The organism is Pseudomonas sp. GP01-A4 (assembly GCF_058780865.1).
Genome location: NZ_JBYSWF010000041.1, coordinates 1 through 56,152, shown reverse-complemented (window position 1 = coordinate 56,152; position 56,152 = coordinate 1). Strand labels below are relative to the sequence as shown.

51 protein-coding genes and 1 pseudogene (1 of these 52 cut by a window edge) are annotated in these 56,152 nt (G+C 62.3%); 22 read left to right on the top strand and 30 right to left on the bottom strand.

The genetic code is table 11. From position 1 onward, the window contains the following. The 4 genes from AC3WKX_RS21835 to AC3WKX_RS21820 all read right to left on the bottom strand — a co-directional run. A protein-coding gene (locus AC3WKX_RS21835; RefSeq protein ID WP_173883070.1) for a cryptochrome/photolyase family protein crosses the window boundary here: on the bottom strand, positions 1-776 show its 5' portion. The gene continues 766 nt to the left of window position 1, outside the view; the window shows 776 of its 1,542 coding nt (coding positions 1-776); the start codon lies at positions 774-776; its stop codon lies off the left edge, out of view. Then, positions 773-1,078 carry a DUF6482 family protein gene (locus tag AC3WKX_RS21830; RefSeq protein WP_102606191.1) on the bottom strand — a complete coding sequence of 102 codons (306 nt, stop codon included), beginning with the start codon at positions 1,076-1,078 and terminating at the stop codon, positions 773-775. The genes AC3WKX_RS21835 and AC3WKX_RS21830 overlap by 4 nt, the downstream gene beginning before the upstream one ends. Positions 1,079-1,095: 17 nt before the next feature. After that, a complete protein-coding gene (locus tag AC3WKX_RS21825) occupies positions 1,096-1,632 on the bottom strand; it encodes a DUF3833 domain-containing protein (protein WP_102606192.1) in 537 nt (178 codons plus the stop codon). Positions 1,633-1,952: 320 nt separating this feature from the next. Continuing rightward, positions 1,953-3,440: an aldehyde dehydrogenase family protein gene (locus AC3WKX_RS21820; RefSeq protein WP_102606193.1), complete on the bottom strand. Its 1,488-nt coding sequence runs from the start codon at positions 3,438-3,440 to the stop codon at positions 1,953-1,955. A 229-nt stretch (positions 3,441-3,669) separates the two neighbouring features. Here AC3WKX_RS21820 and AC3WKX_RS21815 point away from each other — a divergent pair, with 229 nt between their 5' ends. Beyond that, positions 3,670-4,839: a p-hydroxyphenylacetate 3-hydroxylase oxygenase component gene (locus tag AC3WKX_RS21815; protein ID WP_087694959.1), complete on the top strand. Its 1,170-nt coding sequence runs from the start codon at positions 3,670-3,672 to the stop codon at positions 4,837-4,839. A gap of 59 nt (positions 4,840-4,898) precedes the next feature. Further along, positions 4,899-5,375, top strand: a pseudogene (locus AC3WKX_RS21810) (flavin reductase family protein); the annotation flags it as partial. 173 nt (positions 5,376-5,548) lie between these two features. Here the strand turns inward: AC3WKX_RS21810 and AC3WKX_RS21805 are convergent. Further along, positions 5,549-6,877 (bottom strand): alginate export family protein, encoded by a 1,329-nt coding sequence (locus tag AC3WKX_RS21805; RefSeq protein WP_102606195.1) that lies wholly within the window; start codon positions 6,875-6,877, stop codon positions 5,549-5,551. A 216-nt stretch (positions 6,878-7,093) separates the two neighbouring features. Here AC3WKX_RS21805 and AC3WKX_RS21800 point away from each other — a divergent pair, with 216 nt between their 5' ends. From AC3WKX_RS21800 to feaR, 3 genes are all read left to right on the top strand, one after another. Then, positions 7,094-8,593 carry an APC family permease gene (locus AC3WKX_RS21800; protein WP_102606196.1) on the top strand — a complete coding sequence of 500 codons (1,500 nt, stop codon included), beginning with the start codon at positions 7,094-7,096 and terminating at the stop codon, positions 8,591-8,593. After that, positions 8,574-9,158 (top strand): DUF3156 family protein, encoded by a 585-nt coding sequence (locus AC3WKX_RS21795; protein WP_003219899.1) that lies wholly within the window; start codon positions 8,574-8,576, stop codon positions 9,156-9,158. Before AC3WKX_RS21800 ends, AC3WKX_RS21795 begins: the two co-directional genes overlap by 20 nt. A 117-nt stretch (positions 9,159-9,275) precedes the next feature. After that, the gene (feaR, locus tag AC3WKX_RS21790; protein WP_003219901.1) at positions 9,276-10,229 is read left to right on the top strand and encodes a transcriptional regulator FeaR; all 954 of its coding nucleotides are present in this window, start codon (positions 9,276-9,278) and stop codon (positions 10,227-10,229) included. Between the two features lie 164 nt (positions 10,230-10,393). Here the strand turns inward: feaR and AC3WKX_RS21785 are convergent, their stop codons facing one another. The 9 genes from AC3WKX_RS21785 to AC3WKX_RS21745 all read right to left on the bottom strand — a co-directional run bounded on the left by AC3WKX_RS21785 (position 10,394) and on the right by AC3WKX_RS21745 (position 21,208). Next, a complete protein-coding gene (locus tag AC3WKX_RS21785; RefSeq protein WP_102606197.1) occupies positions 10,394-10,807 on the bottom strand; it encodes a hypothetical protein in 414 nt (137 codons plus the stop codon). A 133-nt stretch (positions 10,808-10,940) separates the two neighbouring features. Then, the gene (locus tag AC3WKX_RS21780) at positions 10,941-11,321 is read right to left on the bottom strand and encodes a hypothetical protein (protein WP_102606198.1); all 381 of its coding nucleotides are present in this window, start codon (positions 11,319-11,321) and stop codon (positions 10,941-10,943) included. Continuing rightward, entirely contained in the window at positions 11,318-16,048 is a 4,731-nt protein-coding gene (locus tag AC3WKX_RS21775; protein WP_492561427.1) for an RHS repeat-associated core domain-containing protein, read from the bottom strand. Before AC3WKX_RS21775 ends, AC3WKX_RS21780 begins: the two co-directional genes overlap by 4 nt. A 174-nt stretch (positions 16,049-16,222) precedes the next feature. Next, on the bottom strand, positions 16,223-16,984 hold the full coding sequence (locus AC3WKX_RS21770) for an SDR family oxidoreductase (RefSeq protein ID WP_102605816.1): 762 nt from the start codon (positions 16,982-16,984) through the stop codon (positions 16,223-16,225). Then, positions 16,977-17,777, bottom strand: coding sequence for an SDR family NAD(P)-dependent oxidoreductase (locus tag AC3WKX_RS21765; protein WP_102605817.1), 801 nt, complete (start codon positions 17,775-17,777; stop codon positions 16,977-16,979). Before AC3WKX_RS21765 ends, AC3WKX_RS21770 begins: the two co-directional genes overlap by 8 nt. After that, on the bottom strand, positions 17,770-18,591 hold the full coding sequence (locus AC3WKX_RS21760) for a molybdenum cofactor biosynthesis F family protein (protein ID WP_102605818.1): 822 nt from the start codon (positions 18,589-18,591) through the stop codon (positions 17,770-17,772). Before AC3WKX_RS21760 ends, AC3WKX_RS21765 begins: the two co-directional genes overlap by 8 nt. Before the next feature lie 86 nt (positions 18,592-18,677). Next, positions 18,678-19,337: a helix-turn-helix transcriptional regulator gene (locus AC3WKX_RS21755; RefSeq protein ID WP_102605819.1), complete on the bottom strand. Its 660-nt coding sequence runs from the start codon at positions 19,335-19,337 to the stop codon at positions 18,678-18,680. 52 nt (positions 19,338-19,389) lie between these two features. Further along, positions 19,390-19,755: a cupin domain-containing protein gene (locus AC3WKX_RS21750; RefSeq protein WP_003209872.1), complete on the bottom strand. Its 366-nt coding sequence runs from the start codon at positions 19,753-19,755 to the stop codon at positions 19,390-19,392. 154 nt (positions 19,756-19,909) lie between these two features. Further along, positions 19,910-21,208, bottom strand: coding sequence for an NAD(P)/FAD-dependent oxidoreductase (locus AC3WKX_RS21745; protein WP_102605820.1), 1,299 nt, complete (start codon positions 21,206-21,208; stop codon positions 19,910-19,912). 195 nt (positions 21,209-21,403) lie between these two features. Here AC3WKX_RS21745 and hpaR (AC3WKX_RS21740) point away from each other — a divergent pair, with 195 nt between their 5' ends. Continuing rightward, a complete protein-coding gene (hpaR, locus tag AC3WKX_RS21740) occupies positions 21,404-21,826 on the top strand; it encodes a homoprotocatechuate degradation operon regulator HpaR (RefSeq protein WP_003209875.1) in 423 nt (140 codons plus the stop codon). A gap of 132 nt (positions 21,827-21,958) precedes the next feature. Here hpaR (AC3WKX_RS21740) and hpaI read toward each other — a convergent pair whose 3' ends face one another. The 8 genes from hpaI to AC3WKX_RS21700 form a co-directional block, all read right to left on the bottom strand. Next, positions 21,959-22,759 (bottom strand): 4-hydroxy-2-oxoheptanedioate aldolase, encoded by an 801-nt coding sequence (hpaI, locus tag AC3WKX_RS21735; protein ID WP_102605821.1) that lies wholly within the window; start codon positions 22,757-22,759, stop codon positions 21,959-21,961. Between the two features lie 18 nt (positions 22,760-22,777). Continuing rightward, complete coding sequence (gene hpaH / locus AC3WKX_RS21730) at positions 22,778-23,581, bottom strand: 2-oxo-hept-4-ene-1,7-dioate hydratase (RefSeq protein WP_102605822.1); 804 nt, start codon at positions 23,579-23,581, stop codon at positions 22,778-22,780. A gap of 10 nt (positions 23,582-23,591) precedes the next feature. Beyond that, positions 23,592-24,896: an MFS transporter gene (locus AC3WKX_RS21725; RefSeq protein WP_008437183.1), complete on the bottom strand. Its 1,305-nt coding sequence runs from the start codon at positions 24,894-24,896 to the stop codon at positions 23,592-23,594. A gap of 51 nt (positions 24,897-24,947) precedes the next feature. Further along, on the bottom strand, positions 24,948-25,340 hold the full coding sequence (locus AC3WKX_RS21720; protein WP_087694947.1) for a tautomerase family protein: 393 nt from the start codon (positions 25,338-25,340) through the stop codon (positions 24,948-24,950). A gap of 142 nt (positions 25,341-25,482) precedes the next feature. Then, complete coding sequence (gene hpaD, locus AC3WKX_RS21715) at positions 25,483-26,340, bottom strand: 3,4-dihydroxyphenylacetate 2,3-dioxygenase (RefSeq protein ID WP_003209884.1); 858 nt, start codon at positions 26,338-26,340, stop codon at positions 25,483-25,485. 148 nt (positions 26,341-26,488) lie between these two features. Further along, positions 26,489-27,949, bottom strand: a complete 1,461-nt coding sequence (hpaE, locus tag AC3WKX_RS21710) for a 5-carboxymethyl-2-hydroxymuconate semialdehyde dehydrogenase (protein ID WP_102605824.1) — start codon at positions 27,947-27,949, stop codon at positions 26,489-26,491. Positions 27,950-27,954: 5 nt separating this feature from the next. Continuing rightward, entirely contained in the window at positions 27,955-28,725 is a 771-nt protein-coding gene (locus AC3WKX_RS21705) for a fumarylacetoacetate hydrolase family protein (protein WP_003209888.1), read from the bottom strand. After that, positions 28,722-29,387: a fumarylacetoacetate hydrolase family protein gene (locus tag AC3WKX_RS21700; protein ID WP_102605825.1), complete on the bottom strand. Its 666-nt coding sequence runs from the start codon at positions 29,385-29,387 to the stop codon at positions 28,722-28,724. Before AC3WKX_RS21700 ends, AC3WKX_RS21705 begins: the two co-directional genes overlap by 4 nt. A gap of 143 nt (positions 29,388-29,530) precedes the next feature. Here AC3WKX_RS21700 and hpaA point away from each other — a divergent pair, with 143 nt between their 5' ends. Further along, positions 29,531-30,433: a 4-hydroxyphenylacetate catabolism regulatory protein HpaA gene (hpaA, locus tag AC3WKX_RS21695; RefSeq protein WP_003209891.1), complete on the top strand. Its 903-nt coding sequence runs from the start codon at positions 29,531-29,533 to the stop codon at positions 30,431-30,433. A gap of 11 nt (positions 30,434-30,444) precedes the next feature. Here the strand turns inward: hpaA and AC3WKX_RS21690 are convergent, their stop codons facing one another. Beyond that, entirely contained in the window at positions 30,445-31,701 is a 1,257-nt protein-coding gene (locus AC3WKX_RS21690; protein ID WP_102605826.1) for an OprD family porin, read from the bottom strand. 212 nt (positions 31,702-31,913) lie between these two features. On the opposite strand from AC3WKX_RS21690, the gene hpaR (AC3WKX_RS21685) reads away from it, so the two are divergent. Both hpaR (AC3WKX_RS21685) and AC3WKX_RS21680 read left to right on the top strand, forming a co-directional pair. Continuing rightward, on the top strand, positions 31,914-32,336 hold the full coding sequence (gene hpaR / locus AC3WKX_RS21685; RefSeq protein ID WP_008437189.1) for a homoprotocatechuate degradation operon regulator HpaR: 423 nt from the start codon (positions 31,914-31,916) through the stop codon (positions 32,334-32,336). A gap of 88 nt (positions 32,337-32,424) precedes the next feature. Beyond that, positions 32,425-34,815 (top strand): TonB-dependent receptor, encoded by a 2,391-nt coding sequence (locus AC3WKX_RS21680; protein WP_102605827.1) that lies wholly within the window; start codon positions 32,425-32,427, stop codon positions 34,813-34,815. Here AC3WKX_RS21680 and AC3WKX_RS21675 read toward each other — a convergent pair. The 3 genes from AC3WKX_RS21675 to AC3WKX_RS21665 are packed head-to-tail and all read right to left on the bottom strand — an operon-like array spanning position 34,785 to position 39,309. Next, positions 34,785-35,738, bottom strand: coding sequence for a sulfonate ABC transporter substrate-binding protein (locus AC3WKX_RS21675; protein WP_102605828.1), 954 nt, complete (start codon positions 35,736-35,738; stop codon positions 34,785-34,787). The genes AC3WKX_RS21680 and AC3WKX_RS21675 overlap by 31 nt on opposite strands. Further along, positions 35,735-37,066: an LLM class flavin-dependent oxidoreductase gene (locus tag AC3WKX_RS21670; protein ID WP_102605829.1), complete on the bottom strand. Its 1,332-nt coding sequence runs from the start codon at positions 37,064-37,066 to the stop codon at positions 35,735-35,737. Before AC3WKX_RS21670 ends, AC3WKX_RS21675 begins: the two co-directional genes overlap by 4 nt. 2 nt (positions 37,067-37,068) lie before the next feature. Next, positions 37,069-39,309, bottom strand: coding sequence for a TonB-dependent receptor (locus AC3WKX_RS21665; RefSeq protein WP_102605830.1), 2,241 nt, complete (start codon positions 39,307-39,309; stop codon positions 37,069-37,071). Between the two features lie 205 nt (positions 39,310-39,514). Here AC3WKX_RS21665 and AC3WKX_RS21660 point away from each other — a divergent pair, with 205 nt between their 5' ends. From AC3WKX_RS21660 to gspD, 12 genes are all read left to right on the top strand, one after another. Further along, positions 39,515-40,555 (top strand): LacI family DNA-binding transcriptional regulator, encoded by a 1,041-nt coding sequence (locus tag AC3WKX_RS21660; RefSeq protein WP_102605831.1) that lies wholly within the window; start codon positions 39,515-39,517, stop codon positions 40,553-40,555. Positions 40,556-41,152: 597 nt separating this feature from the next. After that, positions 41,153-42,877 (top strand): type II secretion system ATPase GspE, encoded by a 1,725-nt coding sequence (gene gspE / locus AC3WKX_RS21655; protein ID WP_488656216.1) that lies wholly within the window; start codon positions 41,153-41,155, stop codon positions 42,875-42,877. After that, entirely contained in the window at positions 42,874-44,076 is a 1,203-nt protein-coding gene (gene gspF, locus AC3WKX_RS21650; RefSeq protein ID WP_102605832.1) for a type II secretion system inner membrane protein GspF, read from the top strand. The genes gspE and gspF overlap by 4 nt, the downstream gene beginning before the upstream one ends. A 20-nt stretch (positions 44,077-44,096) precedes the next feature. Then, positions 44,097-44,522, top strand: coding sequence for a type II secretion system major pseudopilin GspG (gene gspG / locus AC3WKX_RS21645; protein WP_003209911.1), 426 nt, complete (start codon positions 44,097-44,099; stop codon positions 44,520-44,522). Then, entirely contained in the window at positions 44,522-44,953 is a 432-nt protein-coding gene (locus AC3WKX_RS21640; protein ID WP_003209913.1) for a type II secretion system protein, read from the top strand. The genes gspG and AC3WKX_RS21640 overlap by 1 nt, the downstream gene beginning before the upstream one ends. After that, complete coding sequence (locus AC3WKX_RS21635; protein WP_102605833.1) at positions 44,950-45,318, top strand: type II secretion system protein; 369 nt, start codon at positions 44,950-44,952, stop codon at positions 45,316-45,318. The genes AC3WKX_RS21640 and AC3WKX_RS21635 overlap by 4 nt, the downstream gene beginning before the upstream one ends. Further along, positions 45,315-45,932, top strand: a complete 618-nt coding sequence (locus AC3WKX_RS21630; RefSeq protein ID WP_003209916.1) for a prepilin-type N-terminal cleavage/methylation domain-containing protein — start codon at positions 45,315-45,317, stop codon at positions 45,930-45,932. Before AC3WKX_RS21635 ends, AC3WKX_RS21630 begins: the two co-directional genes overlap by 4 nt. Further along, positions 45,929-46,651 (top strand): general secretion pathway protein GspK, encoded by a 723-nt coding sequence (locus AC3WKX_RS21625; RefSeq protein ID WP_102605834.1) that lies wholly within the window; start codon positions 45,929-45,931, stop codon positions 46,649-46,651. The genes AC3WKX_RS21630 and AC3WKX_RS21625 overlap by 4 nt, the downstream gene beginning before the upstream one ends. Further along, positions 46,648-47,688 carry a PilN domain-containing protein gene (locus AC3WKX_RS21620; RefSeq protein WP_102605835.1) on the top strand — a complete coding sequence of 347 codons (1,041 nt, stop codon included), beginning with the start codon at positions 46,648-46,650 and terminating at the stop codon, positions 47,686-47,688. The genes AC3WKX_RS21625 and AC3WKX_RS21620 overlap by 4 nt, the downstream gene beginning before the upstream one ends. Continuing rightward, entirely contained in the window at positions 47,663-48,274 is a 612-nt protein-coding gene (gene gspM / locus AC3WKX_RS21615) for a type II secretion system protein GspM (RefSeq protein WP_102605841.1), read from the top strand. The genes AC3WKX_RS21620 and gspM overlap by 26 nt, the downstream gene beginning before the upstream one ends. Next, a complete protein-coding gene (locus AC3WKX_RS21610) occupies positions 48,271-48,795 on the top strand; it encodes a type II secretion system protein, XpsN-like (protein ID WP_102605836.1) in 525 nt (174 codons plus the stop codon). Before gspM ends, AC3WKX_RS21610 begins: the two co-directional genes overlap by 4 nt. Further along, a complete protein-coding gene (gene gspD, locus AC3WKX_RS21605; protein ID WP_102605837.1) occupies positions 48,792-50,990 on the top strand; it encodes a type II secretion system secretin GspD in 2,199 nt (732 codons plus the stop codon). Before AC3WKX_RS21610 ends, gspD begins: the two co-directional genes overlap by 4 nt. Positions 50,991-50,998: 8 nt before the next feature. Here the strand turns inward: gspD and AC3WKX_RS21600 are convergent, their stop codons facing one another. The 4 genes from AC3WKX_RS21600 to AC3WKX_RS21585 form a co-directional block, all read right to left on the bottom strand. Then, a complete protein-coding gene (locus AC3WKX_RS21600) occupies positions 50,999-51,661 on the bottom strand; it encodes an RraA family protein (protein WP_102605838.1) in 663 nt (220 codons plus the stop codon). A gap of 26 nt (positions 51,662-51,687) precedes the next feature. After that, on the bottom strand, positions 51,688-53,025 hold the full coding sequence (locus AC3WKX_RS21595; RefSeq protein WP_023658999.1) for an MFS transporter: 1,338 nt from the start codon (positions 53,023-53,025) through the stop codon (positions 51,688-51,690). A 103-nt stretch (positions 53,026-53,128) separates the two neighbouring features. Then, the gene (locus AC3WKX_RS21590; RefSeq protein WP_102605839.1) at positions 53,129-54,352 is read right to left on the bottom strand and encodes a pyridoxal phosphate-dependent aminotransferase; all 1,224 of its coding nucleotides are present in this window, start codon (positions 54,350-54,352) and stop codon (positions 53,129-53,131) included. Next, positions 54,349-55,005, bottom strand: a complete 657-nt coding sequence (locus AC3WKX_RS21585; protein ID WP_102605840.1) for an RraA family protein — start codon at positions 55,003-55,005, stop codon at positions 54,349-54,351. Before AC3WKX_RS21585 ends, AC3WKX_RS21590 begins: the two co-directional genes overlap by 4 nt. Positions 55,006-55,109: 104 nt before the next feature. On the opposite strand from AC3WKX_RS21585, the gene AC3WKX_RS21580 reads away from it, so the two are divergent. Further along, entirely contained in the window at positions 55,110-55,994 is an 885-nt protein-coding gene (locus AC3WKX_RS21580) for a LysR family transcriptional regulator (RefSeq protein ID WP_003209935.1), read from the top strand. The last annotated feature ends 158 nt before the right edge of the window (positions 55,995-56,152 follow it).

Here is a 56,152-nt window from a genome sequence, read left to right as displayed (position 1 = left end):
CTGGCCATGGCGTCCTGGTAATCACCGAATCCAGCCAGGCCATAATCCAGAAAGTAGTCCCAGAGGGCCTGCGCGTCGGCGTGGGTCACGGGGTAATCGAAGGTGTCGAGGGAACCGTAGTGGCTGCTGAAGTGTTTACCTACCAGCGCCAGCACGTTCTGGGTGATCGAGTCCGAGCTGAAGCGCGCCGGGTAGGGCGCCTTGGTGCCCTTGGGCAATGCCTTGCGGTTGTCGGCATCAAAGTTCCAGGCACCGCCCACTGGCGTACCGTCACCGTTGAGCAAGAGCCCGCTCTTGCGGCGCATCTCCCGGTAGAAGTACTCCATGCGCAGCTGTTTTTTACCGCTGGCCCAAGCGGCGAACGCGTCACGGCCGCACAGGAATCGGTGGTCGGCATGCCACTGGATCGGCAAACCGCAGTCCTTCAGGGATTGCTCAAGGCGCCAGTCACCGCATTCGGTCAGGTGTATTTCCCGGGGTTGCATCAGCGATTGCCAGCGCCTTAACTCGCCGGGCACCGAGCCGGTGTTTTGCGGATCGTCCAGGGGCACGTACTGCACCCGCAAGCCACGCTGCTGCAACGCCTGGGCAAAATGGCGCATGGCGCTGAAGACCAGGACGATTTTTTGTGGATGGTGGGGCACATGGCTGGCTTCCTCCATGACCTCGACCATCAAGACCGCATCGCGCTGGCTGTCCAGCCCATCCAATGAGGCCAGGTCAAACGACAACTGGTCGCCCAGCACCAGGCACAGGTTTCGAACTGCCTTGGTCACCACGGCGCTTCCAGGGAAAATGGCGTTCGCAGTGGCTCGATAGCGCCTTCTCGCCGGCCGCACATTTCGTCATGCACGCACTGATGCACCAGGGTGCAGGGAAACGCAGGGACTGCCTGCAACACGTCACGCAGGTGATTGACCGAGCGAAAGTGCAGGGGCTTCGCCGACTCGTCCAGCAGCGTGAACTGGCCGTGGTCCAGCGTTACGCGCGCCAGATAGAAACCACCTTCCAGCGACAGCAGTTCCATTTCGCGTACAGCGCCTTGGGTGGCCAGTTTGGTCAGGGCTTGCAGGTTCATGGTTCACTCCTTACCGGTCAGGGTTGTGAAGACTGGCGACGGAAGAACAACGTCACCTGGCCGACTTCCACACCCAACTTGGACATGCTGGAGCGGTTGATCAACGTGTCTTCGTCCATCAGGTACATCCAATCGTCGAGGCTCACTTCGTAGACGGATCCATCAACCGGCAGGTTCAGGACGTAGCGCCAGCGCAGTGCGTTGCCCGCCACTTCGCCCCTGGCCTCGCCCACCACATCACCGGCCCGTCCGCGCCAGTGGGTGGGGCCGTCCGGGGTGAGGGTCCAGACACGTTGCTGGCGAGTACCATCGCTGTATAGAAAGCGCTCATCGAGAATCAGGCTTTCACCCTCGCGGCGGCTGGCGATATTCACCTCGAAACGCTTGGCCACTTCACCCGAGCGTTTCTCGAAGATGCCCCAGGCCTTGACGGGCTTGCTGAAGAAGCTCACCAGGTCCAGTTGCGGTTGCTGGTCGGCATAGTGTTTTACATCCACGCTGCCACAACTGCTCAGGCCCAACATCAGGGCCAGCGAAACCAATAGACGGGTCATTGCGGTTCTCCCCGAGAGGGCTTGATACTGCTGATACTTGTACAAAATAATAAATTTGTACAGGTATTTAGCGCATCACCAGGATGTTACCGGCTACCGGCCTGCCCATTTATGACGGGTATATGCAGCCTCAGGGGACCAGGTGCAGATGATCGTTCCCACGCTCTGCGTGGGAATGCCGCCTCGGACGCTCCGCGTCCCGCTGGCACCGCCGCATTGACGCCTCGCGCAATGGTGACGCGGAGCGTCACGGTATGCATTCCCACGCAGAGCGTGGGAACGATCAACACACTCAAGCCGGCCGGCGCTCCGCATGCCGGTCAGTAGCGAATCATCACCGACTTGAGCTCGGTGTAATCCTCGATGAACGCCCCGCCAAACTCCCGTCCCACCCCCGAAGACTTGTTGCCGCCAAACGGCACCGCCGGGTCGAGCATCGTGTGCATGTTCACCCACACCGTCCCCGCGTTGATCGCCGGCACCATGCGCAGGGCCTTGCTCAGATCATTGGTCCAGAGACTGGCGCTCAGGCCGTAAGGCGTGTTGTTCATCAGTTCCAGCAGCTCATCCTCGGTGTCGTAGGGGAAAAACGTGGCGATCGGGCCGAAGGTCTCTTCGTTGAGCAGGGTGTCGTGGATCGTGTTGGCGAGAATCACGGTGGGCTCCACATAGCACCCCGGTCCGTCGATCAGCTTGCCGCCGTGGACAATCGTATTGTTCTCGGCCCGGGCCTTGGCGAAAAACCATTCGAGTTTCTGTTGGTGCTGGCGGTTGGTCACCGGGCCGAATTCGGTGCGCTCGTCCAGCGGCGAGCCGATGTTCAACCGGCCCAGGCGTTGCGCCAGTTTGTCCATGATCGGCTCGATCTGCGAGCGGTGGGCGAAGAAGCGTTCGGCGGCCGCGCAGATTTGCCCGGAGTGCAGGAAGCCGGCTTCGATGATGCCGTTGACCGCCTTGTCGAGTTCCACATCCCGCAGGAATCCGGCGGAGTTTTTGCCGCCCAGTTCCAGGGTCGCCCGGGTCAACCCGGCGCCCATGGCACTGCGGCCCACGGCGATGCCGGTGGGCACCGAGCCGGTAAACGAGACCTTGTCGGTGCCCGGGTGCTCCACCAGGCCTTTGCCCACATGGCCGCCACCGGTCAACACGTTCAGCACGCCCGCCGGCAGGCCGGCGTCGATGGCCAGTTCGGCGATGCGCAGGATGGTCAGCGGGGTGAACTCGCTGGGCTTGATGATGATGCTGCAGCCGGTCACCAGTGCCGAGGCGAGTTTCCAGATGGCGATCATGGTCGAGAAATTCCACGGCACGATGCCCACTACCACGCCCACCGGTTCGCGCAGGGTGAACGCGGTGTAGCGTTCGCCGGCGAAGGAGGGCAGTGACGGGGTAAGGGTCTGGCCGCTGATCTTGGTGGCCCAGCCGGCGTAGTAACGCAGGAAGTGCGCTGCCTGATCGACCTCGAAGGCCCGGGAAATCTGGATGATCTTGCCCGACTGGCAGGTTTCGATCTGCGCCAGTGCTTCGCGATGTTGCTCCAGCAGGTCGGCGAGTTTCAGCAGCACATTGCCGCGAATGGCAGGGGCGACCTGGGCCCATTGCCGGAAGCCACGCCGGGACGATTCCACCGCTGTGTCGATATCGGCCAGGTCCGCATCGGCAACCTGGGCGATCACCTCGCCGGTGGCCGGGTTGATCACTTCCAGAGCCTGGCCGGAATGGCTTTGGACGTACCCGCCGTCGATAAACAAGGCATGGCTTCGACGGAGGAAGGCCTGGACTTCAGGCAGCAGCGCAATATCGCTCATGGGATTTTCCTTGCTCGCAAAAGCCCGAGGGTAACCAGCGCCGCCGGGCCAGGCTTGTCTGTGCCTGCCGGGCGATATGTCTGTGGCTGCCAGGCCTGTGGAAAGTGCAATCTTGGCTGTGGAAGGTGCATTTTCCGGGGGGGGCGCCCGCCCCATACTGGCCCCACATCCAGCGCCGTTCGTTGAGTTTGAACGCCAGCCGGACATCCAATAATAAGCAGGGCCGTCCATGAAAAAGCCAAACCCGCTCCTCGAAGATCTCAAGGCGATTCTGCCGACCATCGCTGCCAACGCCTTCCAGGCCGAGCAGGACCGCAAGGTTCCCGACGAGAACATTGCGCTGCTCAAGAGCATCGGCATGCACCGTGCCTTTCAACCCAAACCCTTCGGCGGCATGGAAATCTCCCTGCCGCAGTTTGCCGACTGCATCGCATTGCTGGCCGGCGCCTGTGCCAGCACCGCCTGGGCCATGAGCCTGTTGTGCACCCACAGCCATCAACTGGCGTTGTTTCCCGCCAAGTTGCAGCAGGAAGTCTGGGGCGATAACCCGAATGCCACCGCCAGCAGCAGCATCGCGCCGTTTGGCCGCACTGAAGAAGTTGAGGGCGGTGTGCTGTTCAGCGGTGAAATGGGCTGGAGCAGCGGTTGCGATCATGCCGAGTGGGCGATTGTCGGCTTCCGCCGTAAAAACGCCGAGGGCACCCAGGACTATTGCTTCGCGGTACTGCCGCGCAGCGACTATCAGATTCGCGATGACTGGTTCGCCGCCGGCATGAAAGGCAGCGGCACCAAGACCCTGATCATCGACAACGTGCGGGTGCCAGAACACCGCATCCAGAAAGCCAAGGACATGATGGAAGGCAAGTCCGCCGGCTTCGGTCTGTACCCCGACAGCAAGATTTTCTACTCGCCGTATCGCCCGTATTTCGCCAGCGGTTTCTCCACCGTGAGCCTGGGCGTGGCCGAGCGCATGCTCGAAGTATTCCGCGAAAAAACCAGGACCCGCGTACGTGCCTACACCGGCGCGGCAGTGGGGGCGGCGACTCCGGCGTTGATGCGCCTGGCCGAGTCGACACACCAGGTGGCCGCCGCCCGGGCGTTCCTGGAAAAGACCTGGCAGGAACACGCCGAACACAGCGAACAGCACCGTTACCCGAGCCGCGAGACCCTGGCGTTCTGGCGTACCAACCAGGCGTACGCCACCAAGATGTGCATCCAGGCGGTGGACCGCTTGTTCGAGGCCGCCGGTGGCAATGCGTGGTTCGAGCACAACGAGATGCAGCGTCTGTTCCGCGATTCCCATATGACCGGCGCCCATGCGTACACCGATTACGACGTGTGCGCGCAGATCCTGGGGCGTGAGCTGATGGGGCTCGAGCCTGATCCGAGCATGATTTGACGCCGACCCGGCCATCACAACCATCAGGACTGCGCGTTGATGCAGTCCGGGAGTCTTGCATGTCTGATAACAGTTTCGACCCACGGGCCTTTCGCCGGGCCCTGGGCAACTTTGCCACCGGTGTCACGGTGGTCACCGCCGCTGATGCCAGCGGGCGCAAAGTGGGTGTCACCGCCAACAGCTTCAACTCGGTGTCCCTGGACCCGCCGCTGGTGCTGTGGAGCATCGACAAACGCTCCAACAGCCACGAGGTGTTCGAGCAGGCCAGCCATTTTGCGGTCAACGTGCTGGCGGCCGACCAGATCCACCTGTCGAACAACTTCGCCCGGCCCAGGGACGATCGCTTTGCCGAAATCGAATTCGAGCCCGGAGAGGGCGGTTCGCCGGTCTTCGCTGATTGCTCGGCGCGGTTTCACTGCGAGAAGTACCAGCAGGTGGATGGTGGCGATCACTGGATCATGATTGGCAAGGTGGTGGCTTTCGATGATTTTGGTCGTGCGCCGTTGCTCTATCACCAGGGGGCGTATGCGCGGATCGAGGAGCGGCAACCGTAGGGCGAACACCTCTATCGAAGGCTGAAGCAGGTTCAATGTGGGAGCGGGCTTGCTCGCGAATGCGGAGTGTCAGCCAATACATCTGGCGACTGACACACCGCTTTCGCGAGCAAGCCCGCTCCCACATGTGATCTCGGTAGCTCATTGCATCTGTGTTAGAACGGCACGGCCACGGTGACTTGGCTATAGAGATTGGTGCCATTGCCACCCACCTGGTTGCCGCCGTTGCTCTCATCCTTGTTGGGCTTGTACAAACCCAGCAGTGGCGTGACGATCAGGTGTTCGTTCACCGCCCACTCCGCGTACAGGTCCAGTTCGCGCCCATCGAGGTTGAGCATGCCGCCCTTGCTCAACGTCTTGTAGTCGAAGAACAGCGCGCCCAGGGTGACGCTGTCCAGCGGCTTGACCTTCAACGCCACATGCTGCACCTCAGTATTGGTATTGAACGGCCCCGAATAATTGCCGGCCACCTCGCCCTGCACCCAGGTGCCGTAGCCACGGTTGAAGCCCGAAAACATCGCATCCCAGTTTTTCGAATAGCGGCTGTAGCGGTAGGTCAGGTCCGGCGACCACGGCAGCGCGGCGAAGGTATAACCGCCTTCGGTGTACCAGGCCTTTTCCGGGCCGGCGTCCTTGTCCTGCCAGGCGTATTCAAAGGAAAAGTGCGCGTTCTCGATCCCGGCATTACCGGCGCCCCGCAGGCTGTAGATGTTCATCCCGGCGCGCTGTTTTTGCAGGTCATTGGCATAACGGTCGTCGACGCTGATGCCGTGGATATAGGTCAACCCCAGGGTGCCGGGCGCGGCGGTGTAGTCCAGGGTGCCGGCAGCCATTTCAGTGTTGGCCTGGGCGCGGTTGTCGGACTTGATCCACATTACGCTGCCATGCACGCCGTCCTTGCCACCCAGGCGTAGCACCGCGGTTTGATCGAAGGCATGCCGGGCGGCGATGTAGTAGGCGCCGCCCCGGTTGAACTTGCCGTCATCCACGCCCTTGCCGAAGTTCGGGCCGTCATCGTTGATGATGAAACCGTCGCCGAGCATGATGACCTGGCGGCCGAACGACAGGTCCACACCATCCTTGCCCAGTGCCGGAAACAGTTCCCCCGAGCGCCAGCCGGCGAAGGCTTCGTCGAACTTGGTGGTGCGCTCGCTGCCGGTGGTCACGCCCGACGCATCGCCATCACCCCAGGTGCCCGAGCTGACCAGGTTGGCCGTGCCATACACGCTGCCCAGGGCGCCGAAGCGCTGGTCGACGCTCAAGCCATACTTGATAAAACCTTCACGCCAGGTGGAACCGCCGGTGGTGCCGTCGTAGTTCTTGCGGCTGTTGAACATCCCGTACATCGCCAGGAAGTTGCCGGTGACCTGAGTGTCGTCATCGGCATACAGCTCGAACGCCTGGGCCGATGAGTCGATGATCATCAGCGCGATGCCCAGGCTGATGGCCCTGTACAGGTGACGGGTTTGTTGTGTGTGCTGCATTGTTATAGTCCCCAACAAGGTGAATTGAGGGAGCATTAGGGCGAGCGCCACCGGGCCAAGTCTTTCCCCTGCGTGCCAGGAAATTGTCCCAGGCCGCCAGTGGCGCAGCAGTGGCAGGCAGCAACAAAACCGGCGGCAGCCAGGAGCAAGACGATCAGCCAGGGCGGGCGCAGAGTGCCAATACTTCTAAAAATCCGCTTCTTGAGGATCTGCACCATGTCGATCAACGACCGGCTCACCGAACATTTGAAACGCGGCACGGTGGGCTTTCCAACCGCGCTGGCGAGCACCATTGGCTTGATCATGGCCAGCCCGGTGATCCTCACCGCGACCATGGGGTTTGGCATCGGCGGCAGCGCCTTTGCGGTGGCGATGTTGATCGCGGTGGTGATGATGCTGGCCCAGGCGACCACCTTCGCCGAAGCCGCCTCGATCCTGCCCACCACCGGCTCGGTCTACGACTACATCAATTGCGGCATGGGCCGGTTCTTTGCGATCACCGGCACCTTGTCGGCGTACCTGATCGTGCATGTGTTTGCCGGTACCGCCGAAACCATCCTCTCCGGCGTGATGGCGCTGGTGAACTTCGAGCACCTCAACACCCTGGCGGAATCCGCCGGCGGTTCGTGGTTGCTGGGAGTGGGCTTCGTGATTGTGTTCGGGGTGCTCAATGCGTTTGGCGTCAGCGCGTTCGGCCGGGCCGAGATCATCCTCACTTTCGGCATGTGGACCACCTTGATGGTGTTTGGCGTGCTGGGCCTGATCGCAGCCCCGGCGGTGCAGCTGGACGGCTGGTTCGGTGAATCCCTGGTCGGTACCGACCTGATTACCATCCTCTCGCTGGTGGGCATGGCGATGTTCATGTTCGTCGGCTGCGAATTCGTCACGCCGCTGGCGCCGGACCTGCGCAACTCGGCCAAGGTGATGCCCAAGGCGATGGTGCTGGGACTGCTGGGGGTGGCCACGTGCATGTTCATCTATGGCGCGGCCATGAAACGCCAGGTGGAAAACGTATTGATCGACGCGGCGGGCGGCGTGCACCTGCTGGATACGCCGATGGCCATCCCGAAATTCGCCGAGCAGGTGATGGGCAGTATCGGCCCGATGTGGCTGGGCATCGGCTTCCTGTTTGCCGGTGCTGCGACCATCAACACCTTGATGGCCGGTGTGCCGCGGATCCTGTACGGCATGGCGGTCGACGGCGCGTTGCCCAAGGTCTTCACCTACCTGCACCCGCGCTTCAAGACACCGTTGCTGTGCATTCTGGTGGCGATGCTGATTCCGTGCCTGCACGCGCTGTACCTGGGCGGCAACACCGACAACATCATGCACCTGGTGCTGGCGGCCGTGTGTGCCTGGAGCTTTGCTTATCTGCTGGTGACGCTGTCGGTGGTGATCCTGCGGATTCGCCGTCCGGATCTGCCTCGCGCCTACCGTTCGCCGTTCTTTCCGCTGCCGCAGATTCTGTCGAGCATCGGCATCCTGCTGGGCATGTGGTTTATCACCCCGCCGGGCATGAACCCCGCCGACATCTACATTCCCTTTGGCGTAATGCTCGGGTGCACGGCGGCGTACGCGCTGTTCTGGACGCTGGTTGTGCAGAAGGTCAATCCATTCAGGCCCGCCTCGGTGGAAGAGGTGTTGGCCAAGGAGTTCGCCCATGAGCCGGGCCAGCCGCACAACGGGTATATCAGCCATGCTGCAAAAACTGTCTGAGCTGTTCAGCGCCCGGCGCGCGCCTGCCGGGTATCGACCCGGCGTTACGCTGGAACACCTGCGGCGTAACCTCGGCCTGGCCGGTTATGAGGTGTGTGGACCGACGACGGCCCGGGTTTCCCTGGACAATCTCGGGCTGCAACTGGAGATCGTCGAACGCACCGAGTCGCAGCTGTTGATGCACCTGGTGATGACCGAATTCGTACTGCGCATCCCTGCCTCGCAGCAGGGCACGGCGAGCTTCGAACTGCACCACACCGGGGCCGTTCGACGCACCGGAATCCGCTGTCGACAGCGGTCGGGCGACAAGGAGGTTTCAGGCATTTTGCACACGCAATTGCAGGAGGGCAGCGCCTTGCATCGCGCCTTGATGCCGCTGGACTTCAAGCGCCTGCGCATCGACCTGGTGGATCACCAGTGGTGTGTGCGGCTTGAGCATATGGGCGGCAGCGAGGTGGTCAACCGCATGCCGGCGTTCCGTCGCTACATCGCCTTGAGCAGTGTGCAACGCGCCTGGCTGCTGGACGCCTTGAACGGTTTCCAGCGCGCCTTGCAGGCCCACTGACCGCAGTATTTGGCATCAATAGTGCAACCACCTTGGCAGACACGTACTTGTTGCGCGCATATAGATAACATGTTAACTATTGCCCGACAAAAACAAAAAGCCAAGGTGGAAACAACCATGAGCATGCAACAGATTGGGCAAGACGGGCTGGACCTCTGGACCCGGGATCTGCGCGCGGTTTGCGGTCACTTCGACACAGAACTGGCCTTCAACCGCTCGCTGTTCATCGGCAGCATCAGCACCTTTTCCCGCGGCGGTTTGCCCCTGGCCAGCCTGCGCACCAACGCCGGCCTGATCAAGCGCCCCAAGGCCCGAGCCGACCACGATGACGACCAACACTGCTTCCTCGTCAGCCAGCGCAGCGGCTACTGCCAGATCACCCAAAACGGCCAGAGCTTCCAGCTTGCCCCCGGCGAACTGTTATTGATGGACTCGGTGGGCTCCATCGACATCACCCCGTTCGGGCTGATCGAACACGCGTCCCTGTCCTTGTCCCGCGCAGAGGTGTGCAAACAGTTCGGCAACCAGCCCAAGACCTTCGGCAAAATCTCCTCGAGCAAAGCCTGCGGGCGCATGTTGCATGTGTTGATGGATCAACTGTGCAAAGACGCACTGAACGGCGAAGGCGCGGTCGGGGAAGGGCAGGCGTTGCAGTCGGCGTTTGTCTCGCTGCTGGGGTCGGCGTTTGAGCAGGAAGACGATGAGCGCGATGATTGTGGCGGGTTGCAGGGCAGCAATCTGCGCAGCTATGTGCAGAAGGTGATTGATGAGTCATTGACCCAGCCAGGGCTTAGCCCGGTGGGGTTGGCGAGTCGGTTGAACATCTCGGTGCGGCATTTGTACCGGTTGTTTGAGGAACAGGATGACAGCGTGTGCCGGTATATCCAGCGGGCGCGGTTGAAGCGCAGTGCGGATGATCTGACCAATCCGTTTTTGCGCAGTGAGTCGATTACATCGATTGCGTATAAGTGGGGGTTTACGGATTCGGCGCACTTTAGTCGCTCGTTCAAGAAGCAGTTTGAAGTGTCGCCGAAGGATTTTCGGGCGGGGCGGTTGCAGCAGGTGGGATAGGGGGTTGGCAGGCATTTCATTGACGTACACAGCTCAACTGTGGGAGCTGGCTTGCCTGCGATGTCGATTTTTTAGGCACCCTACATGCTGGAATGTTCCGAATATGCTGAACTTTCCAACTGGCTGTTCTTCCGTTATTCGAAAGGTGAGAATGTACTAATCGCTTAGTTGAAATCTTCGTATCTTTCAGCGCTTAACGATGCAAGCCAGGTTTTAAAAAAAGTAATTTGCTCTTGTGGGTCATTTGTGAGGTTTTCCTCTTCGTAATCAAAAATGTGAACTATATCCTCTGGGAGGGCGGGTTTGCCCATCGTCATTTGATAAGCGACAAGCCCTGCACTCATTTGGGATGCCATCCTTGAAGGCATCACGTTTAATCTCGCGCCCTTGCAAAGAAATGCGATGCGGGGGTGATCGGCTCTGATTTTTGCAAGGCAGACATAGAGATCTCTTCCACCATAGATTCTCTGTGGGGTTTCAGATTCTGAGAGTTTCATCAGGCATTTGGCTGCATCATATCTTACGGTGATTTCGACTTTTTTATTTTCTATTAGTACGCAGATTTTTTGGGTTTTCATTATGACGATTTCTAATTGGGATCCATGATGTCGTATTGAAAAAATAGACCAGTCCTGAGCTTTCAGAGTTTGATCAGACCGAATCTGCGTGTGAACTCCCCGCAACCTTGACCAGCGCCGCTTTATTTTGCGACTAACATGAAGTTGCCCAGCGCTCGCAAAAATCATGCTGTTCTTGTATGTCATTGGTTAAGTCGTTTTCTTCGGGAGAAAAAATGTGAACTAGCTCGCCTTCAGGTTTGCCCATGGTGAGTTCGTAAGCTACCAATCCATTTGACATGTGTGATGACATTCCAGATGTGTGTACGTTAATTTTTGCGCCCTTACACAAGAACTTTATATCCTTGAAGTCCATTCTTGCCAGACCGAAGCTTTCGTATAGATCTATGGCGCTGTAGGATTTTCTGACCCCGTTGTTTAATGATAGAGTAAGGGTCGGCTTCCCCCCGTCGTATTCAACTGTTGCACTTTCACGAACGTTATCTCTGATTATGGTGATTTCACGTGATTTCATGGGTAACCTCTGTTCGGATTTAGTAGTGTGTATCCTTTGTAAGTGCCGTCATCGTTTACCGGTGAAGCACCCAAAATATCTTTAGTGTCGATACGTTTGGGAATGGCGATTTCTAATTCATATTTGTATTTGGAGCGGTCGCCTAGTTCCTTATTGACATCCCTCCCAGGAATCTTTTTGAGGGTATAAAGGAATCCCTCATCAAATCCATGTCCCGAGGCAAAGACCAGTGCTCTTTTCCTTGATGTGGAAGTAGGCACGAAATTGCTAGGAGGGCTGGCGTTATTCAAAGAGTGTAAATAGAGATTTGTGCTCTCTCCTCTACTTTCAAACCCGTCTCTGAAAATTTCATCTGGATGTCTCAAATCACCTCGATACAGATATTCCTGCTTTTTTTCTGGCGCGGGAGTTGAGGGCGTACCCTCATCAACCTTAGATATTCCTGATGGATCTTCAGCTTTGGTTTCAGGCTTGCATCCATCCCCACCCGGACAGGTATTCAACCCCAACGGATCCACCCATCCGGTCGGGTTGGGCACGTACTGGTATCCGTTCAGTCCGCCCGCCAGTTTCACCGGATCAGGCGTCAGGTAGCGGCCAATGTCCGGATTGTAGTAGCGATGACGGTTGTAGTGCAGCCCGCTTTCCGGGTCGAAGTATTGGCCCTGGAAGCGCAGTGGGTTGGTAACGGTGTTGACGTCCAGCTTCGCGATTTGGCCGTAGGCGCGGTAGTGCGCTGACCACACTATTTCGCCATCGGATGCGGTGAGTTCTTGTGGCGTGCCCAGGTGGTCGAGTTGGTAGTGGAAGGGTTTTACGTCTTCCGGGCCGTAGCCTTTCAGCAGCGCTAATGGGCGAAAGCTGTTGGGTTCGTAGATATAGCTTTGGTGGTGATCAGCACTGTGTTCGGCAATCAGCGTGTCGCCTTGCCAGAAGAACTCGGTGGTTTGGCTTTTTATCGTTTTGGCGATGCGCCGACCAAACGGGTCATAGCGGTAGCTGGCCCGTGTGCCGTCTGGTTGGGTGACGCCGATCAGGCGGTGCTGGCAGTCATAGCGGTATTCGGTGACCAGTTGTTGAGCGCGGCCCCGGCGTTCGCGCAGGAGGTTGCCGAAGGCGTCGTAGTCGTAATGACGGTCGCCTTGCATCAAGAGCCGATTGCCTTTGACGACGCTGGGCCCTACGCGGTCTTGCATCAGCAGGTTGCCCGCCGGGTCGTGGACGAAGCGTTCCTGCAGGTCGTGCGAGTGGTTGGCGCGGGTCAGGCGGTCGAGCGGGTCGTAGTGGTAGTCGTGCTGGCCTTTTCGAGTGTCGAGGATGCGGGTCAGGTTGCCGCGTTTGTCGTAGTTGTATTGGCGGCGCTGGTAGCGTTGTTCCTGTTGGGTGATGGCGTGGGCGTGCAGGCGGCCCTGGTCGTCATAGTGGTAGTGGCTGAGGAGTTGGCCCTGCTGGCGTTGGTGTTCGCGGCCGGATTTGAACAGGTGCGAGGTGAGCAGGTTACCGTTGAGTTCGACGGTGGCGAGGTCGCCGCCTTTGTCGTGGTGAAAGGTGAGGCGGTTGTTATCCGGAAGGCGTAGTTTTTCGAGTTGGCCGCATTCGTCGTATCCATAGCGCAACGTGCCCCAGCCCTGGTGTTCGGCGGTGAGGCGGTTTTGCAGGTCGTATTCGTAATGCAGCGGCCAATGACCGTCGTCGACGCTGAGGAGATTGCCGAGGCGGTCGTAGGTGTAATCGACAATGCTGCGGTCGGGCAGGGTTTTTCTTACGAGGCGACCGGCAGCATCGCGCGCATAACCGGTAACCAACTGACTGCCGTCATCGCCGTATTCGGTCTTTTCCAGCAGATGCCCGGCGAGGTCGTAGACATAGGCGGTGCGGCGGCCATCAAACCCGGTTTCCTGCTGGATCAGGCCGTTGGCGTGGTACTCAAGCCGGTAGGTTTCCCCAACCTCATTTTCGATCTCGGTGAGTAACAGCCGAACATTGTCATAACGGTATTTGAGCTGCGTGCCGTCCGGATTAATCCGACGGCTGATCAGGTGCAAACCATCGGCGTATTCGTAGCGGGTGACGCGGCCCAACTCGTCGCGCTCAGCAGTGATTTTTCCGTACGGGTTGTAGCTGAATTCGCGTGTGGCGCCGCCCGGCTGAATCACTTTCAGCAAACGACCCACGGCGTCCCACTGATACTGGGTCAGTGCGCCATGCTCATCCTCGCAAGCCACCTGCCGCCCCAGCTCGTCATAGCGATAACGCCGCACACCGCCATTCGCCAGTTTTTCCTCAATGAGCTGGCCGCGTTCGTTCCAGATCAGCCGCTGGCTGCTGTTATCCGGATACCAAACACCCGTGAGCTTTCCGTGTTGGGTGTAGGTGTATTCGGTGTAATTGCCGTCCGGATCAGTCTTGCGGGTGATATCGCCCTGGTCGTTACGCTGGTATTTCCACACCGCGTCACCACGGCGCACAACCCGTACGAACCCGTTGTCATGCTCGTAGGACGTCGGCGTATCGTCACCGGGAAACAGCGCAATCAACCGACCGGCTTCGTCGTACTGATACGCCGTCACCGCCCCCAGTGGATTCTGCTCGACCGTCAGCCGGCCTTTTTCGTCGTAGGATTTGAAGTGCTGCGCGCCGTCCGGATCGATCCGCTGCACCAGCCGTGCGCGCTGGTCGTGGACGTAGACTTCCTGGCTGCCATCGGCGTTGTGTACGGTGACCGTGCCGTTGTCATCCCACACATACCGCGTGTCCATCTGCGAAAAGCTGGCCCAGTGCCGGACACATCGCGCCGCCTTGCCAGACCGTTCCCACTCCCAAAAGAAACTCGCCCCACCGGCCAGTTCCCGCTCCAGGATCACCTGCTGATCGTCGTACCGATAACGCTCGCTTTCTCCTACAGCGTTGGTCGCTTCGATCAACCGCCAGGCATCGTCGTACGTGTAGGAAACAACGTTCTGCTCGGTAACCCAGCCGAGTTCCCGCTGCACCTGATAGTCGACGGCAACGATATGGCCGCGCTCATACCGCAGCAGCAATCCCTGGCCAACATGGTTATCGATCCGCTGAATCCGCCCGGAATAATCGCGAGCAATGCGCAGTCGGTTGTCATACGCATCGCTGATCGCCGTCAGCACACCGTCACGGAAGTGGTAGAAAAGCGACGCCTGAGCCAGCACCCATTCATCCGGCAAAGCACCCAGATAAATCGCCGCTTCCGCCAGGCTATTGGTGATCGCCGGTCGTGCAGCAGAGGGCAGGGGAAACGTGGTGCTGCGGTTTTCGTGATCGGTCCACACCACCGATCCGCCGCTCACCACCAAGCGCTGAGCCAGCGCATGACTCCAGCCAAACCCCAACCCGCAATCCACTTCCACGGCACTGCTGCGATACAACCGCGTCCAGGCAAACGGCAGCACACCCTCCAACGAGCCATCCGTAAGGGTCAGCAGCTCTTCACCGGTAACCATCGAAACCGGGCAGCCATTGGTACAGGTATTCGCCGAACAGACCGAAGCATCTCCATTGGGATTTTTCGCCGAAGCAGGCACATCATCCACAGGCTCCTGCTTCACCAACGCCGTGCGCGCCGTCTTCGGCTCCCGCACCATCGGTGCCGGGTTGGATATCTCGTCCACGCCAGCCTTCAACGGCACCGCCGCAGCCTTGACCGGCACTGCATGACTCTGAAGCGATAACGGCTTAAGCACCTCCGTATGCCTATCCAGCGGGGCCGTACCGCCCAGCTTGGCAATCTGTTCCAACCACTCCCGTGCCCGCTCGGACTTGACCTTGCCCAGCACCTGCGCGCCCAGCCGTACCGCCACACCCATACCGCCGGTAGCCCACAGCAACAGCAGGTTGAGCAACACCTCGGTGGTGATTTCCCCCAGCAACTCGAACATGTAGTGCGGCGGCAGCATGCGCATCCAACTGACCATCGCGGACAGGTAGATGAACAGCAGCGGCTCGTCGCTGAGAATCAACAATCCTTTGGCAATCGCCTCATGACTGAGCTTCAGGAGCGCTCCAAGCTCGGCTTGGGAGAGGTACTGCAGGAGCTTTTCGCTGTTGGGCTTGATGTCTGCCAACCACTGGTACAGCTGCGCAATACCGTCCCAGAGGTCGTAAAGCACGTTTTCAAAGCCCCGCGCATAAGCCAGTTGCAGCGAGGTGTAGCGCTCGCCATAACCCGCCTTGGAATAGCTCTCCCATATCGGCTTGAACGTGCTCGTCCACTGACCGCGCAGGTTGCCTTCCAGCGAGCTGATCTCGGACTGGTAGGAGGCATACAGTGCCTTGACGTGATCCTGGGAAACGTTGGGATAAAAACTGACCCGGTACTGCCGGTCGACGGTGCACTCGGTGACTTCGAGAATGCCGCTGGGGCCGATGGTTTTATGGATGGGGTCGCCGAGGGCGCCACCGTCTTGCGCGACTTCCTGCAGCATCACCGGCGTATTGCCGATGGGCACGAACCGTGTGCTCTGGAACATGTGCACCAGGGTCAACGGTGAGTTGGCCTTGCAGGTCGCGACGGTGCTGGCGGGATACAGGGAACGGGTGATGGGCGCGACCAGCGAAACCTCGTCGCCGACCTTGAACACCTGCTCGACATCCAGTGCCGAAAAGCTCCAGAAGCTCTCGGCCCACGCGTCGTAGGTGTTCAGGCAATGTGTGAAGTCGTTGAGAACCCCATCGACGTCGCGCGTCTTCGGGTCCATCGCCGCCACCACCAGAAAGCCTATGGCGGGATTCAAGAGGCAGCCCCATCGGGCAGGGCATTAATCGAAAAAAACATCGGCGTTCCCTCGCGCTGTGTGATCAGGCGAGGGACTTTGCAGAGGTTCTCAGGGCAGGGGAGTAGAGGTTATCCGGCAGTTCGGTAGGACGTTTCGTTAAACCTCCGGCAAGGTCGAGCCGCCATCCACCACCAGCGTCTGCCCAGTGATATAGCCCGCCAGGTCCGATGCCAGGAACAGCATTGCCCCGGCAATATCCGACGGTGCGCCCAGCCGTCCCAGCGGTACCCGGCTGGCGATCTGTGCATTTACCTGGTCATCCCCCAGGTTGCCCATGGCCGGGGTTGCGATCATGCCGGGCTCCACACCGTTGACTCGCACATTCAAGCCGGCCAGTTCCAGCGCCGCATTGCGAATGAACCCGTTGACCCCGGCCTTCGACGCCGCATAGTGACTCAACCCCGGAAACGCAACCCGCGGCCCCGTGACAGACGACGTAACCAGCACGCAGCCCCGACCCTGACGGCGGAACATCGGCAGCGCCGCCTGGGTCATCCAGAACAACGCCGAGAGGTTGACCGCCAAGGTACGGCCGAGCATCGCCGGAGTGATCTCGGCAAAGGGCGTCAGCGGAAAATACCCGGCGTTATGCACCAGAATATCCAGCCGCCCCCAGTCGTGTTCCACCCCTGCAATCAGCTCGAAATCCGCAGCCGCATCCGCCAGATCCACCGTCACCGCTTCCACCTGGCAGCCGCGCCCGCACAGCTCCAGCGCGAGCGCCTCTGCCAGTTGCAGGTCGGCGATCATCACCCGCGCGCCCCGCAGGGCAAACGCTTCGACGATGGCCCGACCAATACCCTGGGCGCCACCCGTTACCAATACGTTGCGACCAGTGAAATCCAGGTCTTCATTCATGACGCTGCTCCATACGCGCATAGGCCAGCGTCGGCACATCGACGATGCTTGAGCCTCCGTCCGCCACCAGCGTCGCACCCGTAATGATCGACGCGTCACTGGAGGCCAGGAAGCGGCACACCCTGGCGATTTCTTCAGCGCTGGCCGGCCGGCGCAACGGCACATCGGCGCACACCCGGTCATAGGCGTGCTGCAGCGTCTCGCCATGGAAATCCATCAACGGCTGCATTTCCTCATCCGCCATCGGCGTGCGCACCCAGCCGGGGCACACCGCGTTCACCCGCACCCCGCGCGGGCCATAATCTCGGGCCAGCGAGCGATTGAGCCCGAGCAAGGCATGCTTGGCCGTGGTGTAGCCGCACACCTCGGGCCCGGCAGCCAGTGAGGCAATCGAACCCATCAGCACGATGTTCCCGCCACTTTCCAGCAGCAGCGGCAAACACGCCCGCGCACTGTAGAAGGCGCTGTCGAGGTTGCTGCGCAGCGCCGCTTCCCAGGTCTGCGGGCTGGTGTCGGTGGCGCTGCCCACGCCATGGCCGCCCGCACAGGCCAGCAGCACGTCGATCCGCCCATAGTGCTGGCGAATCTGCGTAATAAAACCCTCCCAGGTCTGCGGGCAGGCCGCATCACCCACCAACACCAACCCCCCGGTTTCCCGCGCGACCTGCTCCAGCGGTTCGCGACGACGGCCGATCAGTATCAACTGCGCACCCTCGGCAGCATACAGCCGGGCGCACGCAGCACCGATGCCCGTGCCGGCCCCGGTGATCACAATCGTGCGCGGCTCAGTCATCAGGATGCTCCGTGCGATTGAGCACCTGGCAGTAGGAACTGATGGGAAAGTTCGATAGTTCATCGAAGGAGGCGTCGGCATAGCCAAAGATCTTGCCGTCGCTGCGGTGTTGCTGCAGGTCGATCAGCACCAGGCCGAGGGTGGGGATGATTTTTTCGCGCCAGACGAACAGGTAGAGCTGGTCGGCGATCTTGTAGTAATCGCAGCGGTCGGTGTCGCACAGGCCTTGCTCGACACCCTTGAGGCATTGCCAGGCGTAGAACTGGTGGTTGAGGTAGATGTGCTCGTAGACCTCGCTCGGGCTGTAGCGATACTGGTTGCGCAGGCCGATCAGGTCGGTGGTTGGTGCGTGGGGGCATTGGCCTGGCTGCCACGGGCGGTCGAGATTGCCGTGGAGAAATTCCACTTCCACCGAAGTCAGCGGCTTGCCGGCAAGGGCGCGGCTGTAGAGGCCTTCGCGGGTTTGTTCCTGGGTGGGCATGCGCCCGAGCACAGCGGTGAACGAAGCGCTGGCGGTGTCGAGCACCAGGCTGACCGACCAGGCCTGCGTGCCTTCGCGCTTGATGAAATCCACCAGGTACAGGCCGGGGCGCACCGAGGTCGCACGGTAGGTGGCGCTGCCGCTGGAGTGACCGTCGGCTGCAACCCAGGAGAGGCTGTCGCGCTCGAAACGGTGCTCGATCTGCCAGCCATTGGCGAAGTGCAGGGTGAAGGCCTTGCCGCTCAGGTCGGCCAGGTTCGGCAGGATAAATGCCTCTGGGGCGAAGCCGTCGGCCAGGGCGCCCACGGTGATCCAGTCAGAAGGGGGGGTCATTTGCGATGCTCCGGTTGGGTGGGTGAACACCACGAATCATCGCGCCCGGGAGCAGGCCCTGGTATCAACCGAATGGTTGAGGCGAACTACAGGAACAGGCTGCCCACCAGCTCCGTGCGACTGCTGACGCCGGTCTTGCGAAACAGGTTGATCAGGTGGGTCTTGATGGTGGGCAGGCCGACGTCCAGCTCCTGGGCCAGCTGTTTATTGCTGGCGCCCTGGCGCAACAGCAGGGCGATCTGGCGCTCCTTGGGTGTGAGACCGGCCAATGCATCTTCAGTGGGCTGCATGTTGGCCACCGCCAGTTGCAGCAAGGTTTGCAGGGCGTTCAGTTGGGCCAGTTGCTCGCCGGTGAAAGCGCCCTGGTCGGCGGTGCGCAACAGAGAAATCGCCGCCTGGGGCTGGCCGGCGCGCTGGGCGAAAATCTCCACCACATCGACCACGCCATAGCGCCGCAGAAAATCCCCATAGCGCCGGGTATCCCGCGCCGGCTGGCGGGCCATGGCAAGGCCCAGCGGCACCACCGCCAGGCCACTGGACAGGCAGTTGCGCGGTTGCAACGGGTCGAATTGGCGGTAGTTGTCGAGGTAGTCGCGGTGCATTTCGCCGCTCATGCCGTGCAACTGGAAATCCCGGGCTTGCAGCTGGCGGTCGACGCAATAGAACGCGGCCTGGCTGACCGGAATCAAGCGGGTGAAAGCCTGCAGGCACTGGCCGGCGACTTCGTGGGCGGGGAGAGCGTGCATGGGTGGGCACCTGCGCCAAAAGGCTGCCGACGGGTGCCGGCAGCCGGGGCTATCACACCACGGCGAAGTAGTGTTTGACGAAACTTTCGCTGACCACTTCCCACAGCACCGGGGTGCCCTTGGTCACGAACCAGCTGTCACCGGCCTTGTAGCGGGTGCTCTGGCCGGTGGACTCGTCGGTGAGCACGACCTCGCCGGTGACCACGGTGGCCTGTTCGGCAAACGGGTAGACCATGCGGAACTTGCCCTGGGTGGTGCCGAAATAGGCGCTGCTGACCGGGTCGGTGGGGGCACCGAAGGTCATTTTGCCGAAGGCCCGGACTTCGCCTTCGAGGATGGTCGAGCCGAGGTCGGCGACGGTGCCCCAGGCGTCGAGTTCGGATAGCTGGATGTCTTTCTTGAGGGTAACGAGGGTCATGGCAGTTGCTCCTGATGAGAAAAAATTAGTGACCAACTGTAGGAGCGAGCTTGCTCGCGAAGGTCGTCAACGATGACGTTGGCGTCCTGGATTAACGCGGCGCCCTTGGGTTTTTCGCGAGCAAGCTCGCTCCTACAGGTGTCAGGCGTGGGATTTAGCGGCGGCCGTTCCAGTAACCGGAGAGCTGGTGCCAGGATTTGCCGGCGGTAAGCAGCAGCGGGCGGATCGCGTCCTTGCCGATGATGGTCGGGCGATGGATCGAGCTGACCAGGTCATACCGCGCCGAGCCTTCGCTCATGCCTTCGGCCAGCACCTTGCAGATGATGTGGCTTGGGGTCACGCCGAAGCCCGAATAGCCCTGCACGTAGAACGCGTTGCTGCGCCCGGGCAAGGTGCCGACCTGCGGGAACAGGTTCGGGCTGCAGGCCATCGGGCCGCCCCAGGCCAGGTCGATCTTCACGTCCTTGAGGTACGGGAAAATCTTCAGCATCAGGTTGCGGTTCCAGGCTTTCAAATCGCCGGGAATGTGCTCCACCAAAGGCGTGGCGGCGCCGAACAGCAGGCGGTTTTCGTTGGTGACGCGGTAGTAGTCGATCACCGGGCGAATGTCGCTGTAGGCCCCGCGAATCGGGCTGATACGGTTGATCAGCTCTTCTGGCAACGGCTCGGTCATCATCTGGAACGCGTAGGTGTTGATGGTCGAGCGGTGCAGTTCCGGCTCCAGCTTGTTGAGGAAACTGTCGCAGGCCCACAGCAGCTTGCTGGCCTTGACCGAACCGCGGCCGGTGCGCACGGTGATGCGCTCGCCATAACTGACTTCCAGCGCCGGGCTGTTCTCGAAAATCCGCACGCCGTGGCCGGCCAGGGCCTTGGCTTCGCCCAGCAGCAGGTTCAACGAGTGCACATGCCCGCCGCCCATGTGCAGCAGGGCGCTGCTGTAGGCGTCGGAGCCGATGATCTGCTTGACGTCGGAGCCGCCAAGAAAGCGGATCTCGTGTTGGGTGTTGATGGATTTGAAGTCTTTCTCCCAGGCGCGCAGGGTCTTTTCCTGGCGGGCGTTGAAGCCCATGTAGCCGTAGCCGTGGCAGAAGTCGGCATCGATGTCGTACTTGGCGATGCGGTTCTTGATGATGTCGGCGCCCAGGTCGCTGATCTCGAAGATCTGGCGCAGGCCTTCTTCACCCACGTCCTTCTTGATCTTTTCCAGGTCGTGGCCGATGCCGGCCATGATCTGCCCACCGTTGCGCCCGGTACCGCCAAAACCCAGGTAACGCGCTTCCAGCACGACGATGTTGGTGATGCCTTTTTCGGCGAGCTCCAGGGCGGTGTTGATCCCGGAAAAGCCGCCACCGATGATCACCACGTCGGCTTCCACGTCCTGCTCCAGGGTGGGGAAGCTGAGGTTGTATTTCTTGGTCGCCGTGTAATAGGTCGGCGTTTCGATATTGATCATTGCGCTGCCTGACAGTGAAGAGCTAATGAGTGTATTAAGGCCGTTGGCGCGCTGGATGTCTTGATTCTGTGTGCCGCCGGTTTTGATCCTGCGCGCCAGAGCCTTCGCCGGCTTCACAAGTTATAGCGTGAGGTGGGGAGGAGAGTGTTAGAGTTTCGTTAAAACATTAACTAAATCTATCGTGACCCTGAGCCTATGTTGAAACCCAGACAATCCCTGACCCTGACCTTGCTTCAGGCCCGTGAAGCGGCCATGAGTTTTTTCCGGCCCTCGCTGAATGAGCATGGGCTGACCGAGCAGCAATGGCGGGTTATTCGAATTCTCAGCCAGCATGACGAGCTGGAGATTTACCAACTGGCGGAACTGGCGTGCATTCTCAAGCCGAGCATGACCGGCGTGCTGGTACGCATGGAGGCGGCGGGGATGGTGCACCGGCGCAAGGCCGAGCAGGATCAGCGGCGGGTGCTGGTGACGCTGGCGGAGAAGGGCAAGGCCAGTTTCGAGTCGATGAGCCAGTGCATGGAGGAGAATTACCAGCGGTTGCAGGAGCAGTTCGGGGAGGAGAAGTTGCAGGTGTTGTTGGGGTTGCTGGATGAGTTGAAGACTATCAAGCGCTGACACACCGCCGATCCAAATGTGGGAGCGGGCTTGCTCGCGAATGCGGTGGGTCAGCCAACAAACCTGGCACTGATACACCGCTTTCGCGAGCAAGCCCGCTCCCACATTTTGGATCTTTGTGGTTTCAGAGCGTCAGTACACGCCGCCGGTAGTGGCTGGTGCCGCAGTGTCTTTGAACTTCGCCGCCAACCCCTGCAACCCGCGCATCAACACCGTCGTATCCACCCCTACCGCCACAAACGCCGCCCCCAGCTCGATATACCGCCGCGCCAGTTTCTCATCCGCGCTCAAGATGCCCGCCGCCTTGCCGGCTTTTTGAATCCGTACGATGGCGTCCTCAATCGCCGCCTGCACCTCGGGGTGCCCGGGATTCCCCCGATGCCCCATGGCCGCACTCAAATCCGCCGGCCCGATAAACACCCCATCCACTCCGTCAACCGCCGCAATCGCATCGAGGTTGTCCAGGCCTTCACGGTTCTCGATCTGCACCAGCAGGCACATCTGCGCATCGGCCTCATCCAGGTAACCGGGAATACTGTTCCAGCGCGACGCCCGCGCCAGCGCGCTGCCCACGCCCCGTACACCACCCGGTGGATAACGCATCGCCCGCACCAGCTGCCGTGCCTGGTCAGCCGTCTCCACCATCGGCACCAACAGCGTCTGCACGCCGATATCCAGCACCTGCTTGATCAACGCCGTATCGCCGATCACCGGGCGAATCACCGGTTGGCTGTCATAAGGCGCGACAGCCTGCAGTTGGCCGAGCATGCCGCGCAGGTCATTGGGCGCGTGCTCGCCGTCGATCAGCAGCCAGTCGAACCCGGCATTCGCCGCCAGTTCGGCGCAATAAGCGTCCGCCAAACCGAGCCACAGGCCGATCTGGGTCTCGCCACGTTGCAGGCGTTGCTTGAAGCGGTTGATGGGCATGTCCATGAAACAGTCCTCCAGTATTCAGACAAAGCGGCAGGAGATGGAACCCAGCATGTCGTAGTCGACATGGAAGGTGTCACCCGGATTCGCCGCCACCGGGCGGGTGAAGGAGCCGCCGAGGATGATCTGGCCGGGTTGCAGGGTGACGTCGTACGGCGCCAGTTTGTTCGCCAGCCAGGCCACGCCCTTGGCCGGATGGTTAAGTACCGCAGCCGACACCCCGGACTCTTCGATCACCCCGTTGCGGTACAGCACCGCCGGCACCTTGCGCAGGTCGATCTCGGTGGGGCGCACGGCGCGGCCGCCCATCACCACGCCGGCATTGGCGGCGTTGTCGGAAATGGTGTCGAACACCTTGCGGGTGGCGTTGGTGTGCGGGTCGATCTGCTGGATGCGTGCGTCGATGATTTCCAGCGCCGGGATCACCCATTCAGTGGCATCGAGCACATCGAAAATCGTGCAGTTCGGGCCCTTGAGCGGCTTGCCGAGGATGAACGCCAGTTCCACTTCCACCCTCGGCACGATGAAGCGCTCGAAGGGGATTTCGGTGCCTTCGTCGAAGAACATGTCATCGAGCAGGGCGCCGTAATCCGGCTCGGTGATGTTCGACGACACCTGCATCGCCCGCGACGTCAGGCCGATCTTGTGTCCGACCAGCTTGCGCCCGTCCTTGATTTTCCGGGCCACCCAGGCGCGCTGGATGGCGTAGGCGTCTTCAATCGTGATGTTCGGATGCTCCAGGGAAAACTGGCGCACCTGTTCACGGGAACGCTCGGCCTGGTCGAGGCGGGCGGCGGCTTGCTGAATAAGGGCTTGATCAAGCATGACAAAATCTCTACTGGGGATTGACGATGGCCGCATGGGTGCGCAGCACCAGCAGGCCGCCGAGGGCGATAAGCAGCGCCAGCACGTACAGGGCCAGGCTCGCGCTTTGGGTGGTGTCGCGCATCCAGCCGATCAGGTAGGGCGCGAGGAACGAAGCGATGCTGCCGAACGAGCTGATCAGCGCGATGCCGGCCGCCTGGGTGCTGTTGGACAGGAATGCCGGCGGCAATTGCCAGAACATCGGCAGCGCAGCGCTGGCGCCCATGCCGGCGAGGATCAGGCCACCCAGCACCAGGGTCGGGTTGGTGGGCGAGAGCCCGGCCACCGCAATACCGATGGCCGACATCAGCAACGGCACGCACAGGTGCCAGCGGCGTTCGCGGTTGCGGTCGGACGAGCGCCCGCAGCCGATCATGAAGAAGCACCCGGCCAGATACGGTACGGCGCTCAGCAGGCCGACCTGGCTGTCGCGGCCGATGCCGGCGCCGTGGATCAGGGTGGGCATCCAGAACGCCAGGGTGTTCACCGCCAGCATCACCGCGAAGTACACCGCCACCAGCAGCCACACCTGCGGGTCACGCAGGATGCCGCCGAAGGAGGTGATGGATTTGCGCTGTTCTTCAGTGCTCAGTTGCTCACGCAGTTGTTGCTTTTGCGCGGGCTCCAGCCACTTCACGGTTTCGAAGCTGTCGGGCAGGTATTTCAGGACGACCAGGCCGAGCAGCACCACCGGGGCGCCTTCGATCAGGAACATCCACTGCCAGCCCCGCAGCCCGCCGAAATCATGGAAGTTCTCCAGGATTGCACCGGACAACGGGCCACCAATCACACCGGCCATGGGCACGGCAATCGCAAACAGTGCGGTGACTTGCGCGCGGCGGCGGGCCGGGTACCAGCGGTTGAGGAACACCAGGATCCCCGGGAAGAAGCCGGCTTCGGCCACCCCCAGCAGAAAGCGCAGCACGTAGAAGCCCGTGGAGCTTTCGATCCACAGCATGCTGGTGGAGAGCACGCCCCACACCACCATCAGGCAGGCGATCCAGCGCCGTGGGCCGACCCGGTCCAGGGCCATGTTGCTGGGTACGCCGAACAGCGCGTAGGCGATGAAAAACAGGCCGGCACCGAGGCCATACACCGTGTCGCTGAAGTGCAGGTCGGTGCTCATCTGCATCTTGGCGAAGCCGATGTTGATGCGGTCCAGGTGGGCAAACAGGTAGCAGATCAGCAGCAACGGCATCAGTCGCCAGGTGACGATGCTGTGGGTGCGCTGATGTTCGATCAGGGTGGTGCTGTCGGCGGTATTGGCTGTGCTCATGATGTTGTTCTTTTTTGTTTGAGTGGCCATGGGCGGAAAGGTGGGCTGTGCTCAGCCCGCCTGGTTCTTCAGGAATGCGTGCACGTTGTTCTGCTTGAAATTCAGCTCGGGGTGCAGCTCGATCATCTCGAACGACAACGCCAGCAGCCGCTGGGATTGCAGCTCGGCGAAGTGTTCGGTGATGACCTTGAACAGGGCTTCGGCCACCGCCTTGCGGGTTTCCAGGTCGCGCCCGTGGCCGACCTTGAGGGTCATGTGGACGAAGGCGTAGTCATGCTTGCCGTCGGCCATGCGCCAGGTGTCCAGGCGCACTCCGCGACTGCGGATGCCCCCCAGGGGAAACACGCCGCTGTCCCCCAGCACGGCGTGAACCTGCTCGAACAGGGCCGGCAGGTTGGCCTGCTGCTCGATGTTGTCGGTGTATTCGGCGATGAAGTGCGGCATGTGTATCTCCTCTTGGGGTGAGGTACAGCGAATTCCTTGTAGGAGCTGGCTTGCCTGCGATGGCATCAACTCGGTGCGACAGATACACCGAGGTGCCTGCATCGCAGGCAAGCCAGCTCCCACATTTGATCCTCACCAAGGCTCATAAAGGGAAAATGGCATTGATCTGCCCGGTGCCCGAACTGCCGAACGGCTGGGTGATGATCTCGGCCGGCTGGTTGTAGTCCGGCCCGCCCAGCAGTCCCAGGAGCATCGCGGTGTCGTGCATCTTGCCTTCGCCGAAGCAGTGCTCGGCGTAGTCCGGCAGCATTGCGCAGAACTCCTTGAAGCGGCCTTGCTTCCACATCTCCACCACGTGCAGGTCCATCTGTTTGTCGAATTCACGGGTCCAGTTGTGGATGTTGGCTTCGGCTTCGCGGTCGTCCGAGAAACGGTGGGAGAGGGAGCCCGAGGCCAGCACCAGGACTTTGCGGTCGCTTTTCTCGATCGCCCGGCGCACGGCGGCGCCGAACGCAAAGCTGTCTTCCAGGCGGTGCCAGGCGCACCACGCGGCAATCGAGATCACGTCGAACTTCTGCGCGTCCGGCACGCCCATGTGCATGTAGCGCATCGGCACCAGGGTGCCGTATTCCAGCTCCAGGCTCGGGATGTTGTGGGCCATGGTGCGCACGCCGGCCAGGTTGGCCTCGGCGGCGATCAACTCGCCCAGCTCGGGGCAGCCCGGGTACTCGTACTCCATGTTCTTGATGAAATGCGGCAGCTCGTTGCTGGTGTAGGTGCCCTTGAAATGCTCGCCGCAGTTGACGTGATAGCCGCTGTTGACCAGCCAGTGCACGTCGAACACCACCGCGGTGTCGGCCCCCAGTTCACGGGCGCGCCGCCCGATTTCCTTGTGCCCGGCGATGGCTGCTTCGCGGCAACCGTGGTGCTTGCCGGGCAGTTCCGACAGGTACATCGAGGGGACGTGGCAGATCTTCGCTGCCAGAACCACTTCGCCCATGATCATTCTCCTGAGTATTTATTCTTTTGTAGGAGCGAGCTTGCTCGCGAAAAACGTCAACGATAACGCAGCACTTCTGTTAGCCCGCGGCGCCTGCGGGTTCTTCGCGAGCAAGCTCGCTCCTACAGGTAGCGTTGTTATATCCGGGTTACACACCCCAGCGCGGGATGTGATGACTGCCCATGGAAATGCACACGTTCTTGATCTCGGCAAACACTTCGAAGCTGTACTGGCCGCCTTCACGGCCGGTGCCGGAACCTTTTACCCCACCAAACGGCTGGCGCAAGTCCCGCACGTTCTGGCTGTTGATGAACACCATGCCGGCTTCGATGCCGTAGGCCAGACGATGCGCCTTGCCGATGTCCTGGGTCCAGATATAGGACGCCAGGCCGTACTCGGTATCGTTGGCCAGTTGCAGCGCCTCGGCTTCGTCCTTGAACGGGATCAGGCACACCACCGGGCCAAAGATTTCTTCCTGGGCGATGCGCATGTTGTTGTTCACATCGGCAAACACCGTCGGCTGGATAAACTGCCCACGGCTCAAGTGCGCCGGCAGGTTGGCCGGGCGTTCCAGGCCGCCGGCCAGCAGGGTGGCGCCTTCTTCGAGGCCAATCCTGATGTAGCCGGTGACCTTGTCGTAGTGGGCCTGGGTGATCATCGAGCCGACCTGGGTCTTCGAGTCCTGTGGGTCGCCGACGATCAGGCGTTTGGCGCGGGCGGCAAATTCGGCGACGAACTGCGGGTACACGCTCTCCTGAATGAAGATCCGGCTGCCGGCGGTGCAGCGTTCACCGTTGAGCGAGAAGATGGTGAACAGTGCCGCGTCGAGGGCGCGGTCCAGGTCGGCGTCTTCAAAGATCAGCACCGGCGACTTGCCGCCCAGTTCCATGGAGTACTTTTTCAGCCCGGCGGTCTGCATGATTTTCTTGCCGGTGGCGGTACCGCCGGTGAAGGAAATCGCCCGCACGTCCGGGTGGCGCACTAGCGCATCACCGGCGGTGGCGCCGTAGCCCTGGATCACGTTCAGCACGCCGTTGGGGATCCCGGCTTCGACCGCCAGGCGCCCCAGTTCATTGGCCGTCAGCGGCGAGAGCTCGGACATCTTCAGCACCGCGGTATTGCCCAGCGCCAGGCACGGCGCAGTCTTCCAGGTGGCGGTCATGAACGGCACGTTCCATGGCGACACCAACGCACACACACCCACCGGCTGGTAAAGCGTGTAGTTGAGCATCTGGTCGTCCACCGGGTAACTGTGGCCGTCCATGCGGGTGCAGACTTCGGCGAAGAAATCGAAGTTGTGGGACGCCCGGGGAATCAGCACGTTCCTGGTCTGGTGGATCGGCAGGCCGGTGTCGAGGGTTTCCAGCTCGGCCAGGTGCGGCACGTTCTGTTCGATCAGCTCACCGAGCTTGCGCATCAAGCGGGCACGTTCCTTGGCCGGTGTGCCTGCCCACTTCGGAAAGGCTTCCTTGGCTGCTGCAACGGCCTGCGCCACTTCCTCGGCCCCACCGCTGGCGACTTCACCGATGGCTTCGCCGGTGGCCGGGTTGTAGTTGATGAAGGTGTCTTTGCTCTCGACCTCACGGCCGTTGATCCAGTGTTTGATCATGTTGCTCAAGCCTCTTTACGGGCGGCAAAAAAGTCCGCCTCGCTGACAATTCGATTGACCAGGCGGCCTACGCCTTCCACTTCCACGACCACTTCATCCCCCGGCACCACATCCGCCAGGCCTTCCGGGGTGCCGGTGGCGATCATGTCGCCGGGCTGCAGGGTCATGAAGCTGGACAGGTACTCGATCAAATACGGGATGTCGAAAATCATGTCTTTCGTACTGCCTTCCTGGCGCAGTTCACCGTTGATCCAGGTGCGCAGCTTCAGGTTGCTCGGGTCCGGCACGTCGGCGACATCCACGATCCATGGGCCCACGGGCGTGGTGGCGTCGCGGTTTTTCACCCGCAGGTTGGGGCGGTAGTAGTTTTCCAGGTAGTCGCGGATCGCGTAGTCGTTGCACACCGTGTAGCCGGCCAGATACTCCAGGGCGTTCTCGCGCTTGACGTTGCGCGCCGGCTTGCCGATGACCGCCACCAGTTCGCACTCGTAGTGCATGTAGGCGACGTTGTCCGGGCGCCAGGTCACCTGGTTGTGGCCGGTGTAGGTGCCGGGGGACTTGATGAACGCCAGCGGTTCGGTCGGTGGCTTGAAGGCCAGTTCGGCGGCGTGGTCGGCGTAGTTCAGGCCGAGGGCAAACATGCTGCCGGTGGCCGGTGGCAGCCATTCGACCTGGTCTTCAGCCAGCAGGCGACCGTCGGCCAGGCGCACGGCGTTTTCAGCTTCTACCAGCACCTGGTGGGCTTCACCTTCAAAGCGAATACGGGCGTGTTTCATGACAGCTCCTCTGCCTTGATGTGGTTGACCAGGCGGCCCAGGCCGCTGATCTCGACTTCAACCGTGTCGCCGGGTTGCACATCCACCCGGCCTTCGGGGGTGCCGGTGATCAGCACGTCGCCTTCGTGCAGGGTCATGAACTCGCTGATCTCGGCGATTAACTGCGGCAGGCTGCGCACGAAGTTGGCGGTGGAGTTTTGCTGGCGCAGTTCACCGTTGACGAACAGCTTCACGCTCAATTGATGCGGATTGGCGACCTGGTCGCGGGCCACCAGTTCCGGGCCCAATGCGCAGAAACCGTCCCGGCACTTGGCGTTCACCGCCGGGCGGTAGTAGCTGTCTTCCGGCAGGCTGAACTCATTGACGATGGTGTAGCCCGCCACATGCTCCAGGGCATTTTCGACGCTGACCCGGCTGGCGCTCTTGCCAATCACCACCCCGAGTGCCGGGCCCGGTTGCAGGCGTTCACCCTGTGGGTGCAGCACCACGCCGTCGTGGCCGTTGCGGGTATTGGGCGTCTTGATAAACAGCACCGGCTTCACCGGTGGTTTCTGGTAAGGCGCTTGTTCGAATTCGGCGAGACGTTGGTTCAGCAACCCCTGGTAGTTCAGCGCAACGCCGAACAGGGTGCCGTTCGCAACATCATGCAGGGCACGGCTCATGCTTTTCTCCTGGCAGTGGCGGGGCAGATTCGGACCTGCACCGTGGGAAATTCGTTAACGTGTTAGCGTTATAATTAAGATGTTAACTATCGTCAAGCGTGGCAATATTTCAGGGCAGTCAAAACAACAAAGAGAATGCAGTGATGAGCGATCGTCAGCCGATCCCCAACATCAACATCGGGCAGGTCTACGACCAGCGTTACAGCGATGCCGAGGTGCACTACGACCGGCTCGGCAACCTGGCGGGATTTTTTGGCCGCAACATGCCGGTGCATCGCCATGACCGGTTTTTCCAGGTGCATTACGTCAAGACCGGCGCGGTGCGGGTCTACCTGGACGACCAGCAGTACCTCGAATCCGGGCCGATGTTTTTCCTCACGCCGCCGACGGTGGCGCATTCCTTCGTCACCGAAGCCGACGCCGACGGCCATGTGCTGACCGTGCGCCAGCAACTGGTGTGGGCCTTGATTGACGCCGACCCCAGCCTGGCCCCCGGCGCACAATTGCCGGCGGCCTGCGTGGCGTTGGCGCGGCTGGCACCGGAGTTTCAGCCCGAGGTGCGCCGCCTGGAATTCCTGTTTGATGAGCTGTGCAGCGAGATCAACGCCCAGGCCAGCGGACGCGGTTCGGCCCTGGACAGCCTGACGCGGCTGATCATGATCAGCCTGCTGCGGCTCTGCGCCAATTCCCTGGAAGCCCGCCCTGCACGTCACGAAGACCTGCGGATCTTTCACCGCTTCAACGAACTGATCGAAGACCACTACCTGCAACACTGGCCGCTGTCGCGCTACGCCGACGGTATCGGCGTCACTGAAGCGCGGCTCAACGAGGTGTGCCGACGCATCGCCGACCTGCCGTCCAAGCGCCTGATTCTGGAGCGGCTGATGCAGGAGGCCCGACGCCTGCTGCTGTTCACCGGCAGTTCGGCGAATGAAATCTGCTACCAGTTGGGGTTCAAGGACCCGGCGTATTTCAGCCGGTTCTTCCAGCGCTACGCGCAGATGACGCCGGGGGAATACCGCCAGCGTCAATCGGGGTTGCGTTGAGGTGGCCAGCGTTACCACAGGGCTACGGTGTAGCCGATGATCACCCGGCTTTCGTCGATGTCGCTGGTCAGGCCGTTGCTTGAGCGCAGGGTCGCATTGCGCAGGCGCACGTTGACGTTCTTCAGCGGGCCGCTCTGCACGGTGTAGACCAGGTCGGTGTCGCGCTCCCATTCCCGGCCGTTGCGCACCGTGGCGGTTTGCGCGTGGCTGCCGTCGACGTAGCGGGTCATGAAGGTCAGGCCCGGCAGGCCGAGGGCGGCGAAGTTGTAGTCGTAGCGCGCCTGCCAGGCATCGGTGTTGGCCTTGGTGAAGATATTGATGGTCACCAGGTTGACCGAATACGGATCTTGCCCCGGGAAGGCAAAGTCGCCGTCGCCGGAAAGGTTCTGGAAGCCCAGGCCGAATTTGTGTGCGCCCACCGACAAACTGAACATGCCGTTGAAAAAGCGGTTGTCGATCCGCCCGCCGTCGACCCGCGAAGCGCTGCGCAGCAGGGCGCTGCCTTGCTCGCGGGTGTCGAAGTAGCGCAGGTCGGTGCGCAGGTTCACGCCCTGGGCCAGCGGCAGGTCATGCACCAGGCCGATGAAATTCTGGCGGTAGATGTCCTGCATCTGCGCGTAGTAATAGGTCGCGGCCAGGTGCGGGTTGATCGCGTAGGTGCCGCCGGCAAGGTCCAGGTGGCTGCTGTTGACGCCGCCGTAGCTCATGGACTCGTTGTTGGAGGAGTCCCGCAGGTTCTGCTTTCCCAGGCGGCCGACGTTCAACGTCAGGCCGTCGATGTCCTGGGAGGTCACCAGTTCACCGTTGTAGGTCGACGGCAACAGGCGCGTGTCGTTGTAGGCGGCCACCGGCAACAGCGGTTGCAGGGTGCCGAGCTTGAGCACGGTTTTCGACACGCGCAATTTGGCGGTCAGGCCGAGTTCGCTGTAGCTGTCGGCCGGCTCGCCGCTGGCGCCAGACGGCAACAGCCCGGTGCCCCGGCGGTCGCGGCTGGAGTCGAGCTTCAGGCCCATTTCACCCAGGGCGTCCACGCCAAACCCGACCACGCCTTCGGTGTAGCCCGACTCCATGCGCAGCACAAAACCTTGCGCCCATTCGTCTGCCTTGTTCTGCGGCGCGTTGGCCTGGCGAAAGTCGCGGTTCATGTAGAAATTGCGCAGGTCCAGGCTGGCCTTGCTGTCCTGGATGAAGTCGGCGTGGGCGACCAGAGGGCTAAACGCGGCGCACAGGCCAGCGCTTGCCGCCGTGCGAAAGAGGCACGAATGCATGAGGGGCGTTCCTTTTGTTGTTTTTGTTGGTAGAGCCCGCCACCAGGGCAGGGGCGGGCATATTGTTAACATGTTATCTTTAAGCTGAATAGCTGGATTAACAGGTTTTTATGAATTCGTTTCGAAATTAACGACTTGCTGCGTGCGTCGGGTTGCGCACGCGGAACACCGACTCTAAGCTTCGTCGCTTCGACCTCTATTGCGCGTGAACCATGCCCACCCCCAGACCGTCCCTTACGCTCACCTTGCTCCAGGCCCGCGAAGCGACCATGGCGTTCTTCCGGCCGTTGCTCAATGAACATGACCTGACCGAACAGCAGTGGCGGGTGATCCGCATCCTGCGCCAGCAAGGCGAACTCGAAAGCCACCAACTGGCGCACCTCGCATGCATCCTCAAGCCGAGCATGACCGGCGTACTGGGGCGGCTGGAGCGTGACGGCATCGTGCGCCGGCGCAAATCCGCCGAAGACCAGCGCCGGGTGTTCGTCGCCCTGACCGAACAGGGCCAGCAGTGTTTCGTCGACATGAGCGCCGGGATGGAAAGCAATTACCTGAAGATCCAGGAGCAGTTCGGCGAGGAATCCCTGGAGCAATTGATGGAGCTGCTCCAGAAGCTCAAAGGCATCAAACCGTAATAATCAAAAAATAGTGGCTGAAGCCTGTCCCTTTTTTTCACGTGACTGGTCATTCCAGGTAAGTGAACAAAATCGAGAGCTTCTTCCAATGCCCGCAATACGCCCGTTGCTGAACCTCAGCCTCATGCTGAGCCTGAGTGCCAGCCCGTTGTTCGTTCCCATCAGCTATGCCGAAGACGGTGCGTCCCGGCGCAGCTACCAGGTGCCGGCCGGCAGCCTGAGCGCCGCGCTGACCCGTTTCGCCGGGCTGGCCGGGGTCAACCTCTCGGTGGACCCGGCGCTGGTCAGCGGCCGCAACAGCAGCGGGTTGTCCGGCGAATACGGCGTCGAAGAAGGTTTCGCGCGCCTGCTCCAGGGCTCCGGCCTGCAACTGCAGCCCATGGGCGAGCAGGCCTATAGGCTGACCCCGGTTCCCGAAGGCGGCAGCCTGCAACTGGCGCCCACCTCGATTCTCGGCACCACCGGCGATGCCGGCAGCGAGTCCTTTGCTGGTGGCCAGGTGGCGCGCCGTGGCTCCCAGGGCCTGCTGGGCTCGAAGGACTTCATGGATACCCCGTTCAGCATGACCACCTACACCAGCGCGGCGGTCAAGAACCAACAGGCGCGTACCCTTGGCGACCTGATTGCCAGCGACCCCTCGGTGCGCGCCACCAACCCGGCCGGCGGGCGCTATGAGCAATTCACCATTCGCGGCTTCAGCCTGTTCAACAGTGATGTCGCCTACAACGGCCTCTATGGCGTATTGCCGACCTACACCATCGATATGGAAATGGCCGAGCGCGTCGACATCATCAAAGGCCCCAGCCAGTTGATCAACGGCATCTCGCCACGGGGCAGTGTGGGCGGCGGGATCAACGTGGTGCCCAAGCGTGCCACCGACACACCCATCACCTCGCTCACCGGCAGTTGGGCCTCCGACAGCCAGGCGGGCGGAGCCGTGGATATCGGCCGGCGTTTTGGTGAAGACAATAAATTCGGCCTGCGTTTCAACGGCGTGAAGCAGTCCGGCGACACTGCCTGGGACGACCAGAGTGTCGACCGCGAAATGGCCGTGTTGGGCCTGGATTTTCGCGGTGAACGCCTGCGACTCTCCACCGACATCGGCCGCACCGAGCGCGACACCGACGCCCCCCAGGAACGTGTGCAAGTCGGGCCCAACGCCAGGGTGCCGAGTGCCAACGACGTACGCCACAACTACGCGCAGCCCTGGAGCAAGGCAAGCACCAACGACACCTTCGGCACGGTCAACGGCGAGTTTGATCTCAGCGACAACGTAATGCTCTACGGCGGCGTCGGTGCGCGCAAAAGCAACCATGACTTCCTGCGCCATGCTGTGTCAGTGACCAACAACGCCGGCGATTTCAGCGTGCAGCCCCGCGACTTCACCCGTGATGAAAACGTGCGCACCGCCACGGCGGGCGTGCGCAACTGGTTCCATACCGGCCCGGTGAGCCATGAGGTCAACCTGGCGGCCAGCTACTTCTACATGGACTTCGAAAACGGCGGCGCGCGATATGCGCCGGGTTCGAGCAATATCTACAACCCTGTGGAAACCCCCGCGCCTGGCCGGCCAACGCGATTTGACTCGAAGGTCTACACCGAAAACCGTTTCAGCGGTGTGGCGTTGTCCGACACCCTGGGTTTTTTCGATGACCGGTTGCTGCTGACCCTCGGTGCGCGCTGGCAGCGGGTCAAGGTCGACGACTGGACCGATGACGTCAAAGGCGACACCGCCTACGACGAGGAAAAAATTTCACCGTCCGGCGGCATCCTGTTCAAGGCCACCGACAAGCTCTCGTTGTACGCCAACTACATGGAAGGCCTGAGCCAGGGCAAGGTCGCGCCGTCGGCGTCGGTCAACGATGACGAAATCTTCCCACCGTTCATCAGCCGTCAGGTCGAAGTCGGCGCCAAGTACGACGCCGGTGCGTTCGCGGTGACGGCCGCTGTATTCAGGATCAAGCAGCCGGCCTACGAGACCAACGCCACCACGCTGGTCTTCGGCCCCAATGGCAAGCGCCAGAACGATGGTGTGGAACTCAGCGTGTTCGGCGAGCCGCTCAAGGGTTTCCGCCTGCTGGGCGGGGTGATGTACATCGACAGCGAACTGACCCACACCACCAACGGCACCTACGACGGCAACCGCGCGCCGGCCACGCCCAAGTACAACGTCAACCTGGGCGCGGAGTGGGACGTGCCGACTGTTGAAGGCCTGACCCTGACCAGCCGCGGGATCTATTCCAGCTCGCAGTACCTGGACCAGTCCAACGTCAAGGAAATCGACGCCTGGACGCGGCTTGATGTCGGCGCACGCTACGCCTTCAAGGTCGACGACAAGCACATCACCCTGCGGGCCAATGTCGAGAACGTGGCCAACCGGCGCTACTGGAGTTCGGCCGGTGCCTCGGATGACAGCGAGCCGGGGTTGACCTTGTCGACGCCGCGCACTTACTTGCTGTCGGCCACCGTCGACTTCTGAGGAGCCTGCCATATAGCCTTCTGTACATCGATGGGCTTGGGCAGCAGGCGGTTCTGGTAAAACAGGTCCGCCGTCTCTTGCTGCGCCCCAATGATGTGCTTATCAATCGGCAGGATGGGCGATGGCGGCCGGTTGTCGACGTAACGTGCAATCACCCCGGCCGGCAAACCCATGAAACGGGTCAGCACCTGCAGGCTGTCTTCGCGCTGGCTGCGGGTCAGGGCTTCGGCGGCGCTCAGTTCATCGAGCAGGGCGTGGATGAACGGACCATTGGCCTCGGCGTATGCACGGCGCGCGGTATAGATCGGCCCAGACAGGTTCAAGCCTTCGCCGTTGGCCAGGACGCGGCTCGGGCTTTGGCTCAGGGCCAGTGACGAGTAGGGCTCCCAGATTGCCCAGGCGTCGACACTGCCTTGCTCGAAGGCGGCGCGGGCATCGGCCGGTGGCAGGTAAACCGGCTGGATATCCTTGTAGCTCAGGCCGGCTTTGTTCAAGGCCCGCAGGATCAGGTTGTGGGAGCTGGAGCCTTTCTGGAAGGCGACTTTCTTGCCCTTGAGGTCGGCGATGCCGTGCAGTGGGCTGTCGGCCTGCACCAGGATGGTTTCTGCTGTCGGCTTGGGCGGTTCAGCGCCGATGTAGACGAGGTCGGCGCCCGCCGCCTGGGCGAACAATGGCGGGATATCACCGGTGGACGCCACGTCCAGCGCGCCCACATTCAAGGCCTCGAGCATCTGCGGGCCAGCGGGGAATTCGATCCATTGCACCTTGGTCTGGTCGAAGCGTTTTTCCAGCAGGCCATGTTCCTTGGCGAGTACCAGGGCGATCGAGCCTTTCTGGTAGCCGATCCTCAGGGTGGCCGGCTCGGCGGCCATTGCGGTTTGAGTCAGGGCAAACAGCGCAAACAACAGTGCAGGAATTCTCATGCCGGTTTCTCCGCAAAGCGATTGGCCGGTCGCGCCAATCCAAGGTTTTCACGCAGGGTGGTGCCGGCGTATTCGGTGCGGAACAGGCCACGCCGTTGCAGTTCCGGCACCACCCCTTGGGCGAAATCTTCCAGCCCGCCCGGCAGGTGCGGCACCAGCACATTGAAGCCATCGGCGGCGCCATTCTCGAACCAGTGCTGCAGTTCATCGGCGATCTGCGCGGGTGTGCCGATCAGGCTGTAGTGCCCACGGCCACCGGCGATGCGCCGGCCCAGTTGCGCCAGGCTCAACTGTTCGCGGCCCGCCAGTTCGGTCAGCAGTTGCTGGCGGCTGCGCTGGCCGCTGTCGGTCAATGGCAGGTCCGGCAGCGGGCCGTCCAGCGGGTAGCCGGACAAGTCGAAGTTACCCAGCATGCGCCCCAGTAACGCGACGCCAACCTGCGGTTCGACCAACTGCTGGAAGGCCTCGAATTTGTCCCGGGCTTCAGTTTCTGTCTGCCCGACCACCACAAACACCCCCGGCATGATCTTCAGCGCATCCGGCTCCCGCCCGTATCGAGCCAGGCGACCCTTGAGGTCGGCATAGAACGCCTGGGCATTGGCCAATGATGTCTGGGCGGTGAACACCACTTCGGCAGTTTGTGCCGCCAATTCGCGGCCTGCCTCGGACGAACCCGCCTGGACAATCACCGGCTGACCCTGGGGCGAGCGCGCCACGTTCAGCGGGCCCTTCACACGAAAGTGTTCGCCGACATGCCCGAGTACATGCAGTTTCGCCGGGTCGTAGTAGCTGCCACTCGCCTTGTCGCGCACAAAGGCATCGTCTTCCCAACTGTCCCACAGCCCCGTCACCACTTGGTGAAATTCCCGGGCACGGCTGTAGCGTTCGCCGTGGCCGAGGTGCTCGTCGCGGCCAAAATTCTGTGCTTCGGCGGCGTTGTCCGAGGTCACCAGGTTCCAGCCGGCGCGCCCGCCGGACAGATGATCCAGTGAGGCGAACTTGCGCGCCACATGGTACGGCTCGTTGTAGCTGGTGGTGGCCGTGGCGATCAGGCCGATGTGTTCGGTCACCACGCTCAATGCCGACAGCAGCGTCAGTGGCTCGAAGTGATCCGAGCGCGCCATGCGGCTGGCAATTTCGCCGGTGGCGGCGGCAATGCTGTCGGCCACGAACAGCGCGTCGAATTTCGCCGCTTCGGCAATTTGCGCCAGGCGTTTGTAGTGGGCGAAATCCAGCCCGGCATTGGCCGGTACATCGGGGTGACGCCAGGCGGCGACGTGGTGCCCGGTGGCCATCAGGAAAGCGCCGAGTTTCAGTTCACGGGGCATGCTCAAAAATCCTTGCGCAGTTGCACGCCGAAGTAACGTTCATCGTCACGGGGTACGGCGCGGTAGATGTAGCTGCCGCCACTGGCCAGCAGCGGTGAATAGGACTTGTCGGTGAGGTTCTTCGCCAGCAGGGCCACGCGCCAGCCGTTGCTGTAGTCGGCCAGGGCGACGCTGGCGTTCCAGATGCCGTAGGCGCCTTGCTTGGTGTCGACGTTCTGGCTGATGTCGTACTGCACTTCGCTCTGCCAGCTGTAGTCGGTACCCAGTTCGATATCCAGGCCGTTATCCAGCGGGATGCTGTAGTCGGCGCGCACGTAGCTTTTCCAGTCCGGGCTGAAGGGCAGCGGCTTGCCGTTGACGTTGCAGGACGCCGCCGCGCCAGGCGGGCAGGCGAACTCATCGATGCGGGCCCGGGTGTAGGCCAGCGCGCCGGAGAGCTTCAGTTGTTGGGTGGCCTGCAGTGCGTAGTCGAGTTCGACGCCTTCGGTGCTGACGCTGCCGGCGTTGATCAAGCGCGTCACCACTTGCCCGGCGACGGTGTCGAAGAAGTTCGCCTGGTAGTTGTCGTAGTCGCTGTGGAAGATCGCCAGGTTGGTGGTCAGGCGATTGTTCCAGCTGGTGGCCTTGATCCCGACTTCCCAGGTGTTGGAGGTTTCCGGTTTCAGCGCGTCGGTGTCCCGTGGCTGCATGTTGAAGAACACGTTGTAGGCCGGGCCCTTGTAGCCGCGCGAGTAGGTCAGGTAGCTGGTGACGGTGTCGCTCAGGTCGTATTGCACCCCCAGCCGGCCGGACCAGCCGTCTTCGTCCACCGAGCCGGAACTGCTGGTGGCCGGTTGAATGCCGCTGACAGTGGTGGCCGAAGTGGAGACACGGCGGTGATCGTATTCCAGGTCGTCGTGGGTGTAGCGCAGGCCGGCGATGCCACGAAAGGCCGAGGTGAAATTCAGCGTGGTCTCGCCGAACACCGCGTAGCTGTCGCTGGTGGTGCCGTAGTCGGCGATGCCGCGGTCGGTGCGTGTGGTGGTGGTCAGGGTGCGCTGGTAGGTTTCCTGGTCCTTGCCGTGCATGTAGAACAGGCCGCCGACGTATTCGAGGAATTCGCCTTTGGGCGAGGCCAGGCGCAGCTCCTGGGAGTATTGGTCGAACGCCAGTTGGCCTTTGTCGGCGGTGCCGGGGAAAGCGGCGGTCACGGTGCCCAGGCGGTCGCCGTCCTGGTACTGGGTGTTGTCCCAGCCGCGCCAGGCAGTGATCGAGGTCAGGGTGTAGTCGCCGAGGTTCCAGTCCAGTTGGGCAGACAGGCCTTTGTTGGTGTCCTCCACGTGGCTGCGGGTGTCGGTGTTGATGTCGCGGTTGTCGCTGGTCCCGCGCACCGGGTTCAGCGCGTTGGCGAACGCCGGGGTCAGGGATTTGCTCACCACGCCATTTGGCGCATCGTCGTGGGACTGCATGTAGTCGGCAATCAGGGTCAGTTTCACGTCGTCGTTGGGGGTGAACTCCAGTTTGCCGCGCACGCCCTGATGGTTGTAGCCGTTCACTTCCTGGCCGTTGTGCTTGTTGTCGACGTTACCGTCGTAGCTGCCGAACAGCCCGCTGATGGAGCCCTTCAGCGTACCGGGAATCAGGCTGCCGCCCAGGCCGAAGCGGGTGCGGCTTTCATTGCCGCTGAAGTAGGACTGGTCGATATAGCCGTGGGTCTCGGCCGTCGGCGCCTTGCTGGTGATATTCAGCACGCCGGCCGAGGCGTTCTTGCCGAACAGTGTGCCCTGGGGCCCGCGCAGCACTTCGACACGATCCAGGTCGAGCAGGTCCAGGGTAGCCTGGCCGGGGCGGGCGTACACCACGCCGTCAATCACCGTCGCCACCGTGGGTTCAACCCCGGGCGAGGTGGATATCGTGCCCACTCCGCGTACGAACAACGAGGTGTCCTTGTTCGACGCGCCGGTACGGAAATTCAGCGAGGGTACCTGCTGGACGATGCTCGCCACGCCGTTGCGATTGTCACGCTCCAGTTGTTCGCCATCGAGCACCGAAACTGCTACCGGGACTTTTTGCAGCGACTCTTCGCGGCGGGTGGCAGTGACCGTGACCGGCTTGAGGGTGGGTTCCTGGTCGTCGGCGGCGAATGCAGCGGGAACGGGCAGGGCGGCGAGCCCCGCCAGTAGCCAACCCAGGTGGGCGCGGCGCCCGGTGGCGGCGCGTATGGATTGCGAAAGTTTTTGAGGTTGCCCCGAATGTGTGTGCATGCTCTGACCGCTCGAAAAATGCCCTGAACCGCTGCCGTTCTGCGACGACAGCGCCGTTGAATCCGTCTTGGGCATTCGCTCGAGCGAGTAGCAGACAAAACGCTTTGGTAGCGCTAACATCGGCATTATTGGTAGGTGCGATATAGAGCGTCAAATACTAAAAAATTAGTTTTATATTCTTTTAGGTTTTTAACAGGATCGTCCCTTGAGCGAAGACAAACCCCGGAAACGCCGTGGTGCCGGCCGCGTCACCTTGAATACCGTGGCGCGCCAGGCCGGTGTGTCAGCGATTACCGTGTCGCGCTATTTCAACCAGCCGGAGCAGGTCTCGCCCGAACGCCGCGAACGCATCGCGGCGGTGGTTGCCGAATTGGGCTATGTGCCGAACCTGGTGGCGGGTGGGCTGGCGTCGGCGCGGGGCAGGATCGTCGCGATGGTGATTCCAAACATCTCCGGGCCGATCTTCGCCAATACCATCCAGGGCTTCAGCGATACCCTCAGCCGCCACGGCTACCAATTGCTGCTGGCGTCCAGTTACTTCAGCGCCGAGCAGGAAGAAAATGCAGTGCGCGCGTTTCTTGGCTGGTCCCCGGCGGCATTGGTGCTCACCAGCCGCTTCCATAGCGCGGGCACCGAGAAGATGATCGCCGAGGCGGATATCCCGGTGGTTGAAACCTGGGATTACCAACCCGAGCGGGAGCCGTTGCAGATTGGCTTCTCGCATTACGAGGTGGGCGTGACGGCTGCGCGCTACCTGCATGGCAAGGGTTATCGGCGCATCGCGTTCGTACAGAACAGCGCGCCGGGGGACTTCAGTGCACTGGAACGCCGGGATGGCTACAGCGCGACCCTGATTGAGCTGGGCATGCAGCCGTGGGTGTTTGCCCCGGGCGCCGATCGCGCACCGTTTGAGGCGGGCAAGCAAGCGATGCAGGCATTGATGAGTGCCGCCATTCCACCGGACGCAATCATCTTCGCCAATGACAACCTGGCCGCCGGTGGCCTGCTGGCCGGGCAACGGGCAGGTCTGGAGATCCCCAAGGATTGCGCCGTGCTCGGCTTTGGTGATTACCCGTTTGCCGAAATGCTCTTGCCCAGTCTCAGCACCATCAAGCCGCCCGCCCTGGAGATCGGTGTGCTGGCGGCAACGCGGGTACTGGAAAGCCTGGGCGTGTTGCCGGTTGAGGATGAGGTGCAGCGCTTGAACCTGCTGGAGTGCCGCTTGATCGAGCGCGAGAGCGCCTGAGTCCAGTTGCGGCTCATGGCCATGTTGCGTTGACTCTCGGTATTTTCTGATAACGGATTATTCAAGGTCAGGCGCTGAAACATGCGTTTGATTGCGTGCGCTCGTCTCTTTTTTATCAGTGGGTAGTTCTTCTTCGGTGACAAGTTTTAGCGATGGCTAATTGCAATTAGTGCGGTGAGTTTCGCGATTTAAAAAGTGCAATGACTTGGTGGGTTGTTCTTTTGAGTAGTGTCCATGTGATATTGCAAGGTGGCCTATTGAACTGATCATTGATTGCCATTAGGTGCCGGGATAGACCCAGATCTTGCGTGAGACTGGCGATATTTTCTTGCGCTGATGAACTAAGTTTAAACATGTCAGTCGATGCTTTAAACATCATGTGTACGGTCATGGCTAACTAATGGCGCCTGTTGGTAGTTCTAAAAGGCCATAACTTAAGTGGGCTGTAATACAAAATGTTTTGGTGTAGGGTCCGTACCTTGTCATGACAGCGCTTGCGCTAAAAACCTCCAACTAAGTGTGGATGCCCTTGTTCCGGCGTGTGCCACGGAACAGGTTTTTAAATAGCCCCTCAGACTTGTGCAGATGCCCCAGCCGATACCGTCAATGCCCATCGATGCATGCCGAATGCAGATTCCGGATGCCGAACAAGTGTGCGCGTGGCTGATGCGAAAAGCCGGTCTGAAAACCGTCGACCTGGAACGTGCTCGACGGTTATCCCAGGAATCCGACGACCCCGAACTGCTCGGCCTGCTGACGCGCCTGGGGCTCGTTTCCGAAGTGGAACTGGCGCGGGCCTGGGCCGATTTGCTCGGCGCGCCGTTGCTGCTGGCGGACGCCGCACCGCCCGTGCTCGACCCGCTGCCGGCGCTGACCGAACGCTTCATGCGCCATTACCAGGTGGTGCCGGTGGGCTGGAGCCACGGTGGTGTGAGGGTGTTGGCGGCCAACCCGGCGCTGCTGTATCCGTTCCAGGCCCTGGCGTACGCGTGCGGCGTGCCGGTGTGGCTGGCGGTCGGGCCGCGCAACGAAGTCGAAACCCTGATCGAGCGTTACTACGGCCAGGGCCGTTCCGCCATGGGCACCCTGATCGAAAACCTCGATGAACAGGGCGGCGCCCTGGAAGACATCGAACACCTCAAGGACATGGCCTCCGAAGCCCCGGTGATTCGCCTGGTCAACCTGATCCTGCAACGGGCCGTGGAGCACCGCGCCTCGGACATCCATATCGAACCCTTCGAAAACCAGCTCAAGGTGCGCTACCGCATCGACGGTGTGCTGCATGAAGCGGAAGCGCCGCCGGCGAGTTCCTCGGCGGCGGTGATTTCCCGGGTCAAGATCATGGCGCGCCTCGACATCGCCGAGCGCCGCCTGCCGCAGGACGGCCGGATCATGTTGCGCATCCAGGGCAAGGAACTGGACCTGCGGGTATCCACGGTGCCCACCAGTTTTGGCGAGTCGGTGGTGATGCGCCTGCTGGACCGCCAGACCGTGCAGTTCGATTTCCAGAGCCTGGGCTTTGACGGCCAGCGCCTGGAAACCTTCCTTGAAGTGCTCGAGCGGCCCCACGGCATCCTGCTGGTCACCGGGCCCACCGGCTCGGGTAAAACCACCACGCTCTATACCGCGTTGTCGCGGCTCAATACCGCCGAGCGCAAGATCATCACCGTCGAAGACCCGGTGGAATACCAGCTGGAAGGCATCAACCAGATCCAGGTCAAACCCGCCATTGGGCTGGACTTCGCCGGCGCGCTGCGCTCCATCGTGCGCCAGGACCCGGACGTGATCATGATCGGTGAAATCCGCGACCTCGAAACCTGCCGCATCGCCATCCAGTCCTCCCTGACCGGCCACCTGGTGCTCTCGACCCTGCACACCAACAGTGCCGCAGCGAGTATCACGCGCCTGCTGGACATGGGTGTGGAGAGCTACCTGATCGCCTCGACCGTCAATGGCATCCTCGCGCAGCGCCTGGTGCGCCGCCTCGACCCGGCGACCCGTGAGGCGTTCGAAGCGCCGCCGGAGTTGATCGAGGAACACGGCCTCGACCGCTTCACCGAACAGCGCCCGATCCTGCTTTACCGGCCTCGCGCCAACGCCGCCGGCGGCGGTTACCACGGCCGCAGTGCAATCACCGAATTGCTGGTGATGAATGACGAACTGCGCAGCTTGTTGATGCGCCAGGCCGACGCCGCGACCCTCGAACAGGCCGCCCGCCGTGGTGGCTTGCGCACCCTGCATGAAGAAGGCCTGCGCCAGGCGGTGGCCGGTGTCACGTCCCTTGAAGAAGTGTTGCGCGTCACCCGTGGAGAGGGCGCGTGAGCCTGTTCAAATACCGTGCCCTGGACAGCCAGGGCGTCGCGCAGAACGGCACCCTCGAAGCGAAGGACCAGGCCGCCGCCGTCGCTGCGCTGCACAAGCGTGGCCTGCTGCTATTGCACATCGATGCCGCCGGTGCCCAAGGGCTGCGCAATGCCTTCGGGCGCGGTCAGTTGAATGGCGCGGCGCTGGTCAGTTTTACCCAGCAACTGGCCACCCTGCTGGGCGCGGGCCAACCGCTGGAGCGCTCGCTGGGCATCCTGCTCAAGCAGCCCGGCCAGCCGCAGACCCGGGCACTGATCGAGCGTATCCGCGAGCACGTCAAGGCCGGCAAGCCATTGTCGGCAGCGCTGGAAGAGGAGGGCAGCCAATTTTCGCCGCTGTACCTGAGCATGGTCCGTGCCGGTGAGGCGGGCGGTGCGCTGGAGAACACCCTGCGCCAACTCAGTGACTACCTGGAACGCAGCCAGTTATTGAGAGGCGAGGTGATCAACGCGCTGATCTATCCCGCCTTCCTGGTGGTGGGCGTGCTCGGTTCCCTGGCGCTGTTGCTGGCTTACGTGGTGCCGCAGTTCGTGCCGATCTTCAAGGATCTGGGCGTGCCGATTCCGTTGATCACCGAAGTGATCCTGGGCCTTGGGCAGTTCCTCGGCGCCTATGGCCTGGCGGTTTTTGCCGGGTTGATCGTGACGGTCTGGGCCCTGGCGGCACGCCTGCGCAACCCACGACACCGCGAGCAGTACGACCGGCGCGTGCTGGGTATCCGCGTTATCGGCCCGCTGTTGCAGCGGGTCGAAGCCGCACGCCTGGCACGCACCCTCGGCACCTTGCTGAGCAACGGCGTGGCGCTGCTGCAAGCGCTGGTGATCGCCCGCCAGGTCTGCACCAACCGTGCCTTGCAGGCACAAGTGGCCCAGGCCGCCGAGTCGGTGAAAGGCGGCGGCACCCTGGCCAGTGCATTTGGCAGCCAACCGCTGCTGCCGGACCTGGCCCTGCAAATGATTGAAGTCGGCGAACAGGCCGGTGAACTGGACAGCATGCTGCTCAAGGTCGCCGACGTGTTCGACGTCGAAGCCAAGCGCGGCATCGACCGCCTGCTCGCCGCCCTGGTGCCGTCCCTGACGGTGGTCATGGCGGTGCTGGTGGCGGTGATCATGCTCGCGATCATGCTGCCGCTGATGAGCCTGACCAGCAATATATGAAGACCCAAGGAAGCAAGCCGATGCGCCATACCCGTTTCAAACCCGCCCGCCGCCAAGGCGGTTTCACCTTGCTGGAAATGCTCGCGGTGATTGTGTTGCTGGGCATCGTCGCGACCATCGTGGTGCGCCAGGTGGGCGGCAACGTCGACAAGGGCAAATACGGCGCGGGCAAGGCGCAACTGGCCAGCCTGAGCATGAAGATCGAGAGCTACGGCCTGGACGTCGGCTCGCCACCCAAGACCCTCCAGCAATTGGTCGACAAGCCCGGCAACACCGCCGGCTGGGCCGGGCCGTACGCCAAGCCCTCAGACCTCAAGGACCCGTTCGGCCATGCCTTCGGCTATCGCTTCCCCGGTGAACATGGCGCCTTCGACCTGATCTTCTACGGTCAGGACGGCCAGCCCGGCGGCGAAGGCTACAGCGCCGACCTGGGCAACTGGGAATAATGCCGGCCCTCCAACGCGGCTTTACCCTGCTGGAGATGCTGGTGGTGATCGTGTTGATCAGCATCGCGGCCGGGTTGGTGGGATTTGGCCTGCAACAAGGCCTGCGGGTAGCGAAAGAGCGCCAGGTGGTCGGGCAGATGGTGGATGCCCTGCGCAGCACACGGGCACGGGCGATTGTCAGCGGCAGGTCGGCCAAGACCGTCTTCGACTTGGCCCGGCTGAGCTTTCAGGCGCCGGGGCAACCCATCAAGCACTGGCCGGCCGATCTGCAAGTGACCCTGCACACCGCCGAACACGCAGGCGCTGCGGTGGAGTTTTACCCCGACGGCAGCTCTACCGGCGGCAACCTGTTATTGGCCAATGGCACGCGGCGCTGGCGCATCGACGTCGGCTGGCTGACCGGCAGCGTGCAGTCCAGGGCATTGCCATGAAGCGTCAGTCGGGTTTCACCTTGCTGGAAATGCTCGCAGCGCTGACCCTCATGGCGATCTGCAGCACGGTGTTGCTGGTCGCGTTCGGCCAAAGCGCGCGCTCGTTGTTGCAGGTGGCCCACAGCGACCGCCTGACCCATACCGCCTTGAGCGTGATGGATCAGGAGGCGTCGGGGCCCCTGGCCAGTGGCGTGCGCCAGGGCGAGCTGGACGGCATTGCCTGGCAACTGCGCGTCGCCCAGCAGCCCACCCGCATCGGTCAGCCACATTTGTTTCGCCTCGATCTCAGCGTCAGCGAAGGTCTGCGCCGCGCAAATTTCAGTACCTTGAAACTGCGCGCCAGCCGCGACGGGAGCCTCCAGTGAAGCAGCAGCGGGGCTTCACGTTGCTCGAAATCATGATCGTGCTCAGCCTGCTGGGCGTGTTGTTGGCCCTGGTGGGCGGCGCGCTCCTGGGAGCCAACCGTGCAGTACTCAAGGCGCAGCGCTACACCGTCAGCCTGGATGAAAGTCGCGCCGCGCAACAGTTCCTGCGCACTTCCATCAGCGAGGCGCTGCCCCTGGACGTGACCGAGGACGACAGCCAGACCAACGGCTTTTTTGTCGGCGCTCCCCAGCGCCTGCAATACGTCGCGACCTTGCCGGGCGTGCTCGGCGGCGGTATCCAGCGTTTCACCTTGCAGTTGACCGAGCGCGAGTTGCAGGTGGCGTTCGCACGGTTTGAGTCCAATGCCCAAGTGAGCGTGCCGGCCACCCGCAGCGAACCGCAGGTGTTGCTGAAGAACGTCGAGGATCTGCAATTCAGCTATCGCGGCCTGTCGCCCAAGGGCCAGGCCACCGGTTGGATCAGTGACTGGCCGTGGACCAAACGCCTGCCTTATGCGGTACGCATTGCAGCACAAGTCAACGGACCGGTGCCGTGGGTCACCCAAGTGGTTGCCTTGCGCCTGAACCTCTCCAGCGGAGCATCAGGCGAATGAAGCGTCAGCGCGGCGTTGCATTGCTGCTGGTGCTGTGGGTACTGGCGTTGCTCAGCTTGCTGCTGGGCGGCCTGGCCGGTTGGGTACAACTGGAAAGCCGCCAGGCCCTGTGGCATCGCCAGCATACCCAGGCGCTGCTGGCGGCGGAGGCGGGCGTGGCGTTGGCCATGCAGGCCCTGGCCGACCCGCTGCAACGCAAGCAATGGATCGCCGACGGCCGCGAAATGCCCCTGGTATTTGATGACGCACAGCTTCACGTGAGCCTGCACAGCGAGCGCGGCAAGCTGTATTTGAACAGCGCAGAGACGGCCGACTTTGCCCGCCTGGCCCTGGCCTGCGGCGCCACCCAGGCCCAGGCCAGTCGGCTCGCCAGGGACCTGGAAGTGCGGCGCAACGCAGGCCTGGCGCCGTTCCGCGTGGTGGAGGAAGTGCGGCAATTGCCCGGCATAACCCAGGCGCTGTACAGCCGGCTGGCCCCGGAAATCAGTTTGTGGAGCGGCCTGGACCGGCCCGATCCCGCTTTCGCCAGCCCATTGATGCGCCAGGCGCTGAACCTGCCCCGGCAGAGCGCAGTAGGGGCCGACCCCGGTGACGTGCTGGTGATCGACAGCCGCGCACAACGCCCCGGCGGTTACCACGCCCGGTTACGAACCACGGTTTTATTGAGCCCATCGGAGGGAAGCGCACAACCTTATCGGGTGCTGCGTTGGCAAGAATGAATCCATACCTTTCGGCGCCAGTGGCGCGCCTTCAACAGCTGGCCGAACCGCTCACCCGGCGCTGGCGCGGCAGCTTGCTGCAAGTGGGCTGGCGCCTGTGGCTCAAGGAGCTGCGTGGCTGCCTGCCGGCGTGGCTGTCGGTCCGTGACATCCCCGAGCACCGCTACCACTGGCCGTTGACCGAGCCGGTGGCAAAACCTGCCGACGAGGTGCGCCAGGTGCTGGTGCTCGCGCCCTCGGCGGTGCTGCGGCAAACCCTGCAACTGCCCCTGGCGGCCGCGCGCAACCTGTCGACGGTGGTGGGTTATGAGCTGGACCGCTTTACCCCGTTCGAGGCTGAACAGTTGTACTTCGTGGCCCGCCAGGAACGGCGCACCGCCACGCATGTGCAAGTGACCCTGGTGGCCATCCTGCGGGAGCGCCTGGATCAAATCCTGTTGGACTGCGCTGCTCTCGGCTTGCAGCCCCATGCGGTGGATGTGGACGGGCCAATGGGCATCGACCTGCTGCCGGCGCCGTTGCGCCCACGCCAGCGGCCGGCCGGGAAGGGCTTGCAACGCAGCCTGCCCTGGCTGTGCGGCGCCTTGCTGATTGCCGCGATGCTGCTGTGGCTCAACGACCGCCAGCGGGTGCTCGACGTCATGCAGGCGCAGGTGCAACAACAGAAAGCCCAGGTCGCCGAGGTCCAGAGCCTGCGCCAGCAACTGCTCAATACCCGTGGCGCCGCGCAGTACCTGATTCGCCGCAAGTCGGCACAACCGCCGTTGGCGGCGTTGCTCAACGAGCTGACCGCCTGCCTGCCCGCCGATACCTGGATCGACCAGTTGGACGTCAACAACGGCGCCGACGTGTCCTTCTCCGGGCAAAGCGCCAAGGCGAGTGCCCTGATCACTCGGATCAAGGCGTGCCACAGCCTGGAAAACCCCCAGTTCGAAGGGGTGATCCAACCCGATGCGCAAACCGGCAAGGATCAGTTTTCCCTGCGCGCCCACTTGCACCAGGAGGCCGCCGATGCGCCGACCACTGACACCCCGTGAGCGTCGCGGCGCCGCCTTGCTGGTCCTGGCGCTGGTGCTGGGCGGCGGTTACTGGCTGCTGATCGACAGCTGGTTCGCCGGGCCATTGCGTGCCATGGGCGAGCAGGCCGAACAGCTGCGCGAACAACAGCAACGCTATGCGGGCCTACTGCACCAGGGCGCCGCCTTGCGTGAGCAACTGGAGCAAGCCCGCCAGGACCCGGCCAGCAGCACCAGCCTGTTGTCGGGGGATGACCCCAGCGCCGTGGCGGCGGACCTGATGCAGCGCATCGCCGACCTGATCAACAGCCGCGCCGGCCTCGGCGGCGGCTGCAGCCTGACCCAGCGCATGCCCATCACCCCGGAGCAGGACGACACCGAGCCCTATCGCCAGGTCAAAGTCAGCCTGACCCTCAACTGCGCCATCGAACCCCTGACTGCGATCCTGCATGAGCTGGAGTACCAGCGACCGTTCCTGTTCGTGGATGAAATGAGCGTCCGTCGCGGGCCGAATGCCCCCGCCAGCGGCGGTGCCGGAAAGCTGGTGGTGCACCTGTTGGTGCGCGGTTATCTGCAACCGGCAGCCGCCACGCAGGCCCGCCGATGATCAATTCATTGCGCCCCCTCGAGTGGGGATTGCTCGGTGTGGCCGGGCTGCTGGGCCTGCTGATGGTGGGCATCTTGAGCAGCATCGGCGACGCGCCGCAGTGGTTGGATGAGCCTGCCTCCGCCGTGCGCGCCAATGCTTCGGCCAAGGTTCACGTGGCCCCGAGTGCGACCCTGGAAAGCCTCGCCGGCACCTGGCAGGCGCCGCTGTTCAGCCCCGACCGCAGCCCCGATGCCGCCGTGGGTCAGGCCGAGATTTCCAGCCTGTCGAGCCTGAAGCTGACCGGCGTGCTGCTCGACGGCGACCTGCGCGTCGCGCTGCTCAAGCGTGACGAGGGCCCGCCGCTCAAAGTCCAGCAAGGCCAGACTCTGCCCAACGGCTGGCGCCTGGAACACCTGACACCGGTGCACGCCCGTTTTGTGCTGGATGGCCGCACGCAAACCCTGAGCCTCAGCGTTCCGCGTTTGCCGCCGCCGTCCACCACACCACCGATTTCCCTTCCTCACGAGCCCGCCCCTTGATCGATACTTCCCCTCGCGCCTTGCGCACCAGCGTGTTTTGCCTGGCCACCGCCGTCGCCTTGGGCGGCTGTGGGTCATTCCCCGATCACCTCGACCCGGACGATGCCTTGCTTCACGAGGCGATGCAGGGCACCGGTTCGCAACGGCCGCCCGTGGACCCGGCCAGCGAGTCGCCTGCGGCCGACAGCCGCCAAGCCCAGGCGCCTACGCCGCCCCAGCGCCAGTTGATTCGCGGTAACCAGCAGTTCGTGCGCCAGCCCGCACCTGCGCCGGCGGTCAAGGATGAAGCCAGCGGCGACATCGTGTTCAACTTCGCCGACCAGCCGATTGAGGCGGTGATCAACAGCGTCATGGGCGACCTGCTGCACGAGAACTACAGCATCGCCCAGGGTGTGAAAGGCAACGTAAGCTTCTCCACCTCAAAGCCGGTGAGCAAGCAGCAGGCGCTGTCGATCCTCGAAACCCTGTTGTCCTGGACCGATAACGCGATGATCCGCCAGGGCCAGCGCTACGTGATCCTGCCCGCCAACCAGGCGGTGGCGGGCAAGCTGGTGCCGGAAATGAGCGTGTCGCAACCCTCCAGCGGGCTCTCGGCGCGGCTGTTTCCGCTGCGCTATATCTCGGCCACGGAAATGCAGAAACTGCTCAAGCCGTTCGCCCGGGAAAACGCATTCCTGCTGGTGGACCCGGCACGCAACGTGCTGAGCCTGGCCGGTACGCCGGATGAGTTGGCCAACTATCAGGACACCATCGACACCTTCGACGTCGATTGGCTCAAGGGGATGTCGGTGGGGGTGTTCGGTTTGCAACGGGCCTCGGTGGCCGAGTTGATGCCCGAGCTGCAAAAAATGTTTGGCCCCGACAGCGGCATGCCCCTGGCGGGCATGGTGCGCTTCCTGCCCATCGAGCGGACCAATTCGGTGGTGGCGATCTCGTCCCAGCCGCAGTACCTCAGTGAAGTTGGCGACTGGATTCACACCATCGATGAAGGCGGCGGCAACGAGCGGCAGATGTACGTCTACGACGTGCGCAACATGAAGGCCACGGACCTCGCCAAATACCTGCGGCAGATCTACGGCACCGGCGCGATCAAGGACGATGCGCCGGCCAAGGTGGCGCCGGGGCTGCGCACGGCGACCTTGTCGTCACTCAACACCAGCGGCGGCACCTCGGGTGGCTTGAACAACAGCAGCAATAGCCCGCCCGTCAGTGACGATGAGGACCAGGCCCCGGCCGCCAGCGAAGACGGTGAAAATGCAGAGCCGGGCGCTGCCAAAAGCCTCGACGCCGGCACCCGGATCACCGCGCAAAAAAGCAGTAACCAGTTGCTGGTACGCACCCGACCGGTGCAGTGGAAGGAGATCGAATCGGCGATCAAGCGCCTCGACAACCCGCCGCTGCAAGTGCAGATCGAGACGCGCATCCTCGAAGTCAAACTCACCGGCGAACTGGACCTCGGGGTGCAATGGTACCTGGGCCGCCTGGCGGGCAACTCCACCAGCACCACGGTAGCCAATACCCCTGGCAGCCAGGGCGCCCTGGGTGGCGGCGGTGCGGGATTGGGCGCGGATTCGCTGTTCTATTCCTTCGTCAGCTCCAACCTGCAAGTGGCCTTGCACGCCCTGGAAACCAACGGCCGCACCCAGGTGCTGTCGGCGCCGTCGCTGGTGGTGATGAACAACCAGCCGGCGCAGATCCAGGTGGGTGACAACATCCCCATCAGCCAGACCACGGTCAACACCGGCAACGCCGACAGCACCTTGAGCAGCGTCGAATACGTGCAGACCGGGGTGATCCTCGACGTGGTGCCGCGCATCAACCCGGGCGGCCTGGTGTACATGGACATCCAGCAACAGGTCAGCGACGCCGAGAACCAAACCACCAACAGCAGTGACACGCCCAACAACCCGCGCATCTCCACACGTTCGGTGTCCACCCAGGTGGCGGTGCAAAGCGGCCAGACCGTGTTGCTCGGCGGGCTGATCAAGCAGGACAACGCCGAGAGCGTCAGTGCGGTGCCGTACCTGGGGAAAATCCCAGGGCTGCGCTGGTTGTTTGGCAACACCAGCAAGTCCAAGGATCGCACCGAGTTGATCGTGCTGATCACGCCGAGGGTGATCACCAGCAGCGGTCAGGCGCGGCAGGTGACGGATGACTATCGCCAGCAGATGCAGCTGTTGCGACCGGCGAACTGAAGGACCTTTCAGCCCTTGCGTTGCAGGGTGTGATAACCCAGCGCTGCGCGGGCTTCACGCAGGGATTTGCCTTCATCGAGCAGCGCCCGGATACGCGCTTCCACCGCTTCAATCGAGCGTGCACAGGCTGCCACTTCATGGGCCCGCTCGCGCGGCACGATCACCACGCCGTTGGCGTCGGCGACCACGATGTCCCGGGCGCACACCCGGGCCTGGCCGACGGACACCGGCTGGTTTACCGCTTCCACTTCAACCCGGTCCTTGCCCGTGCGCATGAACCGGCCCTTGGTGAACAGCGGGTAGCTGTCGCCCAGGGCCTTGCTCACGTCGCGGCACACGCCATCGATCACCGTCGCGGCGATCCGCTGGCTGCCGGCGTACTGGGTCATGATGTCGCCCCACACCGTGCAGTCGGTGCGTCCGTCGTTGTCGATCACCACCACATCGCCTTCGGCCACGTCATCGATAAAGTCGCCTACGGTGCCCGGCGGGGTGCTGGCGCTGACGTAGCGCACGGTGAAGGCCGGGCCGACCACCACCTGGCGATAGTTGTCCAGGGGCATGATTCCCAGGCATTGGCCGGGCAGGCCGAGTTTGTCCAGGGCGTCGGACACGCCCGGGGTGTCCAGGCCGGCAAACAGGGCAACCAATTCTTGGTCTTGGGGTGACATGGATAACTCCTCGTGGTGGTGGCAAATCAGGTCGGGTGGCTGGAGGCCGGGCGGGGCTCGGCAATGGTCAGCAAAATGATGAAGCTGATGAACGAGCCGATCGCCAGCCAGGCGAACACGTAGTTCCAGCCGTAGTTGTCCAGCAGCAGGCCGGTGATGAAGGGCGTGGCGGCGGCGCCCAACTGGCCGATCATGTTCACGATGGCGTTGGAGATCGGGAAGGTCTTCTTGGTGGTCAGGCCCATCGGGTAGACCATGTAGGACGAGAAGCCGAGGCTCAGCACCACGCCGGTCAGCATCAGCAGCAAGCCGTAGGGCAGGGGCTCGGCCGGTGAGTTGATCAGCAGGTACATCATCAGCGAGGTGCCGACGGCTGACAGCAACATGCCCGGCTTGCGGCGCCCGCCCATCAGGCGGTCCGAGCAGAAACCGCCCAGCAGGTTGCCCAGCACCGCGCCCACCCAGGGCGCTGCCGAGACCAGGCCCATGTTCATGATCGAAAACTGCTTGACGGTCATCAGGTAGGTGGGAATCCACGCCAGCAGCACGCTGGAGACACCGAGCTGGAAGCAGTAGCTGGTGGCGCACCCCCAGATATTCCATGAGGTGAAAACCTGACGGTTGGTTTCCAGGGGCTTTTCATCGCGGGTGCGGATCACCCGGTCGAGCTTTTTCACCCACGCCGGCGTCTTGTGCACACGGGCGGTCTGGGCGATTGCGGTGTCTTCGACGATGTATTGAAGTTCGGCCTGGTTGACGAAGCGGCTGCGGGACGGATGGTCGGTGACCAGGAAGTACCAGACCACCGCCAGCACGATGCCCGGGATCGCAAAGAAGTAGAAAATCTCGCGCCAGCCCCATACCGAAATGATCACGGCACACAGCGGCGGCACGATCACCGGTCCGAACTTCACGGCCGACAGAAAGATCCCCGACGCGGTGCCTTTTTCCCGTGCCGGAAACCAGTTATTGATGGTGGTGGTCATGCTGATGGGCAGCGGGCCTTCGGCGATACCCAGGCCCAGGCGATAGAGTTTCAGCGCCAGCAGTGAGCTGGCGGTGCCCACCAGCCCGGTCAACAGGGAGGTTAGCACCATGGCCCCCGGCAGGATCCGGCTGACGCCAAAGCGCCCGAAGGCAAAGCCCGACGGCAGTTGTGCCAGGGCGTAAGCCAGCAGGAACAGGCTGACCAGGCCACCGGCCTGGGCGTTGCTCATTGCAAATTCCTGGCGAATGAACGGCAGCGCCACGCCGAGGTTGGCCCGGTCGGCGGCGGCCACGGTGTAGATCAGGAAAATCAGCGCAGCAACCACCCAGCGGTATTGGCTGCGCACAGCGGGTTTTATGACTTCAGGCATAGACATGGGGGCGGACCTTGTTGTTGTGAGTGTTGTCCTGTTCGGCCTTAATCTTAAGAAGGGGCGCACGCCACCATTAGCGATATTTATCTATGTGAACTCATCACTTTTATTCTTCTGCCAGCAAGCTGCTGCAGAAGCCGCGGATTGCCTCGCACGCCTGGCGCAACGACTTGTCATCCAGGGCATAGGCGATGCGGATGTACGGCCCCAGGCCGAAGGCGCTGCCATGCACCACGGCTACATTGGCCTCATCCAGCAGCGCCAGGGCCACGTCTTCATCGCTGCGCAGCAGCCGCCCGCCCGCCGAGGTGCGCCCGATCAGCGCGGCGCATGAGGCGAACGCGTAGAACGCGCCGGCGGGGCTGATGCACGTCAGGCCTGGCGTGTCGTTCAGCAACTGGACCATCAAGTCCCGGCGCGCCTGGAACACCCGGCGGCTGTCGCGGATGAAATCCCTGGGGCCTTCCAGTGCAGCGAGGGCCGCCTGTTGCGAGATCGAACAGGCGCCGGAGGTCTGCTGGCCCTGGAGTTTTTCCATGGCCTCCAGCAGCCAGCGTGGGCCGGTGGCGAAACCGATGCGCCAGCCGGTCATGGCGTAGGCCTTGGACACGCCGTTCATGGTCAATGTGCGTGGTGCCAAACGCGGCTCAACCTGGGCCAGGGTATGAAAGGCCTGGCCGTCGAAGATCAGGTGCTCGTAAATGTCATCGGCCAGGATCAGCACCTGCGGGTGGGCCAACAGCACTTCGGCCAGCGCCCGTAGCTCGCCCTCGCTGTACACCGCGCCGGTGGGATTGGACGGTGAATTGAGGATCAGCCAGCGTGTTTGCAGGGTGATTGCAGCAGCCAGGGCCTCGGGTGTCAGCTTGAATCCACTGTTGGCATTGCAAGTGACGATGCGCGCCTCGCCGCCGCACAGTTGCACCATCTCCGGGTAACTGACCCAGTACGGCGCGGGCACGATCACCTCGTCGCCTTCATTGAGGGTGGCTGCCAGGGCGTTGTAGATCACCTGCTTGCCGCCGTTGCACACGAGGGTGTCCTGCCAGGACACGTCCAGGCCGTTTTCGCGCCGGAACTTCGCCGCCACCGCCTCCCGCAGGGCCCGCGCACCGGCCACCTGGGTGTAGCGGGTATGCCCGGTTTCAATGGCCTGGATCGCGGCTTCGCGGATATGCGCCGGGGTGTCGAAATCCGGTTCGCCGGCGCACAGCGAGATAATCTGCGCGCCTTGCGCCCGGCGTTCGGCGACGCGGTCCATGATGCGATAGGTGGCAGACGGTTGTGCGCTGGCCAGGCGCGGGTTCAGCCGCTGGATATCGGCGCTCATCGGCTGATCGCCTCAAACTGTGCGTCGTGCATCACCTCGACCACCGAGCGCCCGCTGCGCACGGCCTGCACCATGCCGTCCTGGCGGCGGGCAATGCGCTCGCCCAGGTCCAGGACCTTTTCGATCACCGCCTGGGGCACGAACACCGTGCCGCAGGTATCGGCGATCACGTAGTCGTCCTCGCTGACGCTTACGCCAGCAACGCTGAGGGTCACGCCGGCGTCGAGCTGCACCACGCGGTTGCGCGCGCTGATCATGGTCACGCCGCGTCCGTACACCGGATAGCCGATGGCTTCGCTGCCGTCGATATCGCGGCTGAAACCATCAATCACCGTACCGCGTATGTGTTTGCGCAACGCCGCGTTGGCGATGATGTCGCCCCAGCAGGAAATGCCCTCGATACCGCCGGCAATCACCAGCACCCGGTCGTCTGTCGCGACCTGTTCGATCACCGGGGTGATCAAGTGCACGGTCGGGGCGATGTCGGACTTGGGGCCGAGCAGTACGGTACTGGCGCGGCCAACGATCTTCGGGCAGTTCCACAATGGGCGCAGGCCCACGGTGGCGCCGGGCAGGCCGAGGAAGTCGAGGGCGTCGGACACGGTGTTGGTGTCCAGTGCGGCCAGGCGGTCGAGCAAACGGTCAGGGGTCATGGGCAAGCCTCGGGTGACGGAGGCGGCCAGTGTCAGGCAGTGCCTATGATAGGTATATTACGAAGTACAGAAGCCTTGCATACGCTTAACCTATGGATAAGACCATGATCAACTTTCGCCTGATTCGTCACCTCTGGTTGTTCCTGGCCGTGGCTGAAGAGCAGAACTTTGGCCGTGCGGCCAAGCGCCTCGGCATGTCCCAGCCACCGCTGAGCGAGCAGATCCAGGTGCTGGAGCAGGCGCTCAAGGTCAAGCTGTTCGACCGCTCCCGACGGGGGGCCAAGCTGACTCCGGTGGGCGCGGCGATCCTGCCGGCGGTGCGCAAGTTCGCCGAGCAGCTGGAGCGCCTGGAACTCGCCGTGGAAGAAGCGGTGGCGGGGCAGTCGGGGATGTTGACCATCGGCGCGATCTCCACGGCGATGTTTGATGTGCTGCCGGGGTTGATCGAGCAACTGAAGCTTGATTACCCGCAGCTCACGGTGTCGGTGCGGGAAATCGACAGCGTCGAGGCGTTGCCGGCGCTGGAGGCCGGGGATATCGACCTGGCGTTTGCCCGGCTGGATGGTGACCTTGGGGCTTCGGTGCAGTCATTGCCGCTGACGGAGGACCGGCTGGTGGTGGCGCTTCCGGTGGATCATCCGTTGGCGAGTCGTACGCGGATCAGTTTGTCGAGCCTGGCGAATGAGCCGTTGGTGATGTTTTCGCGCAACGTCAGTCCGGTGTATTTCGACAATTTGATCGCTACCTGTCGTGCCAGCGGGTTTTCGCCTCGGGTGCTGCATGAAGTGCGGTCGGTGGCTTCGCAGATCGCGTTTGTCAGCTATGGGCAGGGTATTGCGTTGGTGCCGGCGTCGTTGAAGAAGCTGGCGCCGGCCAATGTGGTGTTTCGGGCGTTGAGCCAGAAGCTCAATGTGGTGACCACGGCCGTCGCCTGGAATACCCAGCGGCCGAACCCGGTGGTGGAGGCGGTGATCGCGCGGTTTCGCTAGGGGTTGGGGTTGAGTACATATCCGTTATTTAGGTAACGGCGGCTTATGGTTCCGCTCTTACAGCGGGTCACTTTTGGCAAGCGCCCGGAATGCCGGCCCAGCCAAAAGTAACCAAAAGGTCTTTGCCCCACCACTCGGTGCCTCGCCTAGGCTCGGCA

Excerpts from the sequence above, each read along its gene's own strand:
- AC3WKX_RS21830 (WP_102606191.1), bottom strand. The coding sequence starts at position 1,078 with ATGAACCTGCAAGCCCTGACCAAACTGGCCACCCAAGGCGCTGTACGC.
- AC3WKX_RS21825 (WP_102606192.1), bottom strand. The coding sequence starts at position 1,632 with ATGACCCGTCTATTGGTTTCGCTGGCCCTGATGTTGGGCCTGAGCAGT.
- AC3WKX_RS21820 (WP_102606193.1), bottom strand. The coding sequence starts at position 3,440 with ATGAGCGATATTGCGCTGCTGCCTGAAGTCCAGGCCTTCCTCCGTCGA.
- AC3WKX_RS21815 (WP_087694959.1), top strand. The coding sequence starts at position 3,670 with ATGAAAAAGCCAAACCCGCTCCTCGAAGATCTCAAGGCGATTCTGCCG.
- AC3WKX_RS21805 (WP_102606195.1), bottom strand. The coding sequence starts at position 6,877 with ATGCAGCACACACAACAAACCCGTCACCTGTACAGGGCCATCAGCCTG.
- AC3WKX_RS21800 (WP_102606196.1), top strand. The coding sequence starts at position 7,094 with ATGTCGATCAACGACCGGCTCACCGAACATTTGAAACGCGGCACGGTG.
- AC3WKX_RS21795 (WP_003219899.1), top strand. The coding sequence starts at position 8,574 with ATGCTGCAAAAACTGTCTGAGCTGTTCAGCGCCCGGCGCGCGCCTGCC.
- feaR (WP_003219901.1), top strand. The coding sequence starts at position 9,276 with ATGAGCATGCAACAGATTGGGCAAGACGGGCTGGACCTCTGGACCCGG.
- AC3WKX_RS21785 (WP_102606197.1), bottom strand. The coding sequence starts at position 10,807 with ATGAAAACCCAAAAAATCTGCGTACTAATAGAAAATAAAAAAGTCGAA.
- AC3WKX_RS21780 (WP_102606198.1), bottom strand. The coding sequence starts at position 11,321 with ATGAAATCACGTGAAATCACCATAATCAGAGATAACGTTCGTGAAAGT.
- AC3WKX_RS21775 (WP_492561427.1), bottom strand. The coding sequence starts at position 16,048 with ATGGACCCGAAGACGCGCGACGTCGATGGGGTTCTCAACGACTTCACA.
- AC3WKX_RS21770 (WP_102605816.1), bottom strand. The coding sequence starts at position 16,984 with ATGAATGAAGACCTGGATTTCACTGGTCGCAACGTATTGGTAACGGGT.
- AC3WKX_RS21765 (WP_102605817.1), bottom strand. The coding sequence starts at position 17,777 with ATGACTGAGCCGCGCACGATTGTGATCACCGGGGCCGGCACGGGCATC.
- AC3WKX_RS21760 (WP_102605818.1), bottom strand. The coding sequence starts at position 18,591 with ATGACCCCCCCTTCTGACTGGATCACCGTGGGCGCCCTGGCCGACGGC.
- AC3WKX_RS21755 (WP_102605819.1), bottom strand. The coding sequence starts at position 19,337 with ATGCACGCTCTCCCCGCCCACGAAGTCGCCGGCCAGTGCCTGCAGGCT.
- AC3WKX_RS21750 (WP_003209872.1), bottom strand. The coding sequence starts at position 19,755 with ATGACCCTCGTTACCCTCAAGAAAGACATCCAGCTATCCGAACTCGAC.
- AC3WKX_RS21745 (WP_102605820.1), bottom strand. The coding sequence starts at position 21,208 with ATGATCAATATCGAAACGCCGACCTATTACACGGCGACCAAGAAATAC.
- hpaR (WP_003209875.1), top strand. The coding sequence starts at position 21,404 with ATGTTGAAACCCAGACAATCCCTGACCCTGACCTTGCTTCAGGCCCGT.
- hpaI (WP_102605821.1), bottom strand. The coding sequence starts at position 22,759 with ATGGACATGCCCATCAACCGCTTCAAGCAACGCCTGCAACGTGGCGAG.
- hpaH (WP_102605822.1), bottom strand. The coding sequence starts at position 23,581 with ATGCTTGATCAAGCCCTTATTCAGCAAGCCGCCGCCCGCCTCGACCAG.
- AC3WKX_RS21725 (WP_008437183.1), bottom strand. The coding sequence starts at position 24,896 with ATGAGCACAGCCAATACCGCCGACAGCACCACCCTGATCGAACATCAG.
- AC3WKX_RS21720 (WP_087694947.1), bottom strand. The coding sequence starts at position 25,340 with ATGCCGCACTTCATCGCCGAATACACCGACAACATCGAGCAGCAGGCC.
- hpaD (WP_003209884.1), bottom strand. The coding sequence starts at position 26,340 with ATGGGCGAAGTGGTTCTGGCAGCGAAGATCTGCCACGTCCCCTCGATG.
- hpaE (WP_102605824.1), bottom strand. The coding sequence starts at position 27,949 with ATGATCAAACACTGGATCAACGGCCGTGAGGTCGAGAGCAAAGACACC.
- AC3WKX_RS21705 (WP_003209888.1), bottom strand. The coding sequence starts at position 28,725 with ATGAAACACGCCCGTATTCGCTTTGAAGGTGAAGCCCACCAGGTGCTG.
- AC3WKX_RS21700 (WP_102605825.1), bottom strand. The coding sequence starts at position 29,387 with ATGAGCCGTGCCCTGCATGATGTTGCGAACGGCACCCTGTTCGGCGTT.
- hpaA (WP_003209891.1), top strand. The coding sequence starts at position 29,531 with ATGAGCGATCGTCAGCCGATCCCCAACATCAACATCGGGCAGGTCTAC.
- AC3WKX_RS21690 (WP_102605826.1), bottom strand. The coding sequence starts at position 31,701 with ATGCATTCGTGCCTCTTTCGCACGGCGGCAAGCGCTGGCCTGTGCGCC.
- hpaR (WP_008437189.1), top strand. The coding sequence starts at position 31,914 with ATGCCCACCCCCAGACCGTCCCTTACGCTCACCTTGCTCCAGGCCCGC.
- AC3WKX_RS21680 (WP_102605827.1), top strand. The coding sequence starts at position 32,425 with ATGCCCGCAATACGCCCGTTGCTGAACCTCAGCCTCATGCTGAGCCTG.
- AC3WKX_RS21675 (WP_102605828.1), bottom strand. The coding sequence starts at position 35,738 with ATGAGAATTCCTGCACTGTTGTTTGCGCTGTTTGCCCTGACTCAAACC.
- AC3WKX_RS21670 (WP_102605829.1), bottom strand. The coding sequence starts at position 37,066 with ATGCCCCGTGAACTGAAACTCGGCGCTTTCCTGATGGCCACCGGGCAC.
- AC3WKX_RS21665 (WP_102605830.1), bottom strand. The coding sequence starts at position 39,309 with ATGCACACACATTCGGGGCAACCTCAAAAACTTTCGCAATCCATACGC.
- gspG (WP_003209911.1), top strand. The coding sequence starts at position 44,097 with ATGCGCCATACCCGTTTCAAACCCGCCCGCCGCCAAGGCGGTTTCACC.
- AC3WKX_RS21640 (WP_003209913.1), top strand. The coding sequence starts at position 44,522 with ATGCCGGCCCTCCAACGCGGCTTTACCCTGCTGGAGATGCTGGTGGTG.
- AC3WKX_RS21635 (WP_102605833.1), top strand. The coding sequence starts at position 44,950 with ATGAAGCGTCAGTCGGGTTTCACCTTGCTGGAAATGCTCGCAGCGCTG.
- AC3WKX_RS21625 (WP_102605834.1), top strand. The coding sequence starts at position 45,929 with ATGAAGCGTCAGCGCGGCGTTGCATTGCTGCTGGTGCTGTGGGTACTG.
- AC3WKX_RS21620 (WP_102605835.1), top strand. The coding sequence starts at position 46,648 with ATGAATCCATACCTTTCGGCGCCAGTGGCGCGCCTTCAACAGCTGGCC.
- gspM (WP_102605841.1), top strand. The coding sequence starts at position 47,663 with ATGCGCCGACCACTGACACCCCGTGAGCGTCGCGGCGCCGCCTTGCTG.
- AC3WKX_RS21610 (WP_102605836.1), top strand. The coding sequence starts at position 48,271 with ATGATCAATTCATTGCGCCCCCTCGAGTGGGGATTGCTCGGTGTGGCC.
- AC3WKX_RS21600 (WP_102605838.1), bottom strand. The coding sequence starts at position 51,661 with ATGTCACCCCAAGACCAAGAATTGGTTGCCCTGTTTGCCGGCCTGGAC.
- AC3WKX_RS21595 (WP_023658999.1), bottom strand. The coding sequence starts at position 53,025 with ATGTCTATGCCTGAAGTCATAAAACCCGCTGTGCGCAGCCAATACCGC.
- AC3WKX_RS21590 (WP_102605839.1), bottom strand. The coding sequence starts at position 54,352 with ATGAGCGCCGATATCCAGCGGCTGAACCCGCGCCTGGCCAGCGCACAA.
- AC3WKX_RS21585 (WP_102605840.1), bottom strand. The coding sequence starts at position 55,005 with ATGACCCCTGACCGTTTGCTCGACCGCCTGGCCGCACTGGACACCAAC.
- AC3WKX_RS21580 (WP_003209935.1), top strand. The coding sequence starts at position 55,110 with ATGATCAACTTTCGCCTGATTCGTCACCTCTGGTTGTTCCTGGCCGTG.